The sequence below is a fragment of the Streptomyces sp. NPDC056061 genome (assembly GCF_042266885.1).
Lineage (GTDB): Bacteria > Actinomycetota > Actinomycetes > Streptomycetales > Streptomycetaceae > Streptomyces.
In genome coordinates this window covers 1-57,671 of sequence record NZ_JBHJWQ010000024.1, presented here as the reverse complement: position 1 = coordinate 57,671, position 57,671 = coordinate 1, and the positions used below count along the sequence as shown (strand labels likewise).

48 protein-coding genes, 1 tRNA gene and 2 pseudogenes are annotated in these 57,671 nt (G+C 70.4%); 33 read left to right on the top strand and 18 right to left on the bottom strand.

Going from position 1 to position 57,671, the window contains the following annotated elements; genetic code table 11:
* The first annotated feature begins 76 nt into the window (after positions 1 to 76).
* The 7 genes from ACFC79_RS28150 (at position 77) to ACFC79_RS28120 (ending at position 10,720) form a co-directional block, all read left to right on the top strand.
* Positions 77 to 973: an FAD binding domain-containing protein gene (locus ACFC79_RS28150; protein ID WP_376245515.1), complete on the top strand. Its 897-nt coding sequence runs from the start codon at positions 77 to 79 to the stop codon at positions 971 to 973.
* Positions 970 to 3,522, top strand: coding sequence for a 2Fe-2S iron-sulfur cluster-binding protein (locus ACFC79_RS28145; protein ID WP_376245512.1), 2,553 nt, complete (start codon positions 970 to 972; stop codon positions 3,520 to 3,522). The genes ACFC79_RS28150 and ACFC79_RS28145 overlap by 4 nt, the downstream gene beginning before the upstream one ends.
* Positions 3,519 to 5,855 (top strand): molybdopterin cofactor-binding domain-containing protein, encoded by a 2,337-nt coding sequence (locus ACFC79_RS28140; RefSeq protein ID WP_376245509.1) that lies wholly within the window; start codon positions 3,519 to 3,521, stop codon positions 5,853 to 5,855. Before ACFC79_RS28145 ends, ACFC79_RS28140 begins: the two co-directional genes overlap by 4 nt.
* 121 nt (positions 5,856 to 5,976) lie before the next feature.
* Positions 5,977 to 6,528, top strand: a complete 552-nt coding sequence (locus ACFC79_RS28135; protein WP_376245507.1) for a hypothetical protein — start codon at positions 5,977 to 5,979, stop codon at positions 6,526 to 6,528.
* A 46-nt stretch (positions 6,529 to 6,574) separates the two neighbouring features.
* Entirely contained in the window at positions 6,575 to 8,023 is a 1,449-nt protein-coding gene (locus ACFC79_RS28130) for a hypothetical protein (protein WP_376245505.1), read from the top strand.
* A gap of 28 nt (positions 8,024 to 8,051) precedes the next feature.
* Positions 8,052 to 9,470 (top strand): type VII secretion-associated serine protease mycosin, encoded by a 1,419-nt coding sequence (gene mycP, locus ACFC79_RS28125; RefSeq protein WP_376245503.1) that lies wholly within the window; start codon positions 8,052 to 8,054, stop codon positions 9,468 to 9,470.
* Between the two features lie 164 nt (positions 9,471 to 9,634).
* The gene (locus tag ACFC79_RS28120) at positions 9,635 to 10,720 is read left to right on the top strand and encodes a S8 family serine peptidase (protein ID WP_376245500.1); all 1,086 of its coding nucleotides are present in this window, start codon (positions 9,635 to 9,637) and stop codon (positions 10,718 to 10,720) included.
* On the opposite strand, the pseudogene ACFC79_RS28115 reads toward ACFC79_RS28120, so the two are convergent.
* From ACFC79_RS28115 to ACFC79_RS28105, 3 genes and pseudogenes are all read right to left on the bottom strand, one after another.
* Positions 10,710 to 11,723, bottom strand: a pseudogene (locus ACFC79_RS28115) (serine/threonine-protein kinase); the annotation flags it as partial. The gene ACFC79_RS28120 and the pseudogene ACFC79_RS28115 sit on opposite strands and share 11 nt — an antisense overlap.
* Before the next feature lie 154 nt (positions 11,724 to 11,877).
* Complete coding sequence (locus tag ACFC79_RS28110) at positions 11,878 to 14,085, bottom strand: PQQ-binding-like beta-propeller repeat protein (RefSeq protein ID WP_376245498.1); 2,208 nt, start codon at positions 14,083 to 14,085, stop codon at positions 11,878 to 11,880.
* 2 nt (positions 14,086 to 14,087) lie between these two features.
* Entirely contained in the window at positions 14,088 to 15,005 is a 918-nt protein-coding gene (locus ACFC79_RS28105; protein ID WP_376245495.1) for a serine/threonine protein kinase, read from the bottom strand.
* Between the two features lie 596 nt (positions 15,006 to 15,601).
* Between ACFC79_RS28105 and ACFC79_RS28100 the strand changes: the two genes are divergently transcribed.
* From ACFC79_RS28100 to ACFC79_RS28080, 5 genes are all read left to right on the top strand, one after another.
* A complete protein-coding gene (locus tag ACFC79_RS28100) occupies positions 15,602 to 16,309 on the top strand; it encodes a hypothetical protein (RefSeq protein ID WP_376245492.1) in 708 nt (235 codons plus the stop codon).
* Positions 16,310 to 16,629: 320 nt separating this feature from the next.
* On the top strand, positions 16,630 to 17,064 hold the full coding sequence (locus ACFC79_RS28095; RefSeq protein ID WP_376245489.1) for a hypothetical protein: 435 nt from the start codon (positions 16,630 to 16,632) through the stop codon (positions 17,062 to 17,064).
* A 20-nt stretch (positions 17,065 to 17,084) separates the two neighbouring features.
* Entirely contained in the window at positions 17,085 to 19,379 is a 2,295-nt protein-coding gene (locus tag ACFC79_RS28090; protein ID WP_376245486.1) for a hypothetical protein, read from the top strand.
* Positions 19,376 to 19,897 (top strand): hypothetical protein, encoded by a 522-nt coding sequence (locus ACFC79_RS28085; protein ID WP_376245484.1) that lies wholly within the window; start codon positions 19,376 to 19,378, stop codon positions 19,895 to 19,897. The genes ACFC79_RS28090 and ACFC79_RS28085 overlap by 4 nt, the downstream gene beginning before the upstream one ends.
* Before the next feature lie 6 nt (positions 19,898 to 19,903).
* On the top strand, positions 19,904 to 20,062 hold the full coding sequence (locus tag ACFC79_RS28080; RefSeq protein WP_376245481.1) for a hypothetical protein: 159 nt from the start codon (positions 19,904 to 19,906) through the stop codon (positions 20,060 to 20,062).
* Between the two features lie 180 nt (positions 20,063 to 20,242).
* On the opposite strand, the gene ACFC79_RS28075 is transcribed toward ACFC79_RS28080, so the two are convergent.
* A tRNA-Cys gene (locus ACFC79_RS28075) sits at positions 20,243 to 20,316 on the bottom strand.
* Between the two features lie 268 nt (positions 20,317 to 20,584).
* On the opposite strand from ACFC79_RS28075, the gene ACFC79_RS28070 reads away from it, so the two are divergent.
* The 6 genes from ACFC79_RS28070 (at position 20,585) to ACFC79_RS28045 (ending at position 27,344) form a co-directional block, all read left to right on the top strand.
* Positions 20,585 to 22,090: an MFS transporter gene (locus ACFC79_RS28070; RefSeq protein ID WP_376245479.1), complete on the top strand. Its 1,506-nt coding sequence runs from the start codon at positions 20,585 to 20,587 to the stop codon at positions 22,088 to 22,090.
* A gap of 594 nt (positions 22,091 to 22,684) precedes the next feature.
* Positions 22,685 to 24,466, top strand: coding sequence for a DEAD/DEAH box helicase (locus tag ACFC79_RS28065; protein ID WP_376245477.1), 1,782 nt, complete (start codon positions 22,685 to 22,687; stop codon positions 24,464 to 24,466).
* A 245-nt stretch (positions 24,467 to 24,711) separates the two neighbouring features.
* Positions 24,712 to 24,990, top strand: a complete 279-nt coding sequence (locus ACFC79_RS28060; RefSeq protein WP_376245474.1) for a hypothetical protein — start codon at positions 24,712 to 24,714, stop codon at positions 24,988 to 24,990.
* A 338-nt stretch (positions 24,991 to 25,328) separates the two neighbouring features.
* On the top strand, positions 25,329 to 25,970 hold the full coding sequence (locus tag ACFC79_RS28055) for an IclR family transcriptional regulator (RefSeq protein ID WP_376245471.1): 642 nt from the start codon (positions 25,329 to 25,331) through the stop codon (positions 25,968 to 25,970).
* A 355-nt stretch (positions 25,971 to 26,325) separates the two neighbouring features.
* The gene (locus ACFC79_RS28050; protein ID WP_376245468.1) at positions 26,326 to 26,514 is read left to right on the top strand and encodes a superinfection immunity protein; all 189 of its coding nucleotides are present in this window, start codon (positions 26,326 to 26,328) and stop codon (positions 26,512 to 26,514) included.
* A gap of 41 nt (positions 26,515 to 26,555) precedes the next feature.
* The gene (locus tag ACFC79_RS28045) at positions 26,556 to 27,344 is read left to right on the top strand and encodes a S16 family serine protease (RefSeq protein WP_376245465.1); all 789 of its coding nucleotides are present in this window, start codon (positions 26,556 to 26,558) and stop codon (positions 27,342 to 27,344) included.
* Here the strand turns inward: ACFC79_RS28045 and ACFC79_RS28040 are convergent.
* The 8 genes from ACFC79_RS28040 to ACFC79_RS28005 all read right to left on the bottom strand — a co-directional run bounded on the left by ACFC79_RS28040 (position 27,274) and on the right by ACFC79_RS28005 (position 34,274).
* Complete coding sequence (locus ACFC79_RS28040; protein WP_376245463.1) at positions 27,274 to 28,863, bottom strand: MFS transporter; 1,590 nt, start codon at positions 28,861 to 28,863, stop codon at positions 27,274 to 27,276. The genes ACFC79_RS28045 and ACFC79_RS28040 overlap by 71 nt on opposite strands.
* Positions 28,860 to 29,066 (bottom strand): hypothetical protein, encoded by a 207-nt coding sequence (locus ACFC79_RS28035; protein ID WP_376245460.1) that lies wholly within the window; start codon positions 29,064 to 29,066, stop codon positions 28,860 to 28,862. The genes ACFC79_RS28040 and ACFC79_RS28035 overlap by 4 nt, the downstream gene beginning before the upstream one ends.
* A gap of 88 nt (positions 29,067 to 29,154) precedes the next feature.
* Positions 29,155 to 29,763: a helix-turn-helix domain-containing protein gene (locus ACFC79_RS28030; RefSeq protein ID WP_376245458.1), complete on the bottom strand. Its 609-nt coding sequence runs from the start codon at positions 29,761 to 29,763 to the stop codon at positions 29,155 to 29,157.
* A 76-nt stretch (positions 29,764 to 29,839) separates the two neighbouring features.
* Positions 29,840 to 30,730, bottom strand: a complete 891-nt coding sequence (locus ACFC79_RS28025; protein ID WP_376245676.1) for a glycine betaine ABC transporter substrate-binding protein — start codon at positions 30,728 to 30,730, stop codon at positions 29,840 to 29,842.
* Between the two features lie 160 nt (positions 30,731 to 30,890).
* Positions 30,891 to 31,808, bottom strand: coding sequence for an ABC transporter permease (locus tag ACFC79_RS28020; protein WP_376245455.1), 918 nt, complete (start codon positions 31,806 to 31,808; stop codon positions 30,891 to 30,893).
* Complete coding sequence (locus ACFC79_RS28015; protein WP_376245673.1) at positions 31,805 to 33,007, bottom strand: ABC transporter ATP-binding protein; 1,203 nt, start codon at positions 33,005 to 33,007, stop codon at positions 31,805 to 31,807. The genes ACFC79_RS28020 and ACFC79_RS28015 overlap by 4 nt, the downstream gene beginning before the upstream one ends.
* 130 nt (positions 33,008 to 33,137) lie before the next feature.
* Positions 33,138 to 33,785: an ABC transporter permease gene (locus ACFC79_RS28010; protein ID WP_376245452.1), complete on the bottom strand. Its 648-nt coding sequence runs from the start codon at positions 33,783 to 33,785 to the stop codon at positions 33,138 to 33,140.
* A 15-nt stretch (positions 33,786 to 33,800) separates the two neighbouring features.
* Positions 33,801 to 34,274: an Lrp/AsnC family transcriptional regulator gene (locus tag ACFC79_RS28005; RefSeq protein ID WP_376245670.1), complete on the bottom strand. Its 474-nt coding sequence runs from the start codon at positions 34,272 to 34,274 to the stop codon at positions 33,801 to 33,803.
* 145 nt (positions 34,275 to 34,419) lie between these two features.
* Between ACFC79_RS28005 and hppD the strand changes: the two genes are divergently transcribed.
* Entirely contained in the window at positions 34,420 to 35,613 is a 1,194-nt protein-coding gene (hppD, locus tag ACFC79_RS28000; protein ID WP_376245450.1) for a 4-hydroxyphenylpyruvate dioxygenase, read from the top strand.
* Positions 35,614 to 35,703: 90 nt separating this feature from the next.
* Here the strand turns inward: hppD and ACFC79_RS27995 are convergent, their stop codons facing one another.
* Entirely contained in the window at positions 35,704 to 37,509 is a 1,806-nt protein-coding gene (locus tag ACFC79_RS27995; RefSeq protein WP_376245447.1) for a tetratricopeptide repeat protein, read from the bottom strand.
* 97 nt (positions 37,510 to 37,606) lie between these two features.
* Between ACFC79_RS27995 and ACFC79_RS27990 the strand changes: the two genes are divergently transcribed.
* Complete coding sequence (locus tag ACFC79_RS27990; protein WP_376245445.1) at positions 37,607 to 38,974, top strand: FAD-binding oxidoreductase; 1,368 nt, start codon at positions 37,607 to 37,609, stop codon at positions 38,972 to 38,974.
* Positions 38,975 to 39,282: 308 nt separating this feature from the next.
* On the opposite strand, the gene ACFC79_RS27985 is transcribed toward ACFC79_RS27990, so the two are convergent.
* On the bottom strand, positions 39,283 to 39,759 hold the full coding sequence (locus ACFC79_RS27985; RefSeq protein ID WP_376245442.1) for an SsgA family sporulation/cell division regulator: 477 nt from the start codon (positions 39,757 to 39,759) through the stop codon (positions 39,283 to 39,285).
* A gap of 212 nt (positions 39,760 to 39,971) precedes the next feature.
* On the opposite strand from ACFC79_RS27985, the gene ACFC79_RS27980 reads away from it, so the two are divergent.
* From ACFC79_RS27980 to ACFC79_RS27970, 3 genes are all read left to right on the top strand, one after another.
* Positions 39,972 to 41,813 carry an RDD family protein gene (locus tag ACFC79_RS27980; RefSeq protein WP_376245439.1) on the top strand — a complete coding sequence of 614 codons (1,842 nt, stop codon included), beginning with the start codon at positions 39,972 to 39,974 and terminating at the stop codon, positions 41,811 to 41,813.
* A gap of 150 nt (positions 41,814 to 41,963) precedes the next feature.
* Positions 41,964 to 42,710 (top strand): RDD family protein, encoded by a 747-nt coding sequence (locus ACFC79_RS27975; RefSeq protein ID WP_376245436.1) that lies wholly within the window; start codon positions 41,964 to 41,966, stop codon positions 42,708 to 42,710.
* Positions 42,711 to 42,882: 172 nt separating this feature from the next.
* On the top strand, positions 42,883 to 44,784 hold the full coding sequence (locus tag ACFC79_RS27970; RefSeq protein ID WP_376245433.1) for a serine/threonine-protein kinase: 1,902 nt from the start codon (positions 42,883 to 42,885) through the stop codon (positions 44,782 to 44,784).
* A gap of 47 nt (positions 44,785 to 44,831) precedes the next feature.
* Here ACFC79_RS27970 and ACFC79_RS27965 read toward each other — a convergent pair whose 3' ends face one another.
* On the bottom strand, positions 44,832 to 45,212 hold the full coding sequence (locus ACFC79_RS27965) for a hypothetical protein (protein ID WP_376245430.1): 381 nt from the start codon (positions 45,210 to 45,212) through the stop codon (positions 44,832 to 44,834).
* A 371-nt stretch (positions 45,213 to 45,583) separates the two neighbouring features.
* Between ACFC79_RS27965 and ACFC79_RS27960 the strand changes: the two genes are divergently transcribed.
* On the top strand, positions 45,584 to 47,983 hold the full coding sequence (locus tag ACFC79_RS27960) for an immune inhibitor A domain-containing protein (protein ID WP_376245427.1): 2,400 nt from the start codon (positions 45,584 to 45,586) through the stop codon (positions 47,981 to 47,983).
* A 124-nt stretch (positions 47,984 to 48,107) separates the two neighbouring features.
* Positions 48,108 to 48,437, top strand: a pseudogene (locus ACFC79_RS27955) (hypothetical protein); the annotation flags it as partial.
* A 297-nt stretch (positions 48,438 to 48,734) separates the two neighbouring features.
* Here the strand turns inward: ACFC79_RS27955 and ACFC79_RS27950 are convergent.
* Entirely contained in the window at positions 48,735 to 49,319 is a 585-nt protein-coding gene (locus tag ACFC79_RS27950; protein WP_376245424.1) for an isochorismatase family protein, read from the bottom strand.
* Between the two features lie 170 nt (positions 49,320 to 49,489).
* Positions 49,490 to 50,818, bottom strand: a complete 1,329-nt coding sequence (locus ACFC79_RS27945; RefSeq protein ID WP_376245422.1) for a nicotinate phosphoribosyltransferase — start codon at positions 50,816 to 50,818, stop codon at positions 49,490 to 49,492.
* 79 nt (positions 50,819 to 50,897) lie between these two features.
* Between ACFC79_RS27945 and clpS the strand changes: the two genes are divergently transcribed.
* The 7 genes from clpS to ACFC79_RS27910 all read left to right on the top strand — a co-directional run bounded on the left by clpS (position 50,898) and on the right by ACFC79_RS27910 (position 55,949).
* The gene (gene clpS, locus ACFC79_RS27940; protein ID WP_376245419.1) at positions 50,898 to 51,212 is read left to right on the top strand and encodes an ATP-dependent Clp protease adapter ClpS; all 315 of its coding nucleotides are present in this window, start codon (positions 50,898 to 50,900) and stop codon (positions 51,210 to 51,212) included.
* A gap of 80 nt (positions 51,213 to 51,292) precedes the next feature.
* Complete coding sequence (locus tag ACFC79_RS27935) at positions 51,293 to 51,877, top strand: DUF2017 domain-containing protein (protein WP_376245416.1); 585 nt, start codon at positions 51,293 to 51,295, stop codon at positions 51,875 to 51,877.
* Positions 51,878 to 52,170: 293 nt separating this feature from the next.
* Entirely contained in the window at positions 52,171 to 53,640 is a 1,470-nt protein-coding gene (locus tag ACFC79_RS27930; RefSeq protein WP_376245413.1) for an amino acid permease, read from the top strand.
* Between the two features lie 135 nt (positions 53,641 to 53,775).
* Positions 53,776 to 54,207: a Mov34/MPN/PAD-1 family protein gene (locus ACFC79_RS27925; protein WP_376245411.1), complete on the top strand. Its 432-nt coding sequence runs from the start codon at positions 53,776 to 53,778 to the stop codon at positions 54,205 to 54,207.
* Positions 54,208 to 54,424: 217 nt separating this feature from the next.
* The gene (locus ACFC79_RS27920) at positions 54,425 to 54,550 is read left to right on the top strand and encodes a putative leader peptide (protein ID WP_376245408.1); all 126 of its coding nucleotides are present in this window, start codon (positions 54,425 to 54,427) and stop codon (positions 54,548 to 54,550) included.
* 146 nt (positions 54,551 to 54,696) lie between these two features.
* A complete protein-coding gene (locus ACFC79_RS27915; RefSeq protein ID WP_376245405.1) occupies positions 54,697 to 54,999 on the top strand; it encodes a MoaD/ThiS family protein in 303 nt (100 codons plus the stop codon).
* Positions 54,999 to 55,949, top strand: a complete 951-nt coding sequence (locus ACFC79_RS27910; RefSeq protein ID WP_376245402.1) for a PLP-dependent cysteine synthase family protein — start codon at positions 54,999 to 55,001, stop codon at positions 55,947 to 55,949. The genes ACFC79_RS27915 and ACFC79_RS27910 overlap by 1 nt, the downstream gene beginning before the upstream one ends.
* 133 nt (positions 55,950 to 56,082) lie before the next feature.
* On the opposite strand, the gene ACFC79_RS27905 is transcribed toward ACFC79_RS27910, so the two are convergent.
* Complete coding sequence (locus ACFC79_RS27905) at positions 56,083 to 56,586, bottom strand: type II toxin-antitoxin system PemK/MazF family toxin (RefSeq protein ID WP_376245400.1); 504 nt, start codon at positions 56,584 to 56,586, stop codon at positions 56,083 to 56,085.
* A 179-nt stretch (positions 56,587 to 56,765) separates the two neighbouring features.
* Here ACFC79_RS27905 and ACFC79_RS27900 point away from each other — a divergent pair, with 179 nt between their 5' ends.
* Positions 56,766 to 57,518, top strand: coding sequence for an MBL fold metallo-hydrolase (locus tag ACFC79_RS27900; RefSeq protein WP_376245397.1), 753 nt, complete (start codon positions 56,766 to 56,768; stop codon positions 57,516 to 57,518).
* Positions 57,519 to 57,671: the final 153 nt, after the last annotated feature.

The following is a 57,671-nucleotide window of genomic DNA, read 5'->3' as shown; positions in this document are numbered from 1 at the left end:
CCACGTCCGGGCTTTGAGCACGTACCGTACGGCGATACAAGCCGGACAGCCGGGACACCGGGAAGGGGCAGCTGGGTTGACCACGCACGCACCGCAGGCGACGCAGTCCGTGACGTTGCCGGCCTCGCTCGACGAGGCCGTGGCGGCACTCGGCGCCATGCCTGCCGCCGTTCCCGTGGCGGGCGGGACGGACCTGATGTCGGCCGTCAACAAGGGGCTGCTGCGTCCCTCGGGGCTGGTGGGCCTCGGCCGCATCAGCGAGTTGCGCGGCTGGCACTACCAGGACGGTCACGCCCTGCTCGGCGCAGGGCTCACCCACGCGCGCATGGGGCGGCCCGACTTCGCCGCCCTCATCCCCGCGCTGGCCGCGGCCGCGCGCGCCGCGGGCCCGCCCCAGATCCGCAACGCCGGAACGCTCGGCGGCAACATCGCCACCGCGGCGCCGACCGGCGACGCGCTGCCGGTCCTCGCCGCGCTGGAGGCCCACCTCGTCATCGCGGGACCGGGCGGCGCACGCCGTGAGATCCCGGTCTCGCACCTGCTGGCCGGCCGCGACATGCTCGAACCCGCCGAACTGATCGGCTTCGTCCGGGTACCGCTGCTGCACGCCCCCCAGGTCTTCCTGAAGGTCACCAACCGCACCGGACCCGGCCGCGCCTCCGCGTCCGTCGCGATCGTCCTCGACCCGGCCCGCCGCGGGGTGCGTTGCGCGGTCGGTGCCATCGCGCCGATGCCCCTGCGGCCGCTGGAGGCCGAGCGCTGGATCGCCTCACTGATCGACTGGGACGGCGAACGCGGCCTGGCCCCCGACGCGCTGGCCGCCTTCGGCGAGTACGTCGCCGCGGCCTGTATCCCGGACCAGGCACCGTCCGCCGACGGGGGAGAGGCGCCACCGCTGTCCCCCGCCGTACTGCACCTGCGCCGTACCGTCGCCACACTGGCCCGACGCGCGCTGGGGAGGGCACTGTCATGAGCAACGAGGACCACAACGAGCGCAACGGGCAGCGGGAGCGGACGCAGCCGCGGCACGGGGGCTGGCAGCCGACGCCGCAGGGCGGCGAGTACGACGCCGACGCGACCGCCTTCGTCCAGCTGCCGCCGGAGGACCTGGCGGACATCCCGCTGGCCGCGCCCGGCCACGGCTACGTACCGCCGATGATCGTGCCGCTGACCCCCGCGGCCGGGTTCGATCCGGCGTCCACGGGCAACTGGGTCGTGCGGCCCCAGGACGGAGCGGCCCGGGACACCGACGCGGAGCGGCCGGCCGGCGGCCGCGGCCCGGCTCCGGCCCCCGACGCGGTGCACTGGCCGGATCCGAACCAGCAGCAGGCGCCGTACGGATACGGGTATCCGCAGCAGGCGCCCTATGGGGGGACGTACGGCGAGACCCCGGTCGCGACGGGCCAGTGGAACTTCACCGACGCGATCGAACACGCCGAACCCGTCCGGCCCGCCGAGCCCGCCGGGGACGCCCCCGGCGAGTCCGCGCACGGGAACATCGCCCCCGGCGAGTTCCCCACCGGGGGCAGCGCGTCCGGCGAGTTCGTGGCCGGTGGTACGGCTTCCGGTGAGTTCGTGCCCGGTGGCACCGCGTCCGCCGACTTCGAGGGCCACACCCTCCACAGCGGTCACACCGACCTGAGCGGTTACGCCGATTACACCGGCCACGTCGACTACACCGCCGACCGTCCCGGATACATCGATCAGGGCGCCCACGAGGGCCACGACGGCCTCACCGGTCCACCGGTCCACACCGATCGCACCGATGCCGCGGGCGGGCCCGACCACGACGCCCGGCCCGACCACACCACCGGCAACGCCCCCACCGCCCCCACCGCCTACGCCGGTGGTTCCGGCCCCACCGGTCAGTGGACGATTCCGGTTGCCGAGGGCGACCTCCCGGAGGAGTCGGGCGAGTTCGCGGCCTCGACCCTGGCCGCCCCGTGGTATCAGGACCGGACGCCCCCGGCCACGCTGCCGGGGGGCGCGCCCGCACCGTGGGCGGCCCAGCAGCCGGTCGCGGAACCCGTGCCGGGCCCCGTGCCCGAGCCCGGGGAACGCCCCCGGCCCGAGGCCGACACCGGGCACGCGTTCGCCGCCGGTCCCGTGCCCGGTGCGGACGCCGAGGCCGGACCCGCGCCCGTACGCGCTCCCGCACCCGCACCCGCACCCGCACCGGAAGTTGGCGCCACGCCTGCGACGGAGCCGTTCGCCGCGCCCTCGGGCCTGCCGTCCGCGGCGGATCCCACCGCACGGGACGAGGCATCGCCCGCGGTGCACGAGGACGTCTCCCGCACCCCCGGGGCGGTCACGGAGCCGCCCGCCGGGGACGGGCCCGCTCCCGCGGCCGGGCCCCCGCAGTCGCCCGCCGCGGATGCCACCGTTCCCGAGCCCGTCCCGGCCCCGACCGACACGGCGGCGGACCGGGACGCGGGAACCACTCCCGTAACGGACGCCTCCACCGGCACCGGCGTGCCCACCGGCGCGACGGCATCGAGTACCCGGCCGGAAGACCCGGCAGAGCCTCCGGCAGCATCCCCGGCGGACGTTCCGTCGGAGGCCGCGACGCCGGAGGCGCGAACCGCCGAGCCGGTTCCCACGCCGCCCGAGCCCGCCGGCGTACCGGAGGCCGCGGCCCGATCCGCCGAGCCGCAGTCGGCCGAGCCGCTGCCCGTTGAGCCGCTGCCCGTTGAGCCGGGGGTCGCCGATCGGGGACCGGCGGATCAGGGATTCGCCGAGCCGTCCGCCGCCGGAGCATCGGTCGTCGCCGGAGCGTCGGCCGGTGCCGAACTCCCGGCCGCCGTCGAGCCCCCGGTTGCGGCCGAGCCCCCGGCCGCCGCCGAATCGCTGCTCGCTGCCGAACAGACGGCAGCCGTCGAACCGACGCCCGCCGTCGAGCCGGTCCGCACCGAGGCACCGAGCGAACACCCCGCCGTCTCCTACGTGCTGCACGTGAACGGCGCCGACCGCCCCGTCACCGACGCCTGGATCGGGGAGTCGTTGCTCTACGTGCTCCGCGAGCGTCTCGGTCTCGCCGGTGCCAAGGACGGCTGTTCGCAGGGCGAGTGCGGCGCCTGCAACGTCCAGGTGGACGGGCGCCTGGTCGCCTCCTGCCTGGTCCCCGCGGCGACCACCGCCGGCAGCGAGGTCCGCACGGTCGAGGGCCTCGCCGTGAACGGCGAACCGTCCGACGTCCAGCGCGCCCTCGCCAAGTGCGGTGCCGTCCAGTGCGGCTTCTGCATCCCCGGCATGGCGATGACCGTCCACGACCTGCTGGAGGGCAACCACGCCCCCAGCGAACTGGAGACGCGCCAGGCGCTCTGCGGCAACCTCTGCCGCTGTTCCGGCTACCGGGGCGTCCTCGACGCCGTGAACGAGGTCGTCGCGGGCCGCGAAGCGCACACCGAACCCGCCTCGCCGGACTCCACGTCCCCGGAGCCCGACGAGGTCAGCATCCCGCACCAGACGGCCCCCGGCGCCGCCGGTGTCCAGCCGCAGCCGCAGGACGGAGGCATGGCGTGAGCAACGACGCGGCCACCGCTGCCCACACGACCAGTACACGGATCACCGCCCCGTCGGCCGGGAGCACCGACCCCGAGCCACCCGCGCTCGGCCTCGGCGTCTCCCTCCCGCCCGCCGACGCGCGCGCCAAGACCGAGGGCACCTTCCCCTACGCCGCCGACCTGTGGGCCGAGGGGCTGCTCTGGGCCGCCGTCCTGCGCTCCCCGCACCCGCACGCCCGCATCCTCTCCATCGACACCTCGGGTGCCGTCGAGATGCCCGGCGTACAGGCCGTCGTGACCCATGCGGACGTCCCCGGCGAGACCGCGTACGGGCGCAAGGTCATCGACCGTCCGGTCTTCGCCTCCGACCTCGTGCGCCACCACGGCGAACCGATCGCCGCGGTCGCCGCCGACCACCCCGACACGGCCCGCCTCGCCGCCGCGGCCATCGCCGTCGAGTACGAGATCCTGGAACCCGTCACCGACCCGGAGAAGGCGTTCGCCGCCGAACCGCTGCACCCCGACGGCAACCTGATCCGCCACATCCCGCTCTGCTACGGCGACCCGGAGATCACCGGCGAGGTCGTCGTCGAGGGCCTGTACCGCATCGGCCGCCAGGACCCGGCCCCGATCGGCGCCGAGGCCGGACTCGCCGTGCCCCGCCCCGACGGCGGCGTGGAGCTCTACACCGCGTCCACCGACCCGCACACCGACCGCGACCTCGCCGCCGCCTGCTTCGGCCTCGAACCCGACCGGGTGAAGGTCGTCGTCACCGGGGTCCCCGGTGCGACCGGCGACCGCGAGGACCCCGGTTTCCAACTGCCGCTCGGTCTGCTCGCGCTGCGCACCGGCTGCCCGGTCAAACTTGCCGCCACCCGCGAGGAGTCCTTCCTCGGCCACGCCCACCGCCACCCCACGCTGCTGCGCTACCGCCACCACGCGGACGCCGAGGGCCGGCTGGTGAAGGTCGAGGCCCAGATCCTGCTCGACGCCGGCGCGTACGCCGACTCCTCGTCCGAGTCGCTGGCCGCGGCGGTCGCGTTCGCCTGCGGCCCGTACGTCGTACCGCACGCCTTCATCGAGGGCTGGGTCGTCCGCACCAACAACCCGCCGTCCGGCCACGTGCGCGGCGAGGGCGCGATGCAGGTCTGCGCCGCCTACGAGGGCCAGATGGACAAGCTGGCCGCCAAGCTCGGCATCGACCCAGCCGAACTGCGCCTGCGCAACGCCCTGGCCACCGGCGACATCCTGCCCACCGGCCAGACGGTGACCTGCCCCGCACCCGTCGCCGAACTCCTCGACGCTGTACGGGACTTCCCGCTCCCCGAGCTCCCCAAGGACGCTCCCGAGGACAGCTGGCTGCTCCCCGGCGGTCCGGAGGGCGCGAGCGAGCCCGGTGCCGTGCGGCGGGGCGTCGGCTACGCACTCGGCATGGTCCACATGCTCGGCGCGGAGGGCGCCGACGAGGTCTCCACCGCCACGGTCAGGGTGCACGACGGCGTGGCCACGGTCATCTGTGCCGCCGTCGAGACCGGCCAGGGATTCTCCACGCTCGCCCGCCAGGTCGTCCAGGAGACCCTGGGCATCGAGGAGGTCCACGTGGCCCCCGTCGACACCGACCAGCCCCCGGCCGGTCCCGCCACCCACGGCCGTCACACCTGGGTGTCGGCCGGAGCCGTGGAACGCGCCGCCAAGATGGTCCGGACCCAGCTCCTCCAGCCGCTGGCCCACAAGTTCGGCATGTCCACGGAGCTGTTGCAGATCAACGGCGGCCTGATCACGTCCTACGACGGCGTGCTGTCCACCACGGTCACCGAGGCCATGGACGGCAAGGAACTCTGGGCCACCGCCCAGTGCCGCCCCCACCCGACCGAGCCGCTGGACGGGGCGGGCCAGGGCGATGCGTTCGTCGGCCTCGCCTTCTGCGCGGTCCGTGCGGTGGTGGACGTCGACGTCGAACTCGGTTCCGTGCGCGTGGTGGAGATGGCGGTGGCCCAGGACGTCGGCCGGGTCCTCAACCCGTCCCAGCTCGCCGTCCGGATCGAGGCCGGCATCACCCAGGGCATCGGCGCCGCCCTCACCGAGAACCTCCGTACCGCGCGCGGCCTGGTCCGGCACCCCGACCTCACCGGCTATGCCCTTCCGACCGCTCTCGACGCACCCGACATTCGCATCGTCAAACTCATCGAGGACCGCGACGTGGTCGCCCCCTTCGGCGCCAAGCCGGCCTCCGCCGTGCCCGTCGTCACCTCTCCGGCCGCTGTCGCGGCGGCCGTGCGCGCCGCGACCGGTCGCCCGATCAACCGCCTCCCCATCCGCCCCCAGGCGGCGGTGGCGGCCCCCGCGTCCTGAACCCCGCACCGATGGCGTGATCCGGGTTGCACCTGCAACCCGGAGGTGCACATTGTCATCGAGGCTGATTAAGGTGAACCCCTGAGCATTGATCAGCTGTTGCTGAACGGGGGAGGGTGTTGTGGGACAGAGCGAACCGGGGGCGGGGACTCCGGCCAACTCGGCCATTGTGGGAGGGCTCGGCGCCCTGGGCGTCTTCGGCGGCGTCACGGCCATCGGAGCCGTCGCCCAGACCGCCGTGGGCGATCTGGTCACCGAGCTCGAGTCGTTCACCAAGTTCCGTACACGCATCGACGAAATCCTCAGGGACCTCAAGGACTCCCCGGCGAACTCGAAAACGGTGGGCGAAGTCACCATCGGTAAGGGGCAGTTCGGCAGCTGGGCAGAGGCGACCCGCCTGTACGGCTCGTACGAGAAGGTCGTCAAGGAGCTGCAATCCCTCTCGCAGCTGCTGTCGGACAGCATTGAGGGGATGAGCATCGCGGTCCTGGCGGCGCACAAGGGCTACGAGAACCTCGACATCGACATCCGGCACCGCATGCTCGCGATCAAGGAAGCCACGCAGGAGCACTACGACGGGGTGTACAACCCGGTGCCCGAGGAGACGCCCGGCGTCACGAAGTCGACTCCCGCCAAGCCGACATCCGGCGTGGAGAGTGTTGCGGGCACCTGATGATCAGGATCGTTGGTTCGACACCGGGTGAAAATGGGGGATCGGGATGACGACATCGTTCAGTGGCAAGTCCCACGAGGAGCTGATGAAGTGGCTGAGCCAGGCCAACAGTGAGGCGGTCCAGGCTGCGGCCGACCGACTGGCGAAGGCGGCGACCGAGATCGAGAAGATCGGCGAAGAGCTGAAGATTCGCCCTCAGTGGGTGAATTGGAAGGGTGCCGGGGCGAATTCGTTCCGTGCATGGACTGCCGATCTGGCCAACGCCACGCTGAGCCTTGGCCAGTACGGCCGTGGGGCGTCGAAGTCTCTTGGCGACGCTGCTGAGGCGATCGTCGCGGCCAAGGGCGCGGCGCCCGATCTCCGGCCGGACGCGAAGGCGTCCCTGGAAGCGGCTCTCTCGACCCCGAACGATCCGGACGCGTCGAAGCTGGTGCAGCAGCTGAACGCGGAACTCCGCACGGATCACGACGCGATGGCCAGGGCGATGACGAACCTCTCCCAGGCGTATGAGCAGTCGAAGGAGGGGATGGAAAAGCTGGAGAAGCCGAAATTCCCTCCGCCGCCGCAGGTGATCGTGCCACGCGCGGAGGAAGGCAGCGACCACACCAAAAGTGACTATGTTTCCGGTGGGGGGACGGCGGTGGGGGCCGCTGGTGGGGTGCCGCGGAGTATTTCGGCGCCTGGAGCCGACTACGCAGTTTCTGGTGGGGCGGTAGTGCCTTCGACTCCGCACGCGAGTGTGGCTGCTCCGGCCGGGGGCCCTGCGTCGCATCCGGTCGACATGGAGATCGACGCGGTCGCGCCGCCGACGACAACTTCACCGACTCCTCCGTTGGCTCAGCCCGGCGTACCAGGCCCGGTCAAGCCCGATGGCGGCCTGCCTGTCATGCCGCCTGTCCTGCCTCCCCACGCAGGTGACAGGACGGTGGTGCAGCCCACTCCGACGCCCGGGACCGGCAGGACGACGGGCGTTCCGCGTCCCCCGATGCCTTCGGGCGGAGGGAAGGCGATGGTGGAGTCCTTGGGAAGGCCGCCCCGGGACAACGCAATCACGGGCGGCCGCCAGATGGCGCAGCCCCCCGGCCGCCCCACGGTAGGTCTTCCGCGTACCGCGGTGGTCGGTGGCGAGGGCACTCCCACCGGTCGCGGGATGATGGGGCACGGGCCCGCGATGGGCGGAGGCGGCGGTGGGCAGAGCGGAATTGTCGGCGGCCGCCGACTGGCGAGCGAGACAGGCGGAGTGGTGGGAGGTAGTCCCCATCAGCTCGGTCGAGGGGGCGCTCGCCCTTTCACGCCCGGCGGCACCGGTCTGGTGCGGGGTACGGCAGCGGGAGACGGCAGTCGGGGGCCTGGACAGGTGGGGCGTGGAGCCTCTACGAGCCCGAGGGGCGGGGAGTCACGTCGTGATGATCGGGAACGTCCGGATTACCTCGTCGAGGATGAGGAAACCTGGCAACAGGGCAACCGGCGGATTGTCCCACCGGTGATCGACTGACCTGCCGAGACCAAAAACAGGGAATGGGATGCGTATTAGCAGCACAGCGGTTGTCCGTCGTGGGCTCGCCGTCTTGTCCGCAACGGCTCTGCTGCTGGTGGGCGCAAGCCCGGCCTACTCGGGAACCGTTCGCTCGGACCAGTGGTACCTGGATGCGATGCAGGCCGAGCAGATGTGGAAGACGAGTACGGGGAAGGGTGTCACCGTAGCGGTCGTCGACTCTGGCGTTGACGCATCCATCCCCGACCTCCGAGGCCAGGTACTCAAGGGGTTGGACCTGGCGAAGGATTCCCCTGGTGACGAGCACACGGACTACGACAATCACGGGACGGGAATGGCGAGCATTATTGCCGGAACCGGGAATGTGAGCGATGGTGGTGGTTCATTCGGACTTGCCCCAGGGGTAAAAATTCTACCGATTCGCCTGAGAGATACCGCGGGAAAGGTGAATGGGGGAACGGGGAACAAGTACTTCAACGAAGGATTGTCCGTAGCAATTCGCTTCGCAGTTGATCACGGCGCGAAAGTCATCAATGCTTCGGTCGGTGACGCAATTGGGGGTTCGCAGCAGCTCACGGACGCCGTCAAATATGCTTTGGAAAGAGGTGCTCTTGTCTTCGCAGCCGTGGGCAATAGTGCTGCTGAGGGGAACCAGGCCGAGTACCCAGCTGCTACCCCCGGCGTCGTCGGTGTAGGAGCGATCGGGAAGAATTTGTATCGGGCGGATTTCTCGCAGTTCGGCCCGCACGTTGATCTCATGGCCCCAGGCGTGGACATGGTGCATGGATGCATCGGGCGCACTAAGTTGTGCAAAACCAGTGGCACCAGTGATGCAACCGCCCTCGCTTCCGCGTCGGCCGCGTTGATCTGGTCCAAGCACCCCAAGTGGACCAACAACCAGGTACTGCGGGTTCTGCTCAACACCGCTGGTGGACCGTCCGATGGTGTGAAGCGCAACGACAACGTCGGCTACGGGGTCGTCCGCCCCCGGATCGCGCTGAAGGATCCCGGCGACCCCGGTCCCGCCGACGAGTACCCATTGCCCGATCTTGCCGCGGCGGAGTCCGCCTCCCCGTCTCCTTCCGGCGAGCCGTCCAAAACCGGTGAGGGCGCCGGGGAGAGTGCCAAGCCCTCTGCGGCGTCCCCGGCGGCCGAGGACCAGGGTGGCGGTACCGGGCTCTGGATCGGTCTGGGTGCGTTCGGGGTCGCGGTCGTCGGTGCCGGGGTGGCCTTCTTCGTCGTCCGGTCCCGGCGGGGGCAGGCCGCGGCCGCTGCCCCGCCGCCGTATCAGCCGCCCTTCGCCTATCAGCAGCCGCCGTACCAGCCCTATCAGCCGCCGCAGGGCTACCAGCAGCAGCCGTACGCGCCCCAGGTCCCGCCGCCGGGCGGTCCGGGGGCCGGTGCTCCCTACGGTGGTGCTCCGGACCAGGGCGGCCCGGCCAGGTGAACGCCTTCCGTCGTGTCCGTCGCCCCGGCATGTCCGCCGGCGCCGGGCGCGGGACGTGGTGCCGGGCGGCTCTATCGGGTGCGGCGGCGCTGTTGTTGGTCGGTGCCTCGGCCACGACGGGGTCGGCCTCGACCGTTCTGTCCCGGCAATGGCACCTCGGAGCCATGCAGGCCGAGACGATGTGGCGTACGAGCACCGGTGAAGGCGTGACCGTCGCCGTCCTCGACACCGGGGTGCGCGAGGTGCCCGAACTCGCCGGACGACTCCTCCCGGGCAAGGACTTCACCGACGGGACCAAGGGGAAGCACGACGAAGCGGGCACCACGGCCGCCGCGGTGATCGCCGGTACCGGAAGAGGTGCGGGTGGAAGAGAGAGCGCGTACGGCCTCGCGCCCGGCGCGAAGATCCTGCCGCTGAAGGTGTCGGACGGGAGCGAAGTCCCGGACTCCCTCAAGCGGTCGGTGCGGATCGCCAGCAGTGTGGCGCCTGCCATCCGGTACGCGGCGGATTCGGAAGCGAAGGTGATCAGCATTTCGGTGGGCGCCGGCCTGGGTGTCGACCAGCTTCTGAGCCCCGCGGTGACATACGCCCTGGCCAAGGGGAAGCTTGTCTTCGCCGCTGTCGGGGACTCCGAGGTCGCGAATGCGGCGGTGAAGAGTCCGGCCTCCGTTCCGGGCGCCACCGGAGTCGCAGCCGTGGGAAAGGACCTGGTGGCCCTCACATCGTCCGCGGTCGGTCCCCAGGTGATGCTCAGTGCTCCCGGCGAGGATGTGCTCGGCGCGTGTGCGGGGACGCAGGGCCTCTGCACGAGCAGCGGTACGGCGGTGGCCACCGCCGTCGTCGCGGCCTCCGCCGCGCTGGTCTGGGCCGAGCACCCGGATTGGACCAACTACCAGGTTCTGCGTGTCCTGGTGAACACGGTCGGCGGTCCCAAGAGTGGTGCCGTGCGGAACGACTACATCGGCTACGGAATCGTCCGGCCCCGGATCGCTCTGAAGGAGCCGGGCGATCCGGGTCCGGCCGATGTCTATCCGCTTCCCGACCTGGCCGAGACTCCCGGTGCACCACCGGGCGGGGGAGCGGACGGTGGCGCCGACTCGGCCACGCCGGTGGCGTCCGTCGGCGGCGACGGGCCCGGAACCGCTTTCCTGGTCTCTCTCGGTGTGTGCGCGACCGGCCTGGTCTGTCTTGCCGTCGCGGTTCCGCTGCTCGTCGCGGACCGGCGGCGGACGGGACTCAGTCGTCCTTGAACCGCCAGGCGGCTGTGCCCCCGCCCACGGTGAGTGCCGCCCCGCCGAGAGCGAGCGCGGTCAGGAACCGGCGGCGGCCCCGGCCCGGTTGAGCGGCCGGAACAGCAGCCGTGGGGACGAACCGGCGCACCTCCGCGAGGTGCCGGTCGATCACGTCCCCCAACTGCCCCTGGCGCCAGACGTGTCCCTTCCCGCGTGTCGGGCGTGCCGGCCCGAAGGCGGCCGTGATCTGACCGGGGGTCGGACGCAGGCCGGCGTCCTTGGCGAGGCAGGGGGCGACCAATGGGTGCAGTGCTTCGGGAAGCAATTGCAACTGGGGCTGCCCGTGCACGACTTCGTACTGGACCGCGGCGATGTGATCTCCGCCGAAGGCGCGTCGGCCCGTAGCGGCGTACACCAGCACGGCTCCCAGGGAGAAGACGTCGGCGGCCGGACCGACTCGTCGGCCGAGTACTTGTTCGGGCGCGCCGTACCCCGGGGTGACGGGTATTTCCCCGGTGGTCGTCAGGGTCAGTCCGTGTTCCGGTCGGGCGATGCCGAAGTCGATGATGCGGGGACCGTCCGCCGTCATCACGATGTTCGCGGGCTTCACATCGCGGTGCACGAGCCCCGCGGCATGGATGTCGGCCAAGGCAAGGGCGAGCTCGGCGGCCAGGGCGCGCAGCATCATGTCGTCCAGCGGACCGTGCAGCGCGATGGCTTCGTCGAGGGTGGGGCCCGCCAGGAACTCGGTGGCGATCCAGAGGCGCCCGTCCCCGGTCTGCGCGTCCAGCACCCGGGCCACACCGGCACTGGTGACGGACCGTGCGGTCCATGCCTCGCGGACGAATCGCTGGGCCAGGTTCCGGTCGCGCGACATCTCCGCGCGGAGGACCTTCACCGCGGCGCATCCGCCGAGGTTGTCCTGACCGAGGTAGACCTTGCCCATTCCGCCCTCCCCGAGGACACCGAGGAGGCGGTACGGGCCGATCCGCAGGGGATCTCCGGCACTGAGCGGTTTCATGGGGTTCCTCGAGGTTGGGCGGGCGAGCGGTCGACGCGTTCGGCCCAGCGACGGCGGGGTGGGCGAGCCGGGCTGGGGCGGTGGGGTGCGCGGGCGGGCCGGGCCTTCGCGGGCCGGGTGTTCCGCGCCGGGTGCGGCCGTCGGGCCGGGAGCTCTACACCATGCTCAGGGCCGTCACCAGCTCGTCGTCGACACCGACGATCAGATGGTTGTCGGGATCGGCCGCGAGACGCCGGACGGGTACCCCTCCGGTCCCCACGTAGGTGCGCGTGCGCAGGTCGATCGCTCCGATCCCTGCCTTGCCCGAGTAGTAGAGGTGGGTCGCACTGAGCACGGGAGGTACGGCGAGAAGGGGGGCGTTCACCTCGGGGGCGCGGGTTTCCCACAGCAGCTCTCCGCGCCGGGCATCGAGAGCGACGATCGCTCCGGTGCGCTCCGCCACGTACACGACTCCCTTGTGGAGGGCCGGCGCTCCGTAGTGTGTGGCGAGCGACGGGGCGTCCCCGAAGTCGCGGAAACTGCCGAACTCCCAGATGACCGTGCCGTCGGATGCGCGTATGGACTGGACGAGACCGGCCCCGATGTACATGTCCCGGCCGTCGTCCGCGAGTTCCGCACCGCTGGCGACCGGCGCCGTGGTGTCGTCCATCCAGTCCGACACGCTGCTCGACCAGAGGTGCTTTCCCGAGCGCTTGTCGTAGGCGTGAAGCCTCAGGGAATCGTATGCGCCGCCGAGAACGAGCGTGTCGCCGACGGTCTTGCCGAACCACATGCCGTTGCCGAACCGCGGATTCTCCTCGTCCTTCTTCTTCTCGCCGAAGGGTCTCTGCCATCGGACCTTCCCCGACACGGTGTCCACCGCGAGGAGATGCCAGTCCTCGCCGGCCAGTTGTGCGTCGCGTCCGGCGGCGAGATAGAGCGTGTCGTCCGAGGCGTGGAAAAGGGCGGCGGCTGTGTGGGAGGCACCCAGGGCCTTCACATCGGGCAGCGTGACGATTGCGCGGTCCGGCTCGCCGGCGTCGTCGAGCGTGACGACTGCCAGGCGCTTCTTGTCGTCCGGGAGAACGCAGTAGACCTGGGAACCGTCGGCGGCGGTCCGACCGGGGGACGGCAGCCTTCTGGACTGCCAACGCTCCTTGCCGGTTGTGGGGTCCAGGGCCACGCAGCGGTCGATGCCCAGGACCACGGGGGTGCCGCCGTGGAAGAACGGTGTCCCATATCCCTGGGATTCGATTCCGTCGTAAGTCCACAGGGAGCGCAGTAGATCCGACTTCTTCGGCCCGGACTCTCCGTGCGACGCGGCGGTGTTCGACGCGTCCGCCCCCAGGAGTTCCGTCCCGGTCCAGACCCCCGCGCCCACGACCGCCGCCGACAGGCCCGCGACGCCGAGGAGCCTGCGACGGGACATACCTGCGCGGCGCGGCACGGGCGGCGCCGGCAGGGGGTTCGCCTGCTCCGGTGGTGCCGGGAGGCGGTGGGGCCGGTAGTGCCAGACCTCCGCCGCGCGGCGGGCGATCTCCGCCAGCAGCGCGGCCGGGAGGTGGTCGGCGAACTGGCCCGTTCCGTCGTGGAGTTCGGCCGGCAGCTCGCCCGTGTCCGGGCGCAGGGACGGGTCCTTGGCCAGGCAACGGGTCAGCAGCGGGGCGAGTGACGGCGGTACGCCGGTGAGGTCCGGGTCCGCGTACCGCACCCGGTAGATCAGATCCGCGGCCTGCCCGCTGCCGAAAGGGCCGTGCCCTGTGGCGGCGAAGACGAGGACTCCTGCCAGGGCGAACACATCACCGGCCGGGGTCTGCTCCTGTCCGCTCGCCTGTTCCGGTGACATGTATGCCGGTGTGCCGGCGGCGGTTCCGGTGCGCGTGAGCCGGTCGTCGCCGAGGGCGCGGGCGATGCCGAAGTCGATGATCTTCGGGCCGTAGGCGCTGAGCATGATGTTGGACGGCTTCAGGTCGCGGTGCACCACCTCCGAGCCGTGCAGTTGGCCGAGCGCGCCGCAGAGCGCCGCACCCACCGCGCGCACCGCCGTCTCCGGAAGCGGGCCGCAGTGGGAGACGGCCTCGTCCAGGGGCGGTCCGAGGATGTACTCCGTGGCCAGCCACGGCGTGTCGGCGAGCGGATCCGCGTCGAACACCCGGGCGCCGTGCAGACCACCGATGACACGGGCGGCATCGACTTCGAGGCGGAAGCGGGCGCGGAAGGTGGTATCGGCGGCGATGCGCGCGTGCACGGTCTTGAGCGCGACGGTGCGGCCGCCCGGAGAACGGGCCAGATAGACCGTGCCCATGCCACCGCTGCCGAGCCGGGCGGTCGGCCGGTAGGGGCCGATGAGGTGCGGATCGTCGTGGAGGAGCGGTTCGAGCACGGTCAGCTTCCGGTGGGCAGGGGGAGGTCGGCGGCGAGGACCTCTGCGGACTGGCGGGCGAGGGCCGCGATCACCCGACCGGGCAGGGGAAACGCTCTCGATCCCGGGTCGATGACGGTGGGGTCGATGGCGCTGGGGGAGACGGAGGGGATCACGTCGGGCGGGGAGGGAGCCAGCGCGTGCAGGACGTCCAGGGCCCGCGGCCGTGCCGCCGGATCACGGGCCAGACAGGCCGGTACGAGCGTGCGGAGGAACGGGGGGAGCTCTCTGAGTTCGGGAACCGTGTGGCCCGTGGCCGCGTACGCGAGGACCGCACCCAGGGCGTAGACATCGCCGGGAGGACGTGGGCGTCCCCCGGTGGCCTGCTCCGGGGCCAGGCTGCCCGGTTCGAGCCCCGGGAGGCCCGAGCGGTCCGTACCGTCCGGCGCGGCGATCCGTGCCGCGCCGTGACAGGTGAGCCGGGGGCCGTCGTCGGCCAGCAGCACGGCCGCGGGCGAGATCCCGGCGTGCGTCGCTCCGGCGGCATGAACGACGACGAGCGTCTCCGCCAGGCAGGCGCCGAGTACGCGCAGTGTCTCCTCGGGGAGCGGGCCGCCGTGGACGGCAAGGACCATCGGGAGCGGAAGGACGGGTTCGTAGGCGCGTGCGTACCACGGTGACGAGCCGGACGGCGAGCAGTCGGCGACGGTGGCGGCCCATGGGCCGAGCGGGATCTGGGCGGCCCGTGCCTCCACGAGGAACCGCTCGGGGTCGGTGCCGTCGAGCGGCAGACTCAGCAGAACGGTGTTTTCACCGTCGGCCGTGCGCGCGACATAGCGCCGCTCGGGGACGGGCATCGTGCCGGGACCGGTCGCGTCGAGCCGAGTGATGACGGAGTACGGCCCGACCTGCCGGACGGGACCGGGGCGTGGCCTGTGCAATGAAGCTCCCCCGAGTGATGGCACAACAGGGGAAGCCTACTCAAGACCCTGCCCGGGCCAGGGAGCGGGCGGAGTCCACGCCGGGCCCTCGTCGAAGGGGTGGACGGGCGCGGTGAACGTGATCGGCGCGCGCTGTCGGCAGTCGCTCCGAGGTTCTCGTGGAGGTTGGACGTCATGGTGCCGTCCTGCCCAACTGATCGTTGCCGAAGACGAGATACGACCTCGCCGTCACCGCGTTCAGAGGCCGGCCGTCACCGCCTCGGAGGTTGGCCGAGGCTGCTTCCCGGCTCGGTCGTCGGCAGCCGGCCGAGCCGGGTATGTGCCGAATTCCTCGTTGTACCGAAGCCTTCTGATGTCACTCTTCCTTCCAATTCCTCACAAGAGACGGCAACTTGCCCATCGTTGCGCGGCTCAGCCACCTGTGCGGGGCCATCGGTCGTTATCCGAGGCGGAGTTGGTCATCCTGCGCGTCTTCGCGGGTGGGATGTGCGGAGGGCCTCCGGCGTGCGCGCCGCACCATGCCTGCCAGATGGAGATCGGGGTGCCCTGTGAGAGGGTGCTCGCGTCCTTTGCTCGTCGTTCCCGAAGGGAAATCCGTGCTCGCACGACGCACCAAGCCAGTCCTCCGTACCCTCGCCGCCGTCGTGGTGCTCGCCAGCGCCGCAGTTGGCTGCGGCGACGGATCCGATTCCTCGTCCGGCGGCGGAGGATCGTCGGCCTCGGCGCGCATCGAGGCGGTCAACAAGGTCATGCGCGAGACGTCGTTCAGCGCTACGGGCACCACCACTGCCTTCGTGGGAGCCACCCAGAAGATGACCTGGGACCCGAAGCAGGGCTTCCGCATGGAGGTCGGCGGTACGCCGCAGACGGAGGGCGGCAGCATGTACTGCAAGGACGGCAAGAACTACATAAGCGCCCCTCTGTTCGCCGCGACGCTGGCGGAGAAGGGGCAGCAGATCACCGTTCCGTCCTCGCTCTCCGACCACTACGTGAGCAGCGACACCGGCAAGGACTGCACCGGCTACTTCGCCATATCTTCGGACGGACAGTTCGCCCCGGACAAGGACACGACTGTTGACGGCAAGAAGGCGCAGGCCATCCAGGTGTCGGCAGGACTGGGGGAGGACGTCTACTTCGTCAGCCCCGAGTCGCCGAACTACCTGCTGAAGCAGGAGGCGTCACAGAACGGGAGGACCAGCAGCACCACGTTCACCGGTTTCGGTGCGAAAGTGACGATTTCCATGCCGTCGGACGACAAGACGATGACGATGGACGAGTTCCGCAGCGCGGTCGGCGTCGGCTGACGGCGAGGAGGAGGCTTTTGTCTGGGCTTCCGGGTTCCCGGAGATCGGGGGATTCCCGGGGACCCGGGGCCGGGGGCAGCCGATTGGCTGGGGAAACGCGTTGGGGTCGGAGGCGTGACGGCAGATTCTTGTACCCCCGTCCCGCTGTGTGCCTGCGCTGGGCGGCCATCATGTCGCAATGCCACCGGTCATGTAACGGAACGTCCCGTTCCAGCCTTTCCGAAGGCAATACCGCATTGGTAGCTTGAGCAATCAATGGACGTGCGCCTGAGGCCGGGTTCGTGATGGAGCTCGGGGGGCGAGAGCGGTGTGGGGGATTCATGGCGTTTGATGCGGAGTGGGCGGCGCTGCGCAAGGAGTCGGCGCAACGGGTCGATATGCGACTCAATGGTGTTGATGACGGCGCCGGGGGGCGTTCGTCGTCCGGCAAGGCCGACTTGGCGGTCAATCAAGATAATTTGGGTGCTATTGGGCATGAGGCGTACGGTCTGCACACCCGGCTTTCCAAAGAGGGTGACCACGCCCGGCCGTCGACGTTCGATGCGGCGACCGCTCTCACCAATGGAAATTTCTCCAGCGGTTCCGCGTTGCTGAAGGTTCATGACCGGTGGAACACGCACCTGAGGACCTTATTGGATTCGTGTGCCCAGATTTCGAACCATCTCGACTACAGCAAGTCGGCCCATGCGAAGGATGATGCACAGATCGTCGGTGATCTGCTTGCGGTATCCAAGCTGAACGAGTACCTGAAGTAGTACGCGGGGGAATCGGGATCGTGCTGAAGTTCGAAGACATCGTCGACGCACCCGTGGGCAAACTGAAGGCGGCGGTCGATGACTGGGCCGAGATGGTCACGAAGTTGGAGCGTCTGGCCGAGGACGCCAGGGACGGGATGAAGGCCAAGGCGGACAAGGCCGAATGGGAGGGCGTCAACGCCGGCGTCACCAAAGGGTTCATCGGCAAGACCGCCAAGGAGTTCGGTGACGCCGTGGCCGAGGCCAAGGGCGTCAAGATGCTCCTCGCAGAAGGGTGTACGGCCTTTAGGAAGGCCAAGGACGACCTTGTGAGCATCGTGCACGACGAGGGTCCGAAGGCCGGCGTCCATGTCGACGCCAAGGGAAAGGTGACGGCCAGGCATCCGCTGGAAGAGGACGTTGCGGCCCGTCATGATCCCGACTACCCGCAGGCGCTCCAGAAGCAGAAGAGCGCAATCGTTGCCTGGCAGAAGAAGATCGACGACATCGTCGACACCTGCAACGACGCCGATCAGTCCCTGAAGAACGCCCTCACCGCCAACGTCTCCGACGGCCACGACTTCAGCAAGCCGAAGTACGAGAAGCTGGACCAGGAGGAGGCGGCCCGCGCCGCCGCGTTGGCCGCCAAGGGGAACGCGATCACGCACACGCAGTTGCAGCAACTCAATGAACTCCTGCGTGACAACAAGAATTCCCAGGAGTTCTCGACAGAGTTCTACAGGGCACTTGGACCCAAAAAGTCCTTGGAGTTCTACGGCCAGTTGGCAATCGACCCGTACGACGCCTACGGAAAGATTGACAAGGAACGACTGCGGGACGTTCAGGAACTCCAGAAGAACCTCGGAATCAATCTCGCGAAAGCGTCCCACGACAAGAAGTTCAGCGCCGAGTGGGGGCCGGAGCTCCGTAAACTCGGCACTCAGCAGATCGAGTTCCAGCCCGGCATGATGCAGAAGCCGTACGGCTACCAGATCCTGGGCGGCCTTCTGCGGTACGGGAACTATGACCCGGACTTCATCAACCCCATCGCCGAGCATGTGACGCAGCTCCATCAGGAGGACCGGGGCAAGTTCCTCACGCATGTCGGCAGCGGCAACGGCGAGACGTACGGGTTCAACCCTTCAGGAAAGCTCGGATCGGGTGAAGACCCGTTGAACAGCGTTCTGGAGGGTCTCGGACACAGCCCGCAGGCCGCGGAGAAGTTCTTCACGGATCCCCCTACTGCGTACAACGAGGACGGAAGTGTCAAGAAGGGCGGAAAGCTCGACTTCTCCTCCTACCTCGATGTATTCACCGACGAGGAATTCGAGTGGAACGCCGACTCGAACGACGCGCACCTCTACGGGGACAGTGAGAAGCTGCAGAAGGCCCTGAACGTCGGTCCGGAAGCCCTGGGGCATGCGCTGGAGTCAGCCACCACGGGACGTCCGTACGACAGTGATGCCACGGGTGAGGCTGTCAAGCACTCGGCCGAGCGGGCCAATCTGGTGCATGCGATTGTCGAGAAGTTTGGTGAGAGCCCGGAGCTGATCCGGCACAACGAGAACGGCGATCTCGAAGAAGGATCCGGTCCTCTCTATGCCATGAGGGGAAGTCTCGGCGACATTTCTGCCGAGTACATCAACGACTTTCAGCGAAGTCTCTCGGGTGGGGACGACAAGCTCTTCTCGCCCTTCGGTGAGTCGGCAAATCTCTCTGCCGACAAGGCGCAGCGCTTCCTGTCGGAAGTCGGTCAAGATCCTGATGCGTATGCCTCCATTACCAGTGCTCAGCAGGCATCTACGGCCAATGCCATTAATGAAGTGATCAATGGGGACAGTAACTCCTCGGTTTCTGATGCGGAGCGACTGCGTAACGCTTCGCGGCCGGGCGGAATTATTGCCGGCATCATGAGTGAATCCCGTGCGGATGCCGTTCTCGATTATCATTCGGCGGCCGACAAGGAGTTCAACGAAGCTGCTGCTGAAAAGCAGAAGTGGGCTGACCGAATCCTGGGTATGGGGCTGGACAAGGCTGCGGAACGGGTTCCGATTCTGGGAGCCCCTATCGGTTGGGCTTCCGAAGACATTCAGGAAAGCATCATGAAGAGCATCGAGCAGGACTCCGCGGATCAGGCCGAGGGTGATGCAACTCGTGTTTATCATGAGGGCCGTAGTGCAGCCATGGATTCGGCTCGCAGTGCCGTGGAAGTGGCGACACGTGGTGGAGAACTCAACGCCGACACCGTGGATGATCTCAAGACCTCCGCAGCCAACGGGGCTGATGACGGTCATACGGCAGGAGCGAAGATGAAGAGCGCCGGAGATGCTTCATGATGGAGAAGGCTCGCCCATTGGCTATTTTCGCAGCCGTCGCTCTACTTGCTGTCGGCGGTTGCTCGGGTGATGAGAAGAGTTACTCGGTCCCGGAAGTTCTCTGTGGTGTCCCGGTTCGGCGGGACATGCTCAAGGACCTGCTTCCGGATGGCGCCCGGCTGAAGATCGAGGAGTCTCATACGTATGACGTCCCGGAATACCGGTTCTGCGATGTTGTGATCGACGGAAAGGTCGAGCTCAGTAGCGAAGGCGTATGGCGCAAAGCCGGATTCACCGCAGAGGACACCGCCAAGGCGGCCTTGGTCTTCAATACCGAACCCAGGCAGGGCGGAAAGTTTCAGGTATGGAAGAGCGGTGCCACCACTGCTTTCGAGTGCCGCAACGCGAGGCAGAAAGCTGGTGCGTTCTCCCTTGAAGTCCGAGTGGTGCGGCCCGAAGGGAACATGGCGGACAAGGTGGAACGGTATCTGGCCTCCTATGCGGAGGAGTACCGCAAGATTCTGCCCTGCGAGAGCTGATCGAAGGTGTTCAGGCAGCGGGAGCAGCAACTGGCCGAGCCCGCCCGGCAATGGTCGGCCGCCAACCCGAACGGGGGACGCAGCGAATACACCGCGACCGACGAGATCAACGGCGCGGCCTTCGACAGCAACGATCAGGCCAAGAGCCTTCTGGGAGATCAGTGAACATCTCGGCACATCGGCGTCGCAACCGGCTCCTCACGCGTGGTACGGCCCTCGCCGTCGGCCTGTGCGCCACGATGTCGGCTGTGTCGGCCTGCGACCGTGAAGACGACGGGGACGCGATTACGCGGTGTCCGACCGGCGCGACGCAGGACGCGTGACGGGCGGGCGTGCTGGGCTTTGTGGAGGCCGTGACCGGATTCGAACCGGTGTTACTCGAGTTGCAGTCGAGCCCCTGACCACTCGGGCACACGGCCGTGTGTTCCTCGTTGTGGTTCGAACGTAGGGGCGGGTGCCGGGGTGGCTCAAGGGTGCGGGGCGGGGTGCAATGCGACTGCCATGTGCCGTTCACGAACGGCGGGGCGGGTTCGCCGGTGGGCGGTGGTTGGTGGTTGGTGGGTGGGGGATTCGTGAGGTGGGTGGGCTTTTTCGCGAAGGGTGGGGTCGGTCCTACGACCAAGGGCCGAGCGGTGGACCGTCTCGCGACAGGGCCCACCAGGGGATGCGGCCCTTACTCTGGGGCTCATGAGTGTCCTGGAACCCCGAGACGCCGATACCGGAACTGCCGATGTCGGCACCGTCGGCGATACGTCCGTGTCAAAGCCGTCCGCCGGGTTCGAGGGGGAGGGGCCGGAGACCGGTGGGGTGCTCGGGCGGACCTATCGGGCGCTCAGCGTCGGCATCGTCTCCGTCGTCTTCCTGATCGCCTTCGAGGCGACCGCGGTGGGGACCGCCATGCCGGTCGCCGCGCGTGAGCTGCACGGCATCGCGCTCTACGCCTTCGCGTTCTCCGCGTACTTCACGACCAGCCTGTTCGCCATGGTGCTGTCCGGGCAGTGGGCGGACCGGCGCGGACCGCTGGGGCCGCTGGCGACCGGGATCAGTGCGTTCGGGGCGGGGCTGCTGCTGTCCGGGACAGCCGGGAGCATGTGGATGTTCGTCGCGGGCCGGGCCGTGCAGGGGCTCGGCGGCGGGCTGGTGATCGTGGCGTTGTACGTCGTGATCAGCCGGGCGTACCCGGAGCGGCTGCGCCCGTCGATCATGGCGGCGTTCGCGGCGAGCTGGGTGATCCCGTCCGTCGTCGGACCGCTCGCCTCCGGGAGCGTGACCCAGCACCTGGGGTGGCGGTGGGTCTTCGTCGGCATCCCCGTGCTGGTGGTGTTCCCGCTGGCGCTCGCGCTGCCGGCGATCCGGCGCCGGGCTTCCGGGCCGCCCGACCCCGCGGCCGCCCTCGAACCCTTCGACCGGCGCCGCATCCTGCTCGCGCTCGGCATCTCGTCGGGCGCCGGGCTGCTCCAGTACGCCGGGCAGGAACGGAACTGGTTCGCGTTGCTCCCCGCCGTCGTGGGCTTCGTCCTGCTGGTGCCCGCCGTGCGCGGGTTGCTGCCGCCGGGGACCGCGCGGGCGGCGCGCGGGCTGCCGTCGGTGGTGCTGTTGCGCGGGGTGGCGGCCGGGTCGTTCATCGCCGCCGAGTCGTTCGTGCCGCTGATGCTGGTGACCCAGCGCGGGCTGAGCCCGACGATGGCCGGGCTCTCGCTCGCGGCCGGTGGCGGGACCTGGGCGCTCGGCTCGTTCGTGCAGTCCCGGCCGCGGCTGGAGCCGTACCGGGAGCGGCTGATGGTGGGCGGCATGGTGCTGGTCGCCGCCGCGATAGCCGCCGCGCCGTCGGTGCTGATCGACGCGGTGCCGGTCTGGACCGTGGCCGTGGCCTGGGCCTTCGGTTGTTTCGGCATGGGCATGGTGATCGCCTCGACGAGCGTGCTGCTGCTGAAGCTGTCGGCGCCGGAGGAGGCCGGGGCGAACTCCGCGGCCCTCCAGATCTCCGACGGGCTGTCGAACGTCCTGCTGCTGGCCGCGGGCGGGGCGGCCTTCGCAGCGCTCGGTGGCGGGGCGGTGGGGGCCGTGCACGAGGCGGTGGAGGCGGGGGCCGCCTCCGGATCGCATCCTGGCGCGTTCGCGGTGGTCTTCCTGCCGATGGCGGGGGTGGCGTTGGTGGGGGCGTGGGTGGCGTCCCGGGTACGGACGCGATAGCCGGTACGGCCCCGGCCCCGGTCGGGCGGATCCGATAGCCGGTACCGCCGGTTCCGCCGTTCCGCCGGTTCCGGCTGTCGCTCCGGCTCCGATCGAGGTGACGTGCCGGTTCGGCCGGGAACCGCGCCCTCGTGAGGTCGGGTCGGGCCGAAACCCTCGGCAGCGGATCGGGAACCCCCCGGGTGCGGTGTGCGCGCCCCGGGGCTCCGACTGCGTACGGCCGGCCGTCCGGGGCCGTCCAGCGGGGCGAGGCCCCAGGACGGCGGGACGCAGCCGGCCGATTCCGACGCCACCGATACCGCGAAGCACCTGGTCGTCGCGCTCGTCGTCGCTGTAGCCATCGCAGTGGACATGGGGCCTGGTCATCGGGGTGGCCGCTGGGGAGACGGACGAGGCGGGGCCACCTCCCGGGGGCTGCGCGAACTGGTCGTCGACGACGTGTGACAGCCGTCGCAGTTCCGTGCGGGGCCGGGCAGTTCGAAGCGGCTCACGTCCCGCCCACCGGTAGGGTGGCCCGGTTGTCGTATCGCCTGCGGGCCCGTCCCGGCCCGTACGGACAGCACCCACGTACCCGAGAGACCCGAACCGGAGACCGTGACTACTACCGCCTCCCACCACCTCTCACCCGCCTTCCCCGGCCGTGCCCCCTGGGGTACCGCCGGAAAGCTGCGAGCCTGGCAGCAGGGCGCCATGGAGAAGTACATCCAGGAGCAGCCGCGCGACTTCCTCGCGGTCGCCACCCCCGGCGCGGGGAAGACCACCTTCGCGCTGACCCTCGCGTCATGGCTGCTGCACCACCACGTCGTGCAGCAGATCACCGTCGTCGCGCCGACCGAGCACCTGAAGAAGCAGTGGGCCGAGGCAGCGGCCCGGATAGGTATCAAGCTCGACCCCGACTACAGTGCGGGCCCGCTGAGCAAGGAGTACGACGGCGTCGCGGTGACGTATGCCGGTGTCGGCGTCCGGCCGATGCTGCACCGCAACCGTTGCGAGCAGCGCAAGACGCTGGTGATCCTCGACGAGATCCACCACGCCGGTGATTCGAAGTCCTGGGGCGAGGCGTGCCTGGAGGCATTCGATCCGGCGACGCGGCGGCTCGCGCTCACCGGTACGCCGTTCCGTTCCGACACCAACCCGATCCCGTTCGTCGAGTACGAGGAGGGGAACGACGGCATCCGGCGCTCCTCGGCCGACTACACGTACGGCTACGGCAGCGCGCTCGGCGACGGGGTCGTCCGGCCCGTGATCTTCCTCAGTTACAGCGGCAACATGCGCTGGCGCACCAAGGCCGGTGACGAGATCGCCGCCCGGCTCGGCGAGCCGATGACCAAGGACGCCATCGGGCAGGCGTGGCGCACTGCCCTGTCACCCACCGGCGACTGGATCCCCAATGTGCTGGCCGCTGCCGACAAGCGGCTGACCGAGGTCCGCAAGGGCATCCCGGACGCCGGGGGACTGGTCATCGCCACCGACCAGGAGTCGGCGCGCGAGTACGCCAAGATCCTGAAGAAGGTCACCGGCGAGAAGGCCACTGTGGTCCTCTCCGACGAGAAGGCCGCGTCGAAGAAGATCGACCAGTTCAGCGGGGACGAGTCGCGCTGGATGGTCGCGGTCCGGATGGTGTCGGAGGGCGTCGACGTGCCGCGCCTGGCCGTGGGTGTCTATGCCACCACCATCTCCACGCCGCTGTTCTTCGCGCAGGCGGTCGGGCGCTTCGTGCGTTCGCGCAGGCGCGGCGAGACCGCGTCGGTCTTCCTGCCGACCATTCCGATGCTGCTCGACTTCGCCAACGAGATGGAGGTCGAGCGGGACCACGTCCTGGACAAGCCGAAGAAGGGCAGCGACGAGGAGAACCCGTTCTCGGAGGAGGACAAGCTCCTCGCCGACGCCGAGCGGCTGGAGGACGAGGAGACCGAGGACCAGCTGCCGTTCGAGGCACTGGAGTCGGACGCGGTCTTCGACCGGGTGCTGTACGACGGTGCCGAGTTCGGCATGCAGGCACACCCCGGGAGCGAGGAGGAGCAGGATTACCTGGGCATTCCGGGGCTGCTGGAACCGGACCAGGTCCAGTTGCTGCTCCAGAAGCGCCAGTCCCGGCAGATCGCGCACAGCCGGCAGCGGCCGGCCGAGGAGGCCGATCTGCTGGAGAAGCCGGCCGAGGCGCGGCCGGTGGTCACGCACAAGCAGCTGCTGGGTCTCCGCAAGCAGCTCAACACGATGGTGTCGGCGTACACGCATCAGAGCGGCAAGCCGCACGGGGTGATCCACACCGAGTTGCGGCGGGTGTGCGGCGGGCCGCCGAGCGCGGAGGCCACGGCCGGACAGATCCAGCAGCGGATCCAGAAGGTCCAGGAGTGGGCGACCCGGATGCGGTGAGGTCGGGCGCAGTGGCGTCAGGGGTGGCGACGCCGGGTGCGGCGACGCCGGGTGTGGTGACGTCGGGTGTGGTGTTACGTCAGTCGCGTGAGGTGGCGTCGGGTGCGATGACGCCGATTGCGTGCGGTGACGTCGGTTGCGTGTGGTGGCGTCGGGGCGGTCGAGCGGTTTTCGGCGGCCGGGGTGGCTTCGGCGGCGGGTCCGCATTCCGGTGATGTACCGGCCCGGGGCGGGGACAGGGGTCCTTGCCCCGGGCCGGTGTCGTCGGTGCGGAGCCTCGGGGCCGAGGGGGAACCGCCGTCACCGTCCTCGGGCAGGGCTTCGCGCCCGTCGCCACGGTCTCGGCGACCGGACGCACCGCGGACGGGAAGCAGATATCGGACTTCTACGTCACCAGGATCGTCGGGCTCGACGGCACCTTTGCGCTCAACTTCACCGTCCGCGATCAGGCGACGAAGGCGATCAGATTCTGTGAGGTTCTCGTGAACGGCAAAATCGCGCAACAATCGTTCACAGTGAGTTAACGAACGTTCGCATGTTGATGTACAGAGTGTCGCGGAGGCGTCGACCGACATGGACGCGCGTAGACGTCCGAAAATCGGCCGCCACCCCGCTGACCGGCGCTTCTGTCTCTTCACCAGAATTCCTTCTTTGCCTACGCCCGGATTCTGGACGAGGTCTTCCGCTGAGCGGACTGGCTCGCTACTGTCCAAAAAATGAACGCTTCGTGGCAACGCCGCCGCAGAGCGCAGCCGGTGTCTTGGCCAGGCAGGTGGCCTCGCCGCGCATCGCCGATGGGACCGGTGGTCGCGCAGTCCGTGGGAATCAGCCGCCGCCGCTCACCACAAGAGGAGAGGGCGTCGTGACCGCGGAGACCTCCCAGACGCTCGACCGGGGACTGCGAGTCCTCAAACTGCTCGCCGACACCGACCACGGCCTGACCGTCACCGAGTTGTCCAACCGGCTCGGCGTCAACCGAACAGTGGTCTACCGTCTGCTTGCCACTCTGGAACAACATGCCCTGGTACGACGGGACCTGGGCGGCCGGGCCCGCGTCGGCCTGGGCGTGCTGCGGCTGGGCCGTCAGGTGCACCCGCTCGTACGGGAGGCGGCGCTCCCCGCGTTGCGGTCCCTGGCCGAGGACATCGGAGCCACCGCCCACCTCACGCTGGTCGACGGCAGCGATGCGCTGGCGGTCGCGGTCGTCGAACCGACCTGGACCGACTACCACGTGGCCTATCGGGCCGGCTTCCGCCATCCGCTGGACCGGGGTGCCGCGGGCCGGGCGATCCTCGCCGCGCGTCGGCAGCCGGTGGGGGAGGCGACCTACACGCTCACCCACGGCGAGCTGGAGGCCGGGGCGAGCGGCGCGGCGGCCGCACTGGTGGGGGTGACGGGCGTCGAGGGCAGCGTGGGCGTGGTGATGCTCTCGGACTCCGTGCCCGAGCGGGTGGGCCCCCGGGTGGTGGACGCGGCCCGCGAGGTGGCGGAAGCGCTGAAGTAGGCGGCGGCGGAGGTGCCGAAACAGGTGGTGGCGGAGGTGCCGAAGAAGTAGGCGGCGGCGGAGGTGCCGAAGAAGTAGGTGATGGCGGAGGCGCCGAAGCAGGCCGGTGCCGGAGGTGCCCGGGGCTGTCGCGGAGTGTCAGGCGCGACCCGTGGGAAACGCCCCGCGAGCGTCGTCGGCGGGTCCGGGGCCGGCTCCGCCGCCGGTTTTGGCACTGGTTCCGGGGGCGGGCGGCCTTGTTGGGTTGCGCAGGACGCATTCTGGCTGGTTCGTGTCTACGCCGGGGTCGGTCCGGGCCTTATCTTTTCGGAGCTCGCGCTCCGATCGCGGCGCGCAGCGACCAGGGGGACTACTGATGGACAGCTCCGCTTTCCTGATTCTCGCCGTCGTGGGCATCGCCGTGTATTTCGTGCCTTTCTTCATCGCTCTGGGGCGCGGGGTGAACACCGGTTCGGTATTTGTCGTCAATTTCTTCCTCGGATGGACCTTCATCGGCTGGGTGGTGGCGCTCGCCATGTCGATGGGCGCCCGGCGCAGGCCCTGACGGACGGCGCGCCGGCGCGCGGCGGCGGTTAGATTGGGCGGGTGCTCACTCGTCTCTCGCGCCCCCGCGCCCTCGCCCTGTGCGCCGTGCCGGTCCTCGCCCTGTTCGGGGTGGCCGCGTTCGCGCCGCTGCCCTTCACGCTGGCGCAGCCCGGCACGACCGCGAACGTGCTCGGGGAAGACCACGGCACGCCCGTGATCAGCATCAAGGGCGCGCCCACCCGTCCGACCAAGGGCGAACTGCGGATGACGACGATCGTCGCCACCGGGCCCACCGCCGATGTCGGGGTCGGTGACGTGATCGACAGCTGGTTCCGCACGGACCGTGCGGTCCTGCCCCGCGACTCGGTCTACCCGACCGGCGGCTCCGAGAAGGAGATCGAGAAGCACAATCTGGAAGACATGAAGAAGTCGCAGAATTCCGCTGTCTCCGCGGCCCTGAATTATCTCGGCAAGGCCCCCGCTTCAGTCGACGTCTCGCTGCACCTCGCCGATGTCGGCGGCCCGAGCGCGGGACTCTTCTTCGCCCTCGGCATCGTCGACAAGCTGGACGGTGACGGTTCCGGTGGGGATCTCACGGGGGGTCGCACGATCGCGGGCACCGGCACGATCCGGGCGAACGGCGAGGTCGGGGCGGTCGGCGGGGTGTCGCTGAAGACGCAGGCCGCGCGCCGCGACGGCGCGACCGTCTTCCTCGTCCCGAAGGACGAGTGCAGGGCGGCGGGGGCCGAACTGCCCAAGGGCCTCCAGCTGATCCCGGTCACGACCCTGAAGGGCGCGGTGTCGTCGCTCCGGGCGCTGGAGCGGGGACAGAAGGTTCCCAGCTGCTGACCGGCCCGCTCGGTGCCGGTACGGTCTTTGGACCGGTGGGATTCGCCCCGGCCACACTCGGAGCAGCGATCTCCGAGGCGGCGATCTCCGACGCAGAGGGATTCGACGCAGAGGGATTCGGCACAGAGGGATTCGGTACAGCGGCACTCGGCGCGGCGGGGTCCGGCCCGATGGTCCCCGCCGCTGTCCCCGTCGCCGTTCCCGCTGTTGTCCCCGCTGTTCCCGCGGCCTCCGGCTCGGTCGTCCCGCCCTTCGGGCCCGCGCGGTCCGGGTCGTCCGCCCCGGCCCGGTCCATGGTGCGCCACACCGGGAACACCAGCGGGCTCAGTGTCGCCAGCAGGTACACCGCCCCCATCGCGAGCAGGGCGCCCCGCGCACCCGCGCCCTCCACCAGCAGGCCCGCGGCGAGTCCGCCCACCGGCATGGCCAGTTCCGCGCCCGCCGTGAGCACCCCGGAGACCCTGCTGCGCAGTTCGTCGGGGACGCTTCCGTAGATCACCGTCGTCAGGATCGGGTTCAGCGCCCCGGCCGCGACTCCGCCCAGGGCCATGGTCACCGCGAGCGGCGCCGTCGTCCCGGTGAGTGCGGCCACCGCGTATCGGGGCGCACCGGACAGCAGCACGCACACGGTGAAGACGGTCCACCGCGAGAAGCGGTGGCCGACCGCCCCGTACAACAGGGCGCCGACCAGTCCGCCCGCGCCGAACAGCGCGGTGAGCAGTCCGATGTCCGCGGCCCCGCCCAGCTCGCCGGAGGCGTGCACCGGCAGCAGGACGGCGTTCCAGCCCTGATCGGTACCGTTCATGAAGAGGACCATCACCACGACCGCGAGCAGCAGCCGGTTGCCCAGCAGGTAGGCGTAGCCCTCGCGCAGTTCGCGGCTGTAGGAGCGCAGGGACACGGGCGTCGCGGCCCGTTGGGGTTCGGCCGCGCGGACCCCTCGGACCCCGACCGCGATCAACAGCGCGGACGCCACGAACGTGGCGGCGTCCAGCAGCAGGACGGTCTCCGCGCCGACCAGGGCGATGAGCATGCCCGCCAGCGCCGCCCCGACCATCCGGGCGCCGCGTGACACGGCGTCGAAGAGGCCCGCCGCGCGGGCCAGGGTGGTGCCCGCATGTGCGGCGAGGTCCGGTACGAGGACGTAGCGCGCCGTGTTGCCCGGGGTGTGCAGGAGCCCGTTGACGGCCATCAGCGCGCACAGCATCCAGAAGGTGAGGACGTCCGCCCGGTGGAGCAGCGGGACGGCCGCGACGGCGATGCCGCACACCAGGTCGGAGGCCACGGCGACCCGTCGGCGTCCGATCCGGTCGATGACGGGGCCGCCGATCAGGGCGGAGACGACGATGGGAAGAGTCGCGCAGAAGGCGACGACCCCGGCCCGCCCGGCACTGCCGGTGGTCTCCAGGACGAACCACGGAACCCCGATCAGGGTGAGTGATGTCCCGGCCGTGGATATGGAGTTGGCTGCCAGAACGGCGACGAGCGGTATGCGGTTTTGATCCCCCTGGCCGCTCATGCCGGACCGAGGGCGAGGGAGCCGCGGCCGGAGCCGGAGTGGTGGCGGGGCAGGATGCGCAGCCCCAGCTCGACCAGGGTCCAGCCCAGCCGGGTACGCACTCCGGCGCGCGGTTCGGTGCCGACGGTACGGAACTGCGTCGCCTCCTCGTGGAGTTCGGCGGACCGCGAGTGGTGCAGAACGAGGTGGGTGTCGGGGTGCATGACGGTGTCCTTCCGGTTGAGGGTGTGCTGTCGGGCAGGGGTGTGCTGTCGAGCGGGGGTGTGCTGTCGGGCAGGGGTGCCGAGGGCGTCAGTCGGCGGGGCGGGGGAAGAAGTGCAGCTGGGTGCGGACGGTGGCCGACCCGTCGGCGTCGTCCGGGACGCGTCCCCGGTAGCTCTCGATGAGGTCGTGGACCTTCTGGATCAGCTCCGCGGAGAGATCGGGGGTCAGGCGCACCTTGAAATCGCTGATGTCCCAGCTGTTGCGCCATTCCGCGGGCCACTCGTGCATCGTGCCGAGCCAGGTGTTCAGCTCCTGGGCGTGGGTGGTGGCGATCTCGTGGAGCACGACGCCGACGGAGCCGCGCACGGCCGGGTCCGGATGCTCCAGGAGCCGGCCGGTGTCGAACGCGGTGCCCATGTGGACGGCCCGCCACCAGCGCTCCCGGCCCTTGCCGTGTTCCGGGGCGTCCTCGACGAAGCCGTACGAGGCGAGCTGCCGCAGGTGGTAGCTGGTGGCGCCGCTGGACTCGCCGAGCCGGTCCGCGAGGCCGGAGGCGGTGGCGGGGCCGTACTCCCGAAGCGCGCTCAGCAGGCGCAGGCGCAGGGGATGGGCGAGCCCGCGCAGGGTGCGGGCGTCGACCGTGTGGATGTTCTGGTCGTCGGCGGGGCGGTTGCCGCCCTCATCTCTTCCGGGCATGTGTTCACCGTAGACTTGCAAAGCATCCTTTGCAAGGACTTCTTTGCATCGACTTCTTTGTAACTCGGCGATGCCGTCAGCCGTTCCTGATGAACCCCTCCCGGACCAGCCAGTCCTTCGCCACCTTGTGCGGGTCCTGCCCGTCCACGTCCACCTTCGCGTTGAACTCCTGGGCGGCCTGTGTCGTCAGCTTCCTGCTGAGCGGGTCGAGGAGCTGTGCGATCTGCGGGTACTTCTCGAAGGTCTTGCTGTGGATCACGGGTGCGGCGTTGTAGTTGGGGAAGAAGTGCTTGTCGTCCACGAGCACGTCGAGGTTCATGGCCCTGACCCGGCCGTCGGTGGTGTACACCTCGCCCAGCAGGCAGGAGTTGGACTTCGAGACCTGGGTGTAGATGATCCCGGCGTCCATCTTCTTGATGTTGCCGGCCGGCAGCGACATGCCGTACGCCTTCTCCATGCCCGGCAGTCCGTCGTCGCGCGAGGCGAACTCGTTCTCCACGCAGATCGTCACCGCCGACGGGTCGCGCTTCGCCAGCGCCGCCACGTCGGACAGCGTCCGCAGGTGGTACTTCTCGTTGTTCTTCCTGCTGATGGCGAGCGCGTAGGTGTTGTTGAGCGTGGACTGCGGCAGCCACGTCACACCGTTCTTCCGGTCCTCGTCCCGGACCGCCTGCCACTGCTTCGCCGGGTCCGCGATCGGTTTCGCATGTCCGAGGTAGGTGATCCAGCCGGTGCCCGTGTACTCGTACATGGCGTCCGCGTCGCCCTTGACGATCGCCTCGCGCGCACTGATCGAGCCGGGCAGGTTCGTCCGGTCCAGCACCTCCGCACCCGCGGCCCTGAAGACCAGGCCGATCATCTGGCCCAGGACGATGTTCTCGCTGAAGTTCTTCGACGTGACCGTCAGCGAGGCGCCCTTCAGCGGCAGGCCCCGGCCCACCGAGCCGGGTCGTACGTCGTCCACCATCGGCGAGCCGCTCTTCAGCCCGCAGCCGGAGAGCGACAGGGCCAGCGACACCGTGAGCGCCACCGCCCCCGTGAGCCCGGCACGCGTGGCGCGTGCGACGCGTACGGCCCGTACGGCGGCACCCGCGGCGCGTACGGCACGCACCGTGTGCGGCGTCATCTCACCCCACCTCCAGTCCGCGCGGTGTCAATGCCACCTCGGCCAGCGAGGCCAGCCAGTCCACCAGCAGCGCCAGCACCACCGTCAGCACGGAACCCAGCACCAGCACCGGCATGCGCTGGGTCTGGATGCCCGAGGTGATCAGGTCGCCCAGGCCGCCGCCGCCGACGAACGTGGCCAGCGTCGCCGTGCCGACGTTGAGCACCAGTGCCGTCCGCACCCCGGCCAGGATGAGCGGCACCGCGAGCGGCAGTTCGACCTTGGCGAGCGTTCCCAGCGAGGACATTCCGATCCCGCGCGACGCCTCGACCAGGCCGGGGTCGATCGCCCTGAGCCCGGCCACCGTGTTGGAGAACACCGGCAGTACCGCGTAGATCACCATGCCGATGATCGCCGTCGACGGGCCGATGCCCAGCCAGATCACCAGCAGCGCCAGCAGGCCGATCGCCGGGGTCGCCTGGCCTATGTTGGCGAGCGCGGTGACCACGGGCGCACCCCTGCGCAGGGCGCGCCGGGTCAGGGCGATGCCCAGCGGGATCGCGATGATCAGTACCCAGAACGTCGAGATCGCGGTCAGCCGCACGTGCTGCCACCAGCGCAGCTGCACGTTCCCGCTGGTCAGCGAGTTCCGGGCGATCGAGTCGAGGTGGACGCTGGTGATCCACAGATAGGTGACGGCCAGGACGACCACCAGCGCGAGCGGCAGCACCAGCAGCTTGCGCCAGGTGATCCGGCGCCGGGGTTTCGCGGGCGGCGGTGCGGGCTCCTCCTCCTCGTCACGGAAGGCATGGCCCTTGACGTCGTGCTCGCCGGGCGGGCGGTCCTTGTCGGAGGACGGTCCGGGCGGCTCGGAGCGCGCCGGGCGGGAGGCGCGCCGGGACCGGGCGGGTTCGGGGCGTGAGGGGGAGTCGGGGGTCATGCGTCCTGCGCACCGCCCTCCAGCTCTTGTTCGGTCTGGTGGGCGCGGAGTTCCTCCAGGTCGTGCTGGTGCTCGATGGCGGCGAGCCGGTCGGCCTCCAGCAGTTCGTGCACGGAGTTCATCAGGGTGTGCATGTCGACGACGCCGATGAACTCGCCGCGCCGGCCGGTCACCGCGACCCGGCCGCCGCTGTCGGTCAGCACCGCCTCCAGCGCGTCGTGCAGTGTGGCGTCCCGCGTCACCGTGTCGTGCACCAACTGCCCGGCGCGGGCCAGCGATCCGCGGGCCCGCATCAGATCGCCGCGCCGCAGCCACTTGTACGGGCGGTTGCGGCGGTCCAGCATCAGGAGCTCGTTGTGCGGGCCGATGCGCAGTTTGTTGAAGATCGACTGGAGCGGGTCGTCCACCGTCACCGTCGGGAACTGGGCCATCTCCACATCGCGCACCCGGGTCAGGTTGAGCCGCTTCAACGCCGCCCCGGCGCCCACGAATCCGGAGACGAAGTCGTCCGTCGGGTTGGTGAGGATCGCCTCCGGCGTGTCGAACTGCGCGATGTGCGAACGCTCCCGCAGTACGGCGATCCGGTCGCCCAGCTTGATCGCCTCGTCGAAGTCGTGGGTGACGAAGACGATCGTCTTGTGCAGTTCGTGCTGGAGCCGGATCAGCTCGTCCTGGAGGTGGTCGCGGGTGATCGGGTCGACCGCGCCGAACGGTTCGTCCATCAGCAGCACCGGCGGGTCCGCGGCCAGGGCCCGTGCCACGCCCACCCGTTGCTGCTGGCCTCCGGACAGGGCGCGGGGGTAGCGGCCGTGGAACTCGCGCGGGTCCAGTCCCACGAGGTCGAGCATCTCCTCGACCCGGTCCTTCACCCGCGACTTCGACCAGCCGACCATCTTCGGCACCAGGGCGATGTTCTCCGCGACCGTCATGTGCGGGAAGAGCCCGGACGACTGGATCGCGTAGCCGATCTTGCGGCGGAGCCGCACCGGGTCGATGTCGGTGACGTCCTCGTCGTCGATCATGATCCGGCCGGAGGACGGCTCGATCAGCCGGTTGATCATCTTCAGGGTGGTGGACTTCCCGCAGCCGGACGGGCCGACGAAGATCACCGTCTCGCCCGCCTTGATGTCCATCGACACGTTGTCCACGGCCGGATTCGGATTGCCCGGGTACCGCTTGGTCAGGTTGTCGAGATGGATGGTGGCCCCGGACGTGGACCTCGGTGCCCCGGCTTCGTCGGCGGCCGTGCTGCCGGTTGCGGGGGCGCGGCCGGAGTCGTGGCCGGGACCGGAACCGGAACCGGGTTCCGCGGCCTTGGAGTCGGCGGTCTCAGGCACGAATCCCCCTGGGAATGGTGAGGCGTCCGAGCAGGACGTACGCGGCGTCGAAGAGCAGCGCGAGGATGACGATGCCGAGCGTTCCGGCGAGCACCTGGTTGATGGCGTTGGCGCTGCCCAGCGAGGCGATGCCGCGGAAGATCTCGTTGCCGAGCCCGGGGCCGGACGCGTACGCGGCGATGGCGGCGATGCCCATCAGCATCTGTGTGGACACCCGGATGCCGGTGAGGATCGGCGGCCAGGCCAGTGGCAGTTCCACCCGGAACAGCCTGGCCGGCCGGGACATCCCGATGCCCTTGGCCGCGTCGACCAGCAGCGGATCGACACCGCGCAGTCCCACGATGGAGTTGCGGACGATGGGCAGCAGCCCGTACAGCGTCAGCGTGATCACGGTGGGCGCGACCCCGAGCCCGACCAGCGGGATGAGCAGACCGATCGCGGCGAGGGACGGGATGGTGAGCACCGTCGCCGTCGACGTGATGGCCAGCGCCCCCGCCCATCCGCTGCGGTAGGTGACGACCCCGATCAGGACCCCCAGCAGGGTGGCGACGACCATGCACTGGAACACGGCGCTGACGTGCTGGAAGGCGTCGGTGAGCAGCTGTTGGTGCCGATTGCCCAGGTACTCCCAGAAGCTCACGCGCCACCTCTCGGTTCAGTCGTCGTCCCCCGCGGCCTGCTCGACGAGCGGGATGACGCGCAGCGGAACCGGGTTCTCCATGACGATGGCCGTGGAGGCCCGGACAATGCCATCAAAACCGACAACCCGGTCGATCACCCGTTGAAGATCGGCGTTGGAACGGGCCACGAGCCGGCAGAGCATGTCGCCGTGGCCGGTGGTGGTGTGCAGCTCCAGCACCTCGGGCACGGTCGCCAAATGGGCCCGCACATCGGCCCCTTGGCCCTGTTTGATCTCCAGCGTCGCGAACGCGGTGACGGGGTAGCCGAGCGCCGCCGGATCGACGGTCGGGCCGAATCCGCGGATGACTCCATTCGACTGAAGGCGGTCCAGCCGCGCCTGCACCGTCCCGCGTGCCACGCCCAGTCGGCGTGACGCCTCCAGGACGCCGATGCGCGGTTCGCGGGCCAGGAGCACGATGAGCCGTCCGTCCAGATGATCGATCGCCATGGCCCGCCTCCGGGAGTCGTCGTAGAGTTCACTGTGATGGTCATCATGTACAGATAGTCCGGCCAGCATGGCCATGTGCTGTACAAACTGCCCAGCGATTTCGCGAACTATTGCGCACCTTGCGAAGCGGCGGGAGGCTTCCGGCATGACTGAGACTGTGCACACCACCCCCGACACTGGGCTCGGCAACCAGGAAGCAAGTGAAGAGCCGAGGCGGAGCGAGGCGGAGCGGCAGGCCGACCCCTTCCCGGTCAAGGGAATGGACGCGGTCGTCTTCGCCGTCGGCAACGCCAAGCAGGCCGCGCACTACTACTCGACGGCCTTCGGCATGAAGCTGGTCGCCTACTCCGGACCGGAGAACGGCAGCCGGGAGACGGCGAGTTACGTGCTGACCAATGGCTCCGCCCGTTTCGTCTTCACCTCCGTCATCAAGGCGGCCACCGACCACGGGCGCTTCCTCGCCGACCACGTGGCCGAGCACGGCGACGGCGTGATCGACCTGGCCATCGAGGTCCCGGACGCCCGTGCGGCCTATGCCTACGCCGTCGAGCACGGCGCCCTCGGGCTCACCGAGCCGCACGAGGTGAAGGACGAGAACGGCACGGTCGTGCTCGCCGCCATCGCCACCTACGGCAAGACCCGCCACACCCTCGTGGAGCGGTCCGGCTACGACGGCCCGTACCTGCCCGGCTACGTCGCCGCCGACCCGATGGTCGAACCGCCGGCCAAGCGCTTCTTCCAGGCCATCGACCACTGCGTCGGCAACGTGGAACTCGGCCGGATGAACGAGTGGGTCGGCTTCTACAACAAGGTCATGGGCTTCACCAACATGAAGGAGTTCGTGGGCGACGACATCGCCACCGAGTACTCCGCGCTCATGTCCAAGGTCGTCGCCGACGGCACGCTCAAGGTCAAGTTCCCGATCAACGAGCCGGCCATCGCCAAGAAGAAGTCCCAGATCGACGAGTACCTGGAGTTCTACGGCGGCGCGGGCGTCCAGCACATCGCGCTCGCCACCAACGACATCGTCGCCTCGGTGCGTGCGATGCGCGCGGCGGGCGTCCAGTTCCTGGACACCCCCGACTCGTACTACGACACCCTCGGCGAGTGGGCGGGCGAGACCCGGGTCCCGGTCGAGATCCTGCGCGAGCTGAAGATCCTCGTCGACCGCGACGAGGACGGTTACCTGCTCCAGATCTTCACCAAGCCGGTCCAGGACCGCCCGACCGTCTTCTTCGAGATGATCGAGCGCCACGGCTCCATGGGCTTCGGAAAGGGCAACTTCAAGGCCCTGTTCGAGGCGATCGAGCGCGAGCAGGAGAAGCGCGGCAACCTCTGAGCCGACGCCGACGAGCCCGACGAACAGGGGCGGGGCCTCCGGACGATTCCGGGGCCCCGCCCCATCGGTGACACGGGCGACGTGGGCGACTCAGCCAACGGGCGTGGTCTGCGGCACCGGGGGGCCGGCGGAGGCCGTCGACGTACCCGGCCGGGGCGCCGTGGAAGCGGGTGCGGACGGCCGGGGCGGCACGGGCGACTGCGGCGGCGCGGGCGTCGGCGGCACCGATTCGTCCGCCGGAGCCGGGGCCGGCCGCACGCCGTCCGGCAGCACGGTCGGCAGGTGGTCCAGGGCATCCAGGGCCCGCCGGGCGGCCGGGGCCTCCAACGGCGAGAAATGCGGGTTGGCCCGCAGGGCCTCCGTCAGGTTCCGGCGCGCCGGACCGTAGTCCTTCAACGCCTGCTGGATCGCCCCCAGATGGGCCGCGTACGCGGCGTTCCACCCACCGGCGCCGACCGCCCGCCGCGCATACGGCAGCGCCGCCGCCGAGTCGCCGGAGAGGTGCAGCGCCCAGCCCAGCGCGTCCGCCACCGCCGCACTGCGGTGCGACCGGTCCCACTCGGCCCTCAGCATCGCCACCGCGGCGGCGGGCTTCCCGTGCGCCGCCTCGAAACGGCCCCGCAACAGGGCGTCGTCCACGCCCCGGCCCCGGTCCCGGGCGAACGCCTCGCGCAGCCGCCCGTACCGCGTCCGCGCATCCTCCCCGCGGCCCGACGACTCGTACAACTCGCCGAGTTCCAGCAGATAGGCGGGCCTCGGCAGGTCGGCCAGCGCCGTCTCGTAGTCGCGCAGCGCCTCGTCCGTACGGCCGAGCGCCGCCAGGGCCCGTGCCCGGCCCGCGCGCGAGGGATAGTGGGTGCGGTCGACCCGCAGCGCCGCCTCGTACTGCGCCACCGCCTCCCGCGGCTCGCCCCGCTCCCAGGCCAGTTCGCCCAGCAGATACAGGCACTCCGCCTTCTGCACCGGCGTACCCGCCCGGTCCGCCGCCTCCCGTGCCGCGGCCACCGCGTCCTCGTCCCGCCCGCCGTCCCGATGCATCCGCGCCGTCCGCAGCAGCGCCTCGACCCCGGGGTGCAGCGCCGCGAACCGCTGGACCGCCGTGCGCGCGGCCCCGAGGTCGCCGAGGCCGTCGTATGCCTCGATCAGGGCCGGGTACACCGCCCACTCCATCGGCTGCCGCGCGCGTACCGACTCGCCCCACTTCTTCGCCGCACCGAAGTCGTGCCGGGCATCGGCGAGCCGCGCCAACCCCACCTGGGCCGCCGTATTGCCCCGCTCACCCGGTTCGGTGCGCAGCGAGCGCGTGAGCGCCTGCTCGGCCCTGACGTAGTACGCCGTGTCGGCGGACCGCCGCCCCCACTCCACGTACGCGCCCCCGAGCAGGGCCCACGACCGGGCGTCGGAGGGATGCGAGGCCAGCCACCGCCGCCGGTCCACGATCAGTGCCGTCAGATCGGGGAGGGAAGCCGGGTACCCCAGATCGGCGGCCCGCAGGGCGCGCGAGACCGCCCCCGGCGCCGGGGGCGCGGACTGCTGCCCGTCCTCCGGCACGGCCACCACCGCCCCGGTCACCAGCACCGCGGAGGCCACCGCACCCATGGCCGCCCGGCGCAGCGCGGTACGCAGCGTGAGTGGCGGCAGTTCCTCCTCGGGTGCCTCGGGTGCCTCGGGTGCCTCGGGTGCCTCGGGTGCCTCGGGTGCCTCGGGTGCCTCGGGTGCCTCGGGTGCGGTGGGTGCGGTGGGCGCGGTGGGCTTTTTGGGTGCGGCGGGTGTCTCCGGGGGAACCGAGGACCCGGAGGCGGCGGGGGGCTCCGGGGCGGCCGGGGTCTCCGGGGAGGGCGGGGGAGAGGCGGACGATTCGGAGGGCTCCGGGGACTGCTGCGGCATGACGTCCATGCCGATCACTCTGCGTCGATAAGATCATCGCGTTGCGCTGCGGGAAGGCCGCGGCGGACGGGTTCACACCAATGGGCCCGGGTGCCACGCTGGGACCATGACCGGTCTTCTGGAACAACTGCGTGCGGGGCTGCCCGCCGAGGCTCTGATCACCGATCCGGACGTCACCGCCTCGTACGCCCGGGACATGGCCAGCTTCTGCGACGCGGGCACGCCTGCCGTCGTCGTCCTCCCGCGTACGGTCGAGCAGGTCCAGCACGTCATGCGCACGGCAACGGCTCTGCGCGTTCCGGTCGTTCCCCAGGGCGCCCGCACCGGGCTGTCGGGTGCGGCCAACGCCTCCGACGGCTGCATCGTGCTGTCCCTGGTGAAGATGGACCGGATTCTGGAGATCGACCCGGTCGACCGGATCGCCGTCGTCGAACCGGGTGTGATCAACGCGGTGCTGTCCCGGGCGGTCGAGGAACTCGGTCTCCACTACCCTCCGGATCCCTCCAGTTGGGAGACGTGCACCATCGGCGGCAACATCGGCACCGCTTCCGGTGGCCTGTGCTGTGTGAAGTACGGGGTCACCGCCGAGTACGTACTCGGTCTGGACGTCGTCCTCGCCGACGGGCGGCTGCTCACCACCGGTCGCCGGACTGCGAAGGGCGTGGCGGGTTACGACCTCACCCGGCTCTTCGTCGGCTCGGAGGGCAGCCTCGGCATCGTCGTCAAGGCCGTGCTCGCGCTGAAGCCGCGCCCGCCGCGACAGCTGGTCATGGCCGCGGAGTTCCCGAGTGCGGCGGCGGCCTGCGACGCGATCTGCCGGATCATGGAGCGTGGTCACACCCCGTCACTCCTCGAACTGATGGACCGCACGACGATCCGGGCCGTCAACCGGATGGCGGCCATGGGCCTGCCCGACTCCACCGAGGCACTCCTGCTCGCCGCCTTCGACACCCCGGAACCGTCGGCGGACCTGGCGGCCGTCGGCGAGCTGTGCACCGCCGCGGGCGCCACCGAGGTGGTCCCCGCCGAGGACGTCACCGAGTCCGAACTGCTGCTCCGGGCCCGACGGATGGCCCTCACCGCACTGGAGGCCGTCGCATCGGCCACGATGATCGACGACGTGTGCGTACCCCGCTCGAAGCTCGGTGCGATGCTCGAAGGAACGGCGGTCATCGCCGAGAAGTACGGCCTGACGATCGGTGTCTGCGCGCACGCGGGTGACGGCAACACGCACCCCACGGTCTGCTTCGACCACACCGACACCGACGAGTCCCGGCGGGCCCGCGAATCCTTCGACGAGATCATGGCGCTCGGCCTGGAACTCGGCGGCACCATCACCGGTGAACACGGGGTCGGCGTCCTGAAGAAGGAGTGGCTGGCACGGGAGCTCGGCGAGGTGGGCGTGGAACTGCATCGGGGCATCAAACAGGCGTTTGATCCGCTGGGGCTGCTGAACCCGGGCAAGGTGTTCTGACGATTCAAGGTGTTCTGACAATCGGTCGGACGCCGTTCACCGGCAGGGAGCCGGTCGCCTGCCGGATGCCGTGTGCCAACCCGGAGCCGGGACGCGGCCGGAGGCCGGGACGCGGACGGGTGCCGGGACGCGGACAGGTGCCGGGACGCGGCCGGGAGCCGTGGAGCCGACGGAGACCGAGGCATGACCGGGGGCCGGAGTGGACGGGGCCCGATAAGTGGCCCCGCCCCACCCCGACGACGTGCCGTATGTCCACGCCTCGGCCGTCGGCGTCGTGTCCGTTCGTCTCTCGCCGGCTGTTCGACCGTTCACACCTCGCCGTCCTGCGTCTCGTCCGACTGCCACGGGTCGCTCATCCACAGGTCGTCGGCGGGCAGCGGGGCCAGCAGTTCGGCCAGGGCATCGTCGATGCAGAGCCGCTCGGTCTCCGTGCCCGGGGGGACCAGCCGCAGGGTCCGCTCCACCCAGGCGGCCACCGCGGCGGACGGCATCTCCAGGAGCGCGTTGCCGTCGGGCGAGGTCAGCGCCACGAAGATGACGTTGCGCTTGTCGACCTTGGTCGGCCAGATCCGTACGTCGCCGTGACCGCACGGCCGGAACACCCCCTCGACCAGCAGTTCGCGGGCGAAGGTCCAGTGGACGGGGAAGTCGGTGCCGATGTGAAAGGCGACATGTACGGCGAACGGGTCCTGCGTCCGGTACTCCAGCCGGGCGGGGACGGGGATGCTGTGCTCGGGAGACAGAACCAGCCTGAGCTCCAGCTCGCGTTCCACGACGGTGTTCATGAGTGCGTCCTCTCGGTGCCTTGGAACCGGTCCCACGACCGGCCCGCACTGGAGAGAGCGCCCTCCCCGCCAACTATTACGCGACTTCGGGAAAAAATTTTTCGGGCGACCGGAACGCCGCTCAAACGCCCGGACGGACCCGGTGGAAGGCGGGTGTCTGATAGATGTGGACCCATTGAATTGAGGCCTCGAAGAGATACGGGACCACGGTGATGAGCGCCCCAACTCCGGCACCCGGTGACGAAAGCCCCCGCGAGGGGTACTACCCCGACCCCTCCATCCCCGGATACGTCCGGTACTGGAACGGCGCTTCCTGGGTGCCCGGCACGAGCCGGCCCGCCCCGCAGCAGGGCGAGCCGATGCCCGCGGCGCCCGCCGGGTGGCAGCAGGAGCAGCCGCCGAGCCCGTCGGCCCCGGCATCCGCGTCCACCGGCGCACCGGTGGACGAGACGGGCCCGGTCTTCCTCGACGAGGAGCCGCAGGAGAGCCACCGCCCGGAACCGGCCACGGCCTGGCAGGCCGACGCCTCCCGGCAGAGCGGCTTCGGCGGCGAGCGCGATCGGCGGATCTCCTGGGGTGCCGCCGCGCGGCCCGCCGGACCGGGTGGTCCCGGCCCGTCGCCGGAACCCGTCTCCGGGGCGGAAGCCGGTTCCGGTCCTCATTCCGGTCCTCATTCCGGTTCCGGTCCCGTTCCCGTTTCCGGCCCGGGAGCGGTGGACGGAGGGGACCCGCGGCTGTCCGCGGGCCGGGTGCCCGGTGGCCGCAGACCCGTTGACGGGGCGTCGGCCGACGGGGTGCCGAACGACCGGGCACCCGCGGTCCGCGCACCCGCCGGGCTCGTGCCCATGGATCCGCGTCGGGCCGCGCCGCAGGCCCCCGCGGGCGGCGGGCTGCCCGGCATGCGTGACGGGGCGGCGGGCCGGAGCGCCGGAACGGGCGGCGACGCCCCTGCGGGAGGACCGCCCTCCGACGGTACGGTCACGATCCGCGCCGTGGACCCGGGCGCCCGCCCGCCCGCCGCCCCGGCACCGGAACAGGAGGCCGCGGACGGGACGATGGCGATCCGCGCCCTGTCCCGGGGAACGGGCTCCCTGCCTCCGGCCCGGGGCTCGTCCGCCGGGGCGGTTCCGCTCGCGAACCCGAACCCCATTCCGAACCCGGCACCGGCCCCGAACCCGAACCCGAACCAGGTTCCGGACCCGGCCTCCGCACCGACGGCCGGTCAGGGCCCGGCAGGCGGTCGCACCTCCTGGGCCCAGCAGCCCGAGCAACTCCAGCACCCCGAGCAGCCCCAGCAGCCCGAGCAGCCCCAGCAGCCCGAGCAACTCCGGCACCCGCACCAGCCGGCCCGGCCCGAGCAGACGTCCCGCCCCCATTCCCAGGCTCAGCAGGCGCAGCAGCCCCAGCAACTTCAGCAACCCGAGCAGACTCAGCGGCCGCACTTCCCGCTCCAGGCCCAGCAGCCGCCCCCGCCCTTCGGCGGGACGGGCGGGCAGCAGCCGGACCAGCCCGTGGTGCCCTGGAAGCCCCCGGTCAACGACCCCTTCCAGCAGCTCGCGCAGGCCCAGGCGTCGGCCCGGCCCGCCGGACTCGGAAAGCGGTTCGCCGCCCGGCTCGTCGACACGGTGGTGCTGGGTGTTCTCGTCGGTGCCATCGGATTCCCGCTCGTCTCGCGGGCGATGGAGCACATCGATGGGAAGATCGACGCGGCGAAGCTGTCCGGTCGGACCGTCACCGTCTGGCTGGTGGACCCCACGACGGCTGGTCTGTTCGGCGCCCTGCTCGGCGCGTTCCTCGTCCTCGGCATCCTGCTGGAGGCGCTGCCGACCGCGAAATGGGGTCGCACGCTCGGCAAGAAACTCTGCGGACTCGAAGTCCGGGACATCGAGTCCCACGAGTCCCCGCCGTTCGGCGCCGCGCTGCGCCGCTGGCTGGTCTACGGCGTGCTGGGGCTCCTGGTGGTCGGGGTGGCCAATGTGCTGTGGTGCGTCTTCGACCGCCCCTGGCGTCAGTGCTGGCACGACAAGGCGGCGCACACCTTCGTCGCGGGCTGAGTCGTCCGAGGACGGTCCGGGCCGCCCGGGAGGGGCGGGGAGCCACCCCTTCGGGCGGCGGCCCAGTGGGTCGGAGGTGGGGAGGGGCGACGTTCCCCCGAACGCACCTGAGGCGTTGCGGGTGTCCTCCGTCCGGGGTGCACTGCCCCCATGAGCAACGATCAGCCGCCGTCCGGTCAGCCGCCCGAGGACGACCCGTTCCGCAAGAGGCCACAAGAGCCGTGGTCGTCCCAGGGGCCCGAAGGACCCCAAGGGCCACAGGAACCTCATGGACCCACAGGGCCACAGGGGCCACAAGGACCGCCGCCGGGCTCGCCGTACGGGAGCATGCCGCCCCCGCCCCCTCCGCCGCCGTACGGCCCCGGCCCCTATGGCGGAGGGGGCCCGTACGGCGGAGTGGACCCGCTGGCCGGCATGCCGCCGCTCGGCGAGCCGGGGAAGCGGATCCTGGCCCGGCTGATCGACTTCCTGATCATCTTGATCCCGCTGTACCTCATCTCGTTGCCGTGGGGCGGCGTGGTCGAGATGTCGAACGGCAACAACAGCAACAACAGCGACGTCGGTGATCTGTTCAGCCAGACGTACAGCGGGCACCAGTTGCTCTGGTCGCTGATCGGGCTGGTGGCCTACGTCGCGTACGACACGTACTTCACGCACAAGGACGGCCGGACGCTTGGCAAGCGGTTGCTGAAGCTGCGGGTGGCGATGCTCAACGACGGGCGGGTGCCGGACACCGGGACATCGTTCCTGCGGGCCGTGGTGCTGTGGCTGCCGGCACTGCTGTGCTGCCCGTGCCTGTGGTGGCTGATCAACATCGTGCTCATGTTCACGGACAAGCCGTACCGGCAGGGCCTCCAGGACAAGGCGGCGAAGACGGTGGTCGTGCAGACCGACTGACGCACGCGGTCCCTCCACCCGCGGTGCTCCGTAACGGCCCGGGGAGCAGGAGGGAGCGGGCTCCCCATAGCCCCCGGGGGCGCAACACCCCTTCCACAGTGGGCCGTTGTGCCGACGAGGCGATGGGTCGTATCCCGCCCGCTTGACCGGCCCCTGCCATATCGTTCCCTCCATGGCTGTGGGATCAGAAGGAAGCGTGATCGAGGGGCGTTTCGAACTGCTTGAGCGGCTCGGCGGCGGGGGCATGGGGCTGGTGTGGCGGGCGCGCGACATCGTGCTGCACCGGGAGGTGGCGCTGAAGGAGGTCCGGCCACCCGATCCGGAGTTGCTGCGACTGCGCCCCGACGCGGCGGAGATGCTGCGCAAGCGCGTGCTGCGCGAGGCGATCTCGCTGGCGCGGGTCAGTCACCCGAACGTGGTGACGATCTATCACGTCGTCGACTCGCCCGAGGTCTTCCACCCCTGGCTGGTGATGGAGCTGGTCCCCGGCGGATCGTTCCAGGACCGGCTCGAACGCGGACTCTGCACACCCACCGAGACGGCGCAGCTGGGCCGCGGTGTGCTCGGCGCACTGAACGCCGCACACACCTCGGGCATCCTGCACCGCGATGTGAAGCCGGGCAATGTGCTGCTGCGCGCCGACGGAACCCCGGTTCTCACGGACTTCGGCATCGCGGCCGTACGCGAGGCCACCAGCCTCACCAACACCGGTGAACTCATAGGCTCCCCCGACTACATGGCCCCGGAGCGACTGCGCGGGCACGACGAGATCCCCTCGTCGGACCTCTGGTCACTGGCGATGATGCTGTTCGTCGCGGTCGAGGGCTACCACCCCATGCGCAGGTCGTCCACCCTTGCCACGCCGGCGGCGATCCTGGAGGAGGAGGTCCCGGCTCCCCGCCGGGCCGGCGCGCTCGGGCCGGTGCTGCGGTCGGTCCTGGTCAAGGACGTCGCTGCCCGTCCCGACGCGGAGGCGCTGGACCTGCTGCTCGCGGAGGCGGCCGGGGACCGTGTCGTGACGGTCGTCGCGGGCGCCGGTCCCGTTCCCGCTCCCGCTGCCGCTCCCGTTCCCGTTCCCGTTCCCGATTCCGCGCCTGACTCCGTTCCCGCCTCCGCTCCCGGTTCCGTTCCTGCATCCGCCTCCGCATCCGCCTCTGCTTCCGCCGCGCCGGTCGGGGAGGAACCGGGGGTTGGGCAGGAGCCGGTGAACACCGCGCCGGAGCCGGGCAGCAGCCCCGCGTCGGGCAACGGGACCGGGGCAAAGGACACGAGGGCCGACGGCGCGAGGACCGGCGATGCGGAAGCCGGGGAGTCGGGGACCGGCGGCGTAAAGGCCGACGACGCGAAGGCCGGGGACGCGAAGGCCGACGACGCGAAGGCCGGGGACGCGGGGACCGGCCGGACGTCGGCGGAGCCCGGGACCGGACGGCGTCGTCGGCGGCTGATGCTCCCGGTGCTCGTGGGCCTCCTGGCGGCCGGACCGCTGGTATGGCAGATCCTGCCCTCCTTCGGCGACGGCGACGGCGACGACCGGTCCGCGGGAGCCGCGTCCCCGCCCACCGCCACCCACACGCCTCCGCCGACACCGGCGGCCACGCCCTCGTCCAGCCCCTCGGCCTCGACCGAACCGCCCGAGGCGAAGGTCGACCTGCTCACCCCCTCCGGTGCCCGCGAGGTCGTCCGAGCCTGGAAGAAGAAGATGGGCAGGAGCGAGGTCATCGATTTCGACCTGAACAAGGAGAATGCCTCGGGCCACGGCCCGGTGGGCGACGGAGAGGTGTACGAAACGTTCTCCTACGAAGACGGCGAGGGCACGCGTCAGCGCGGGGGAGGCGTGATGAAGGGTTTCACGACCATTGACCTCGCCCGCGTCAACTGGGACGCGCTGCCCCGGCTGATCAGGGTCGCGACGACCGAGCTGGGCATACGCGGGAAGGTCACGAGCTACTACCTCCACATGGAAGCCGAAGGAGGGCGTCCGGTGCTGCGACTCATCGTCAGCGGCGACTACGGGGGCGCCTACCTCATGGCCACGCCGGACGGGACGATCACCAAACGCCGCAAGGCGGACTGACGCGAACGAGAGGAGTCCGGGCCCGGAGATAGGGGGCGGTTCGGGGGTCAGTGCCGCAGGGAGTGTTCGTCCCAGGGCTTCTCGGAGTGCGCCGCGGCGGGCCGTTCGCCCTCGTGGGCCGACGGGGCCGGGGCACGGGCCTCGTCGTGGGCGAGCCCCTCGGCCTCGACGGCGGCGGACACCGCGTCCTGGTTCTCATGCGCCCGGTTCGTGCGGGCCGCGATTCCGGCCTTCGCCGACTTCGCCGTTTTCGCGTGGGGCGGATGGGGTACGGTCACGGCCACCAGCAGACCGAGCGTGAGTGCCGCGGTCCCGATGACGGCGATGCCGATCCCCGATTCCGTACGGGAGAGCAGCAGCATGGCGAGGGTCGAGAAGACGACGGTGACCGAACCGTAGGAGAACTGTGCGGCAGTGATACGCGGCATGGCGGTATCCGTCCTCGGGGCATCGGATGGGCAGTCTCTCAACGCGGTCGCACTGTCGATCGACTCTACGACGACGGATGCCCGAGAGGAACCGACGGCAAGCGTGACCTGAGCCGCGAAGCCGGTGCATGGGGGGCGCACGGAGTCATTCCCATGTCTCGACCACGGTCCGGGAAACGCTGGTTGCGGATGGGGTGAATGTCCGGATAACGGAAACCGTCTCCTGCATAGTGCACTTGGTCTGTCCAAGTCAAGGACTGTCTTTTCGCTCGTGACTCCGGTCAAATGACGTCACTTGTGACGCGTTTCCGCGCGCGGCCCTCATCGGACTCCCAGGCCGTGGACGCGGACGTCGGGGAGGACTGCATCACGTGAGTACTGAGAGACGGGCGCTGCGCGGCGCGGCGGTTGTCGTGGCCATGGTCGCCACGGCTGCCACCGCTTCGGCCTTCACCACCGCCCAGGCCGATGACCAGGTGTCAGGGTCCGGGAAGGCTCAGGTCGAACGCCGTGACCCGGGTACGGGCAAGGGCAACGCGCACGACCTCCAGGGGCCGTACAGCAAGCAGCAGGACGCCCAGCGTCAGGCCGCCCTGGAACAGGTCATATCGGGCGAGAAGAAGATAGCGAAGCGGGGCGGCTCCAAGGTCGTCAAGCTCGACGACAAGAAGTACGTCGAACTCGGCCGCGAGAAGACCGACAAGATCTTCACGGTCCTCGTCGAGTTCGGCGACAAGGTCGACGACACGACCATGTACGACCCCGACGGCGAGGGCCCGAAGCCTCCCGTCAAGAAGTACGGCGGCGAACCCGGCCCGGCGCACAACAGCATCGCCAAGCCGGACCCCAAGAAGGACAACAGCACCGCCTGGCAGGCCGACTACAACCAGCAGCACTTCCGGGACCTGTACTTCGGTACGGGCACCGGCAAGGACTCGCTGAAGACCTACTACGAGAAGACGTCCTCCGGGCGCTACTCGGTCGACGGCCAGGTCTCCGACTGGGTCAAGGTCCCGTACAACGAGGCGCGTTACGGCTCCAACTTCTGCGGTTCCAGCAACTGCGCCAACGTCTGGGACATGGTCCGCGACGGCGTCAACGCCTGGGCGGCCGACCAGAAGGCCAAGGGCCGTACCACGGACCAGATCAAGGCCGATCTGGCGCAGTACGACCAGTGGGACCGCTACGACTACGACAACGACGGCGACTTCAACGAGCCGGACGGCTACATCGACCACTTCCAGATCGTCCACGCCGGTGAGGACGAGTCCGCGGGCGGCGGCGTGCAGGGCACCGACGCCATCTGGGCGCACCGCTGGTACGCCTACGGCACCGACGCCGGTGCGAAGGGCCCGTCCTTCAACAAGGCCGGCGGCACCGAGATCGGCGACACCGGCATCTGGGTCGGCGACTACACCGCGCAGCCCGAGAACGGCGGCCTCGGCGTCTTCGCCCACGAGTACGCCCACGACCTGGGCCTGCCGGACCTGTACGACACCACCAACACCGCCGAGAACTCGGTGGGTTTCTGGTCCCTGATGTCGGCGGGCTCCTGGCTCGGCACGGGCAAGGGCGAGATCGGTGACCTGCCCGGCGACATGACCGCCTGGGACAAGCTCCAGCTCGGCTGGCTCAACTACGACGAGGCCAAGGCCGCGACGAAGTCCACCCACAAGCTGGGCGTGTCCGAGTACAACACCAAGGACAAGCAGGCCCTCCTGGTCACGCTTCCGGACAAGCCCGTCACCACCGCTGTCACGAAGCCCGCGCAGGGCTCCAAGCAGTGGTGGAGCGACGCGGGTGACAACCTGAACAACACCCTGTCCCGCTCGGTGGACCTGACCGGCAAGTCCAAGGCGAGCCTGGACCTCGCGGGCTGGTGGGACATCGAGAAGGACTACGACTTCCTCTACACCGAGGTGTCGGAGAACGGCGGCACCAGCTGGACCGCGATCGACGGCACGGCCGACGGTGCGGCGCTCCCGCGCGACGCCAGCGACAAGCCGGCCCTGACCGACGTCTCCGGCGCGTACAAGAAGCTGTCCTTCCCGCTGGACGCCTACGCCGGCAAGAAGATCGACATCCGCTTCCGCTACACCACCGACGGCGGCGCGGGCGGCGTCGGCTTCGCGGCCGACACCATCTCGGTCACCGCCGATGGCGCGGTGCTGTTCTCGGACGACGCCGAGGGCGACGACAACGGCTGGACGGCCAAGGGCTTCTCCCGCGTCGGCGAGTCGTTCACCAAGGACTACCCGCAGTACTACATCGCGGAGAACCGCCAGTACGTCAGCTACGACAAGACCCTCAAGGTCGGCCCGTACAACTTCGGCTTCTCGAAGACCCGTCCGGACTGGGTCGAGCACTACCCGTACCAGAACGGGCTGCTCATCTGGCAGTGGGACCGCTCGCAGAAGGACAACAACGTCTCCGTCCACCCGGGCAAGGGTCTGATCCTGCCGATCGACTCGCACGCCAAGCCGCTGAAGTGGGCGGACGGCACGATCATGCGCAACAAGATCCAGCCGTTCGACGCGCCCTTCAGCCACTACCGGACCGACGCCTTCACGCTGCACAACGCCGACGTGCCGGTGCGGATCAAGTCGCAGCTCGGTATCCCGGTCTTCGACGACCACAAGGGAACCTACTGGTACGAGGAGAACAAGACCGGAAGCGTTCAGGTCACTGACACGAACACCCGGATCCAGATCGTCAGCGAGCCCGGCAACGGCTCGACGATGGTCGTGAAGGTTGGGCCCTCGCACAAGTAATTCCGCATCACCGCAGGTCAGGGCTTGATCGGCCGTCGCCCTCTAGCGGGCGGCGGCCGATCGTGTTTAGGTGCGTCTTGTTCACATCCTTATTGACAAGACGTCTCACGGGGGAGCGCGGACCATGGCAGGCGGAGGGTTCAGCAAGTTGCCGAACGGCAGTGTGGTGGTGGCGATCACCCTGCCCCGGCCCACGGACGGAGCGGGCCCGGGAGCCCCGGTCCGGGTCCTGGTGCACGCGGCCAACCGAGCCCGCGCCCTGACCCGGCTGCGCAACCTGGGGTTGCGCGCGGTCTACCTGCGGGGGAACGCCGAACCGCCCACACCGGACGAGATCACCGCCGTGCTGCACCACCCCGACGGGATGCTCTGGCGGGCGAGGCCGGAACGGGCCCAGGAGCTCTGGCACCCCATCCGGGCCCTGCTCCGCCCCGCCGCGCCCGCACCCGCCGCCGCACCGGCCCACCACCCCGCCCCGGCCGTCACGGGCGCCGGTCCGGCCCGGCACCCCTGGGCGCCCCCCGTTCCCGTCGCACCGGCCCGTCGCCCGGCCTGAGCAGTTCGGTCCGAGACACCCGGCCGTAGTCCTGTCCCGAGACGCCCGGCCGCAGTCCTGCCGGAGAAGTTGCGCCGCAGTCCTGCCCGAGGTTCGTCCGGCCCCAGGCGCGGGCCACGGCCGGGCGAGGTCTCCGGGTCCGTCCCGGTTCCGGGTCCCGGTCCAGGGTCGCGGCCCATCGGGGCCCGCCCGGGGCTACACCACCGGCTTCCCGGACAGCTTGACGCCCGCCCTGCGGAGCTCCTCCAGGGCGCGCTCCGTGGTCTCCTCGGCCACGCCCGCCGTCAGCCCGAGCAGCACATGGGTGGTGAAGCCCGACCGGACCGCGTCCAGCGCCGTCGCCCGCACACAGTGATCGGTCGCGATGCCCACCACGTCGACCTCGGCGACATGATGGGCCCGCAGCCACTCGGCAAGCCCCGTGCCGTTCTCGTCCAGGCCCTCGAAGCCGCTGTACGCGGCGGCGTAGGCGCCCTTGTCGAAGACCGCGTCGATCGCACCGGAGGCGACCGCGGGAGCGAAGTTCGGGTGGAAGCCCACCCCTTCCGTACCGGCGACGCAGTGGCGGGGCCAGGAGTGCTCGAAGTCCGGCTCCGCGGAGAAGTGACCGCCCGGGTCGATGTGATGGTCGCGGGTGGCCACCACATGGCGGTATCCGGGCTGGGCCTCGCCGATCAGGTCGGTGATGGCGGCGGCGACATCGGCGCCCCCCGCCACGGCGAGGCTGCCGCCCTCGCAGAAGTCGTTCTGGACGTCCACGACGATCAAGGCGCGGTGCATGACGGGTGTCCTTCGGTGGGGGTGGGGAAGGCGGTCACGTGGATGGTGTTGCGAGCCTGGCGACCCGGGGAGCGGCTAGGGGCGGGGACGGGGTGCCGTCGGCCGGAGGAGGACACCGCCGGTCCCGCTCCACCGGCCGACGGTACCGGGTGTCGCCGCGCATCGCCCCGTCACACGAACTCCGTGGGGATCACGGGCTCCCCGCGGGACAGCTGCATCGCGGACATCGGCAGTGCGGCCCGTGCCGCGATGTGCCGCTCGCGCGCCGCGTCCAGCGGCTCGCGGGCCACCACCTCGCCGCCCCTGACCAGCTCGACCAGGAGCTGCCGGTCGGCGAGGTCCGCCGGTACCGGGCCGGTGCCGACCACCTCCGCCTCGGCCATCCCGTCCTCGTCCAGCCGACGCGCGGCCCACTTGCGACCGCCCACCGACACCTTCGCGCCCAGCGACTTCTTGGCCACCGGACGCAGCGGCTCCGCCGGATCGGCCGATCCGGCACGGGCGACCAGCTTGTACACCATGGAGCAGGTGGGATGCCCGCTGCCGGTCACCAGCTGCGTGCCCACCCCGTACGCGTCGACCGGCGCCGCGGCCAGCGAGGCGATCGCGTACTCGTCCAGGTCCGAGGTCACCACGATCTTCGTCCCGGTGGCCCCCAGCTCGTCCAGTTGCTGCCGCACCCGGTGTGCGACCAGCAGCAGGTCGCCGGAGTCGATCCGCACCGCGCCCAGCTCGGTCCCCGCGACCGCCACCGCCGTGCGGACCGCCTCGGCGACGTCGTAGGTGTCGACCAGCAGCGTCGTGCCCCGGCCCAGCGAGTCGATCTGGGCCCGGAACGCGTCGCGCTCGGTGTCGTGCAGCAGGGTGAAGGCGTGGGCGCTCGTCCCGACGGTCGGGATGTTGTAGCGGAAGCCCGCCGCCAGGTCCGAGGTGGTGTCGAAGCCCCCGATGTACGCGGCACGCGCGGACGCCACCGCGGACAGCTCATGGGTGCGGCGCGCGCCCATCTCGATCAGCCCGCGCCCGCCCGCCGCCGCCGACATCCGCGACGCCGCGGCGGCGATCGCCGAGTCGTGGTTGAGGATCGAGAGGATCACCGTCTCCAGCAGCACGCACTCGGCGAACGAACCTTCGGCGCGCAGGATCGGCGAGCCGGGGAAGTACACCTCGCCCTCCGGGTAGCCCCAGATGTCACCGCTGAAGCGGTAGTCGGCAAGCCAGGCGAGCGTGGGCCCGTCCACGACGTCCTGATCGCGCAGGAAGGTGAGCATCTCGTCGTCGAAGTGGAAGTTCTCCACCGCGTCCAGCACCCGGCCGATGCCCGCGACGACACCGTAGCGACGCCCCTCCGGCAGTCGGCGGGTGAATGCCTCGAACACCGAGCGCCGGTCGGCCGTGCCGGCCTTCAGTGCGGCCTGCACCATCGTGAGCTCGTACTGGTCGGTGAAGAGCGCGGTCGACGGCACACCGACCCGTCGCCCAAGGTCCGCAGAGTTCATGTTCCGGATGCTACCCCTATTTCGTCAGAGTGACGAGATGTCGGGGTCGTTTGTGCGATGCCCCCTGTCGGGTGGCAGCATGGGAGGGGTGAGTGTCGCCCCTACAGAGATCGAGCGTCCCGAATCGGCCGAGGAGAGCGTTGTCGTCCCCGAGCCCGATGTCCCCTGGGTGACGTTGGTCCACAACGACCCGGTCAACCTCATGAGTTATGTGACCTATGTCTTCCAGGCGTACTTCGGCTACTCCAAGGACAAGGCCCACAAGCTGATGCTGGACGTCCACCACAAGGGCCGTGCCGTCGTCTCCAGCGGAAGCCGCGAGGAGATGGAGCGCGATGTCCAGGCCATGCACGGCTACGGGCTGTGGGCCACCCTGACCCAGGACCGCGGATGACCCGCCGCGCGTAGCACCCCTTCCGGCCGCGGCGAAACGGCCCGGCCCCGCCCCGTCCGAACCACCATCGGAGTACACCCATGGCCGGCCACTTCCAGGCCACCCCCGACGGCGGCGCGGCCGTCGCGCTCGACGAGGTGGAGATCGCGATCCTGCGCTCCCTCGCCGTCCAGCTGCTGGAGCTCATCGGCCCCGGCGACGAGCCCGCCGAGGGCGCCGACCCGCTCGCCGCCCTCTTCGCCGAAGGTCCCAGCGAGCGACCCGCCGACCCCGCCCTGGCCCGCCTCTTCCCCGACGCGTACGGCGACGACGACAGCGAACTGCGCGCCGCCTCGGCCGAGTTCCGCCGTTTCACGGAGAACGACCTGCGCTCCCGCAAGCGGGAGGACGCACTCGCCGTCGTACGCACCCTGGACGCCCTGACCATCTCCGGGGACGGCGGTGCCGTGCTGGAGCTCTCCGCCGACGAATGCCGCAACTGGCTCGGCGCCCTCAACGACCTCCGCCTCACCATCGGCACCCGTCTGGACGTCTCCGACAGCGACGAGGGCGAGGGCGGATCCCTCTACCGGCTCCCCGACAGCGATCCGCGCAAGCCGATGGTGATGACCTACCTCTGGCTCGGCGCGCTCCAGGAAACCCTGGTGGAGACGCTGATGCCGTAGCCCCCGTGCCGGGCTCCGTTCGTCCGTTCCGGTGACATCGTCACCGGAACGGACGCTGCCGCGACGGCGGGAAAACCCCGCCCGATTCACCCACCGCACATGCCCGGTTGGGGGCGCCACGCGCATCGCCCGCCCGTCCGCGATCCGTGTGCGCGCCCGCTCCGGGGCCCACCCTGTTCCCGAGGGTGCCGACACGTCCGCAGGACGTCGGCGGCACCCCGCCCGTACCCGGCGGACCGGGATCAGGCTCGCGGTCCCGACCGCGCGGACCGGCGTGGAGGAAGGCGCGGCACATGACATCGGCGCAGGTGGACGAGGGGCAGGACGAACGGCCGGTCGCGGTGGTCACGGACGGCGGCCGGTCCGGCGAGGGATACCGGCGGGCCCTGGGCTCCCGCCAGATCCAGATGATCGCCATCGGCGGGGCGATCGGGACCGGACTCTTCCTCGGCGCGGGAAGGGCGATCTCCAGGGCCGGGCCCAGCCTGGTCCTCGCCTATGCCGTCGCGGGCCTGGTGATCTTCTTCATCATGCGGGCGCTGGGCGAACTCCTCATGTACCGCCCGGTCTCCGGCTCCTTCTCGGAGTACGCCCGCGAATTCGTCGGCCCGTTCGCGGGCTTCGTCACCGGGTGGACCTACTGGCTCTTCTGGGTCGTCACCGGCATCACCGAAGTCACCGCGGCCGCCCAGTACATGACGTACTGGTTCAGCATTCCGCAATGGGTCTCGGCGCTGTTGTTCACGGTCGTCCTGTACGGCGTGAACCTGATCTCCGTCAAGGTCTTCGGGGAGCTCGAATTCTGGTTCTCGATGGTCAAGGTGACCGCCATCGTCGGCATGATCCTCATCTGCGCCGGAGTCCTCACCCTCGGCTTCTCCGAGGCCGGCGGCACCGCCTCGGTCAGCCACCTCTGGGCGGACGGCGGATTCTTCCCGCACGGTCTCGGGGGCACCCTGATGACCCTGCAGATCGTGATGTTCGCCTTCCTCGCCGTGGAACTCGTCGGTGTCACCGCGGGGGAGTCCAAGGACCCGGGGACCGTACTGCCCAGGGCCATCAATACCGTGCCGTGGCGCATCGCCGTCTTCTACGTCGGGGCGCTCGTCATGATCCTCTCCGTGGTGCCGTGGACCGAGTTCCGGCCCGGCATCCCCCCGTTCGTCGCGGCCTTCGAGAAGATGGGCCTCGGGATCGGCGCCGGCATCGTCAACTTCGTCGTCCTGACCGCGGCCCTCTCCTCCTGCAACTCCGGCATGTACTCCACCGGCCGCATGCTGCGCGACCTCGCGCTGAACGGACAGGGCCCGCGGTTGTTCACCCGGCTCACTCCGAACGGCACCCCACTCGTCGGCACCACCTTCTCCGCCGCCCTGATGCTCGTCGGGGTCTGGATCAACTACCGATGGCCCGGCGACGCCTTCACCTACGTCGTCTCCTTCGCCACCATCTCCGGCATGTGGGCCTGGATCATGATTCTGGTCAGCCAGATCCGCTACCGGCGCCTCGCCGACCGCGGCGCGCTCCCCCGATCCGGCTTCCGGGCCCCCGGCGCCCCGTACACCAGCGTTTTCGCCCTGGTGTTCATCGGCGTGGTCGTCGTCATGATGGGCATCGACGGGACCACCAGGATCTCGCTGTACTGCGCCCCGCTCTGGGCGGCCGTCCTGGGCGCCTCGTACCTCGCGGGCAGGGCCCGCGACCCCGGGAACAGGGCGCGCAGGGCCCGCGACCCCGGGAACCGGTCCTTCGGGAAGCGCTGAGCGCGGGCCGGGACACGGGCGCGCACGGCCACAGCGGCAGCCGCTCCGCCCACCCGCGCCGACGGTGCATTCCGGCATGCGGGCAGAGATGTACCACCCCTCGGAACGTTTGTCGCTCGGTCCTATCCTGGCGCCATGCTGACCATCACCCAGGCGCTCCATGACCAGATCGTCGCGCACGCCCGCGCCGACCACCCCGACGAGGCGTGCGGCGTGGTCGCGGGACCGGCCGGGACCGGCCGCCCGGAACGGTTCGTCCCGATGCTCAACGCCGCCCGCTCGCCCACCTTCTACGAGTTCGACTCCGGCGATCTCCTCAAGCTCTACCGGGAGATGGACGATCGGGACGAGGAACCCGTGATCATCTACCACTCCCACACCGCGACCGAGGCGTACCCCTCGCGCACCGATGTCACCTACGCCAACGAACCCGGCGCCCACTACGTCCTCGTCTCCACCGCGGACGCCGACGACGCGGGCCCCTTCCAGTTCCGCTCGTACCGCATCGTGGACAGCGAGATCACCGAGGAGGACGTCGAGATCGTCGAGGCGTACGAGCCGGCCTGACCCCGGCCGTCCGACCCCGAACGCCGGACCCCGGCCGTCCGGCCCCGAACGCCGGCCCCGACCGGGTGCCGACCGGCCTCGGCCGGGTGCCGGGCGGGTGTCGGGCGGGGTGGACGGGGCCGGCTCCACCATGGCCCCGTCCACCTGTCGAACACCTCTTATCCAGCAAGTGAGATCACACTCGGATCCGGCGGCCGGGAATCGATACGATGAGCGCATGGTTCCCCATGACGTGAGCGACAAGACGCCGGGCATGCTGCTCGTCGCGCGCCTGCACGTCGACCTGTGCAGGCTCTCCAGCGCGATCTGTACGAACCACCGGTCCGCCGGTCGCAGGGCCTGAGCCGGATCCACGGCCGCCGAGGACCCGGCCTCCGCACACAATCCGACACCCCCGCGCGGGGGCAGAGCCGCGCGCCCCGTGTCACCCCGCCTTCTCCATGCTTCCCCGCTTCCCCGCTTCCGAGCTTTCCGACAGGAGCCCACGCCATGGCCATCGAGGTCCGCATCCCGACCATCCTCCGCACCTACACCGACGGCGCGAAGGCCGTCGAGGGCAACGGCGCGACCCTCGCCGACCTCCTCACGGACCTCGACAGCCGCCACAACGGCATCCGTGAGCGCATCGTCGACGGCGACGAGCTCCGCCGCTTCGTGAACGTCTACCTCAACGACGAGGACGTCCGCTTCCTCAAGGGCATCTCCACCGAGCTCAGCGACGGTGACAGCATCACCATCCTCCCGGCCGTCGCCGGGGGCGCCGGGGCCGGACGACGCGCGGGCATGCGCTGATGCGGTACGACAGCCCGCTCGCCGCGGTGGGCAACACCCCGCTCGTCCGCCTACCGAGGCTGTCGCCGTCCGAGGACGTCCGGATCTGGGCCAAGCTGGAGGACCGCAACCCCACCGGCTCCATCAAGGACCGCCCCGCGCTCCACATGGTCGAACAGGCCGAGAAGGACGGCCGGTTGACGCCGGGCTGCACCATCCTGGAGCCCACCAGCGGCAATACCGGCATCTCGCTCGCCATGGCGGCCAAGCTCAAGGGCTACCGCATCGTGTGCGTGATGCCGGAGAACACCTCCCAGGAGCGGCGCGACCTGCTCGCCATGTGGGGCGCCGAGATCATCTCCTCCCCGGCGGCGGGCGGCTCCAACACCGCCGTGCGCGTCGCCAAGGAACTCGCCGCCGAGCACCCCGACTGGGTCATGCTCTACCAGTACGGAAACCCCGACAACGCGGGCGCCCACTACGCCACCACCGGCCCCGAGATCCTCGCCGACCTCCCGTCGGTCACCCACTTCGTGGCGGGCCTCGGCACCACCGGCACACTGATGGGCGTCGGCCGCTACCTGCGCGAGCACAAGCCCGGCGTCGCGATCGTCGCCGCCGAGCCGCGCTACGACGACCTGGTCTACGGGCTGCGCAACCTCGACGAGGGCTTCGTCCCCGAGCTCTACGACGCCTCGGTGCTCACCACCCGCTTCTCCGTCGGCTCCGCCGACGCCGTAACCCGCACCCGCGAACTCCTCCAGCAGGAGGGCATCTTCGCGGGAGTCTCCACCGGCGCCGCACTCCACGCCGCGATCGGGGTCGGGAAGAAGGCCGTCAAGGCGGGGGAGAGCGCCGACATCGTCTTCGTCGTCGCGGACGGAGGCTGGAAGTACCTGTCCACCGGTGTCTACACGGCTCCGACGACCGAGGCCGCCATCGAAACGCTGCACGGCCAGCTCTGGGCCTGAACCGCACAGCGCCCTCGACCGGCCGGGAGCCCGCCCGGCGGCCGGGGGCCCGCCGACCGGCAGAGGGCCCGTCGGGCGGACCTCCGACGGCGAGGTACGTCCGGCGGGCCCGAGGCGCGCCGGGTGCGGGCCCTCACCCGAGGCCCCGCACCCGCTCCCACACCTCCGGGGCCACCACACCCACCCGCCGCCGGAACACCCGCACGGCGACCTCCCGCAACTCGTCCGTCTCCAAGTAGCTCGCCCGCCCCTGCGCGTCCCCCACCGTTCCCGCCGGCAGCGCGATCACTCCGGGCCGGTCCGCGTGGTTCTTGCTGGTGATCTTCGCGACGAGTGCCGAGCCGCCCCGCACTCTCAGCACCAGGCAGGGCCGGTCCTTCGCCCCGGGCCCGTCCTCGTAGGGCACCTCGGCCCACCAGATCTCGCCCGGCCGCGGGGCGCGCCCCGGTTCCGGTCCGCGCCCCGGGCCCGCCGGAGGGCGCGTCCGGCCGCCCGGCCGTCCGCCGGAGCGCGTCGCCGAACCGCCCCGGCGCCCGCCGGGCCCCCGCCCGCCCCTGCCCCGCCCGTCGGCGACGGCCGCGACGAGCGCGAGCAGCACGACAAGGGCGAACGCGATCCACCACCACGACATGCTCATGCACCGACCGTACCGGCGCCCTCGCCGCTTCCGTCGAACCGGTGACGGAGCAGGTGAGTTCCCCCACAACGCACGGTCGCGGAGGAGCGACCGGGAGATTCGCGCCTTACGCTCGACGGACCCCGCTCAACAGCCCGCACGAACCCTCCCCGTTCCCACGTCTCGGAGGTTCACGCTCCATGAAGCTCACCGTCGTCGGATGCTCCGGCTCGTTCCCGTCCGTGGGATCGCCGTGTTCGAGCTACCTCGTAGAGGCCGACGGCTTCAGGCTGCTCCTCGACATGGGCAACGGCGCCCTGGGCGAGTTGCAGCGCCACATCGGACTCTACGATCTCGACGCCGTCTTCCTCAGCCACCTGCACGTCGATCACTGCATCGACATGTGCGCGTACTTCGTCGTCCGCTACTACCGGTACGACGGGGGCCGGGCAGTTCCCCTCCCGGTGTACGGCCCCGACGGCACCGAACAGCGGCTGACCGCGGCGCACGGCGACACCCCGTCCGAGCGGGCGATGGGCGAGGTCTTCGACTTCCACACGCTGAAACCGGGCTCGTTCGAGATCGGCCCCTTCTCGGTCCGTACGGAGCGGGTCTGCCACCCCGTCGACTCGTACGCCATCCGCATCGAGCACGGTGGCCGGACACTCACCTACTCCGGCGACACCGGGGCCTGCGACGCGCTGGACGAGCTCGCCGAGGGCGCCGACCTGTTCCTGTGCGAGGCATCGTTCACGCACGGCAAGGAGAACATCCCGGACCTCCACCTCAACGGCCGCGAGGCGGGCGAGACCGCCGCACGCGCCGGGGCGGGGCGGCTCGTCCTCACCCACATCCCGCCCTGGACCGACGCCGACCGCAACCTGGCCGACGCCCGTGCCGTCTACAGCGGCCCGGCGGAGGTGGCGACGGCGGGCGCGGTCTACGAGATCTGACGCGGCCCGGGGAGCAGCGGCGAGACGCCGCAACCGACGCCGCGCGCCCGCCAGGGATTACGGGACAACCTTCGGCACCGGGAGCGGCACCAGGGGCCCCGAGCGCGGAACGGCGGAGGCCCGCCCCTTCCCCGGGCAGATCCGGGGAAGGGG

Coding starts and splice junctions, on each gene's coding strand:
- ACFC79_RS28145 (WP_376245512.1), top strand. CDS start 970: ATGAGCAACGAGGACCACAACGAGCGCAACGGGCAGCGGGAGCGGACG.
- ACFC79_RS28130 (WP_376245505.1), top strand. CDS start 6,575: ATGACGACATCGTTCAGTGGCAAGTCCCACGAGGAGCTGATGAAGTGG.
- mycP (WP_376245503.1), top strand. CDS start 8,052: ATGCGTATTAGCAGCACAGCGGTTGTCCGTCGTGGGCTCGCCGTCTTG.
- ACFC79_RS28120 (WP_376245500.1), top strand. CDS start 9,635: ATGCAGGCCGAGACGATGTGGCGTACGAGCACCGGTGAAGGCGTGACC.
- ACFC79_RS28095 (WP_376245489.1), top strand. CDS start 16,630: ATGGCGTTTGATGCGGAGTGGGCGGCGCTGCGCAAGGAGTCGGCGCAA.
- ACFC79_RS28085 (WP_376245484.1), top strand. CDS start 19,376: ATGATGGAGAAGGCTCGCCCATTGGCTATTTTCGCAGCCGTCGCTCTA.
- ACFC79_RS28070 (WP_376245479.1), top strand. CDS start 20,585: ATGAGTGTCCTGGAACCCCGAGACGCCGATACCGGAACTGCCGATGTC.
- ACFC79_RS28050 (WP_376245468.1), top strand. CDS start 26,326: ATGGACAGCTCCGCTTTCCTGATTCTCGCCGTCGTGGGCATCGCCGTG.
- ACFC79_RS28040 (WP_376245463.1), bottom strand. CDS start 28,863: ATGAGCGGCCAGGGGGATCAAAACCGCATACCGCTCGTCGCCGTTCTG.
- ACFC79_RS28035 (WP_376245460.1), bottom strand. CDS start 29,066: ATGCACCCCGACACCCACCTCGTTCTGCACCACTCGCGGTCCGCCGAA.
- ACFC79_RS28030 (WP_376245458.1), bottom strand. CDS start 29,763: ATGCCCGGAAGAGATGAGGGCGGCAACCGCCCCGCCGACGACCAGAAC.
- ACFC79_RS28025 (WP_376245676.1), bottom strand. CDS start 30,730: ATGGTGGACGACGTACGACCCGGCTCGGTGGGCCGGGGCCTGCCGCTG.
- ACFC79_RS28020 (WP_376245455.1), bottom strand. CDS start 31,808: ATGACCCCCGACTCCCCCTCACGCCCCGAACCCGCCCGGTCCCGGCGC.
- ACFC79_RS28005 (WP_376245670.1), bottom strand. CDS start 34,274: ATGGCGATCGATCATCTGGACGGACGGCTCATCGTGCTCCTGGCCCGC.
- hppD (WP_376245450.1), top strand. CDS start 34,420: ATGACTGAGACTGTGCACACCACCCCCGACACTGGGCTCGGCAACCAG.
- ACFC79_RS27995 (WP_376245447.1), bottom strand. CDS start 37,509: ATGGACGTCATGCCGCAGCAGTCCCCGGAGCCCTCCGAATCGTCCGCC.
- ACFC79_RS27990 (WP_376245445.1), top strand. CDS start 37,607: ATGACCGGTCTTCTGGAACAACTGCGTGCGGGGCTGCCCGCCGAGGCT.
- ACFC79_RS27985 (WP_376245442.1), bottom strand. CDS start 39,759: ATGAACACCGTCGTGGAACGCGAGCTGGAGCTCAGGCTGGTTCTGTCT.
- ACFC79_RS27980 (WP_376245439.1), top strand. CDS start 39,972: ATGAGCGCCCCAACTCCGGCACCCGGTGACGAAAGCCCCCGCGAGGGG.
- ACFC79_RS27975 (WP_376245436.1), top strand. CDS start 41,964: ATGAGCAACGATCAGCCGCCGTCCGGTCAGCCGCCCGAGGACGACCCG.
- ACFC79_RS27970 (WP_376245433.1), top strand. CDS start 42,883: ATGGCTGTGGGATCAGAAGGAAGCGTGATCGAGGGGCGTTTCGAACTG.
- ACFC79_RS27965 (WP_376245430.1), bottom strand. CDS start 45,212: ATGCCGCGTATCACTGCCGCACAGTTCTCCTACGGTTCGGTCACCGTC.
- ACFC79_RS27950 (WP_376245424.1), bottom strand. CDS start 49,319: ATGCACCGCGCCTTGATCGTCGTGGACGTCCAGAACGACTTCTGCGAG.
- ACFC79_RS27945 (WP_376245422.1), bottom strand. CDS start 50,818: ATGAACTCTGCGGACCTTGGGCGACGGGTCGGTGTGCCGTCGACCGCG.
- clpS (WP_376245419.1), top strand. CDS start 50,898: ATGGGAGGGGTGAGTGTCGCCCCTACAGAGATCGAGCGTCCCGAATCG.
- ACFC79_RS27935 (WP_376245416.1), top strand. CDS start 51,293: ATGGCCGGCCACTTCCAGGCCACCCCCGACGGCGGCGCGGCCGTCGCG.
- ACFC79_RS27930 (WP_376245413.1), top strand. CDS start 52,171: ATGACATCGGCGCAGGTGGACGAGGGGCAGGACGAACGGCCGGTCGCG.
- ACFC79_RS27925 (WP_376245411.1), top strand. CDS start 53,776: ATGCTGACCATCACCCAGGCGCTCCATGACCAGATCGTCGCGCACGCC.
- ACFC79_RS27920 (WP_376245408.1), top strand. CDS start 54,425: ATGGTTCCCCATGACGTGAGCGACAAGACGCCGGGCATGCTGCTCGTC.
- ACFC79_RS27915 (WP_376245405.1), top strand. CDS start 54,697: ATGGCCATCGAGGTCCGCATCCCGACCATCCTCCGCACCTACACCGAC.
- ACFC79_RS27910 (WP_376245402.1), top strand. CDS start 54,999: ATGCGGTACGACAGCCCGCTCGCCGCGGTGGGCAACACCCCGCTCGTC.
- ACFC79_RS27905 (WP_376245400.1), bottom strand. CDS start 56,586: ATGAGCATGTCGTGGTGGTGGATCGCGTTCGCCCTTGTCGTGCTGCTC.
- ACFC79_RS27900 (WP_376245397.1), top strand. CDS start 56,766: ATGAAGCTCACCGTCGTCGGATGCTCCGGCTCGTTCCCGTCCGTGGGA.